Raw genomic sequence first — 55,279 nt, forward strand, 5'->3', positions numbered from 1 at the left:
ACGAGCAGCACGCACCGCTCGCGGGCGCAGTGGGCCAGCAGGCCGGGCAGGCACGAGCCGGCGGGCCAGGGCCGGGGTGCCGGCCCGCGGCGCGGTGCCCTGCCGCAGCCCGGCCAGGGCGGTGCGGTGGGTCGGCGGCAGGGCGGCCAGGGCGGCCGGCGGCAGCTGCGCCACCAGGTCGGCGATGCCCGCGTACGGCAGGCGGCGCTCGGCCGGGGCGGGCCGCAGCCGCACGACCAGCTCGCCCCGCCCGGCAGCAGTGGCCGCGACGGCGTCCAGCAGCGCGGTCTTGCCGATGCCCTCCGGGCCGTGCAGCGCCACCCCGCCGCCGGCGCCCAGCCGGGCCTCGACGGCAGCCAGCAGCGACGCCCGGCCGAACAGGGCGGGCGTGCCGGGCTGCACGCTGGTATCCAGGGCCGACTCCCCAGGTAGACCGGATCGAGCGCCCCCAGCCTAGGAACCCGGCCCGCAGGCATCAATAGTTGCGCATACGTCAGTTCTACCGGCCGGCACGGCCTGGGACCGGGTTCGCTCCTGAGTGGACCAGCCCCGCGCGCGATGGCACGGGAAGTCGGTGGCATTCATCGACGGTGACGACTACTCTCGGCCCTCGAAGTTCAGCGACAGGTAGTCAGTCACTCGACCCGCTGTCACGGGAGTGCTCATGACCAACCGGAAGCAATGGCGCAGCCGTGTCGCTCTGGCCACCGCCGTCACCCTGGCAACGACCGGGATTCTCGCCGGGTCTCCGGCCCGCGCCGCCGCCCCCTCCGCGGCCCCGCAGGTGGCGTGGTCGGCGTGCGAGGACGGCTTCGAGTGCGCCACCGTGCCGGCGCCCCTGGACTACGACCGGCCGCGCGGCGTCCAGATCGCCATCGCGCTCATCCGGCTGCCCGCCACCGATCCCGCGCGGCGCATCGGCTCGCTGCTGTTCAACCCGGGCGGGCCGGGCGGCTCCGGCGTCGAGTTCGCCCGCGCGGTCGCCCACGACCTGGCACCCGAGGTGCGGGCCCGCTTCGACATCGTCGGCTTCGACCCGCGCGGCATCAACCTCAGCACGCCGCTGCGCTGCTTCGACACCTTCGAGCAGGCGGTCGCGGTGCTGCCACCGTTCCCATACCCGGACAGCCCGGCCGAGGAACGGCAGCAGCGGGTCTCCGACGACGCGCTCGCCGCCGCGTGTGCCCGGCACGGCGGGGCCATCCGCGACCACATGTCCAGCGCCGACGCGGCCCGCGACATGGATCTGCTGCGCGACCGGCTCGGCGACGAGAAGCTGAGCTACGTCGGCTACTCCTACGGCTCCCTGCTCGGGCAGAACTACGCCAACCTGTTCCCGTCCCGGGTCCGGGCCCTGGTCATCGACGGTGTGGTCGACCCCGTCGCCTGGTCCACCGGGCACGGCCGCGACGCCCGCACCGTCCCGGTCGGCGGCCGGATCCGCAGCGCCGACGGCGCCCGCCGGACGCTGGGCGAGTTCTTCCGGTTGTGCGACGCGGCCGGCGCGGGCTGCGCCTTCTCCGGCGACGCGAGCCGGCGGTACGCGGCCCTGGCGAAGCGGCTGCGCGGGCACCCGGCCACCATCACCGACCCGTTCACCGGCGAGACCTCCACGTTCACCTACAACGACCTGATCGCCGTCACCCTGGGCGCCCTGTACGACGCGCACGTCTGGCCCGACCTGGCCTTCTTCCTCGACGACGTGCAGCGGCAGCTCTCGCCGGCCGTCCTCGGGCAGCGCCTGGCCACGATGCGCGCCAAGCTCGGCCTGGCGGCGCAGGAGGAATATCCGAACGCCGTGGAAGGCTCCCCCGGCGTCGCCTGCTCCGACACCGACAACCCGGGGTCCTTCGCGGCCTGGCAGCGGTCCGCGGACCGCGCCGAGCAGCGGTACGGCTACTTCGGCCGGATCTGGAACTGGGCCTGGAGCGTCTGCCGGTCGTGGCCGGCCAGTGCCGGGCAGGACCGGCACCTGGGCCCGTGGACGGCGCGCACCTCCGCGCCGGTGCTGGTCGTCGGCAACTACTTCGACCCGGCCACCGGCTATCACGGCGCCCAGGCGGCGGCCCGGCTGCTGCCGAGTTCCCGGCTGCTGACCTACGCGGGGTGGGGTCACGTCGCATACTTCATCGCCGGCAACGCCTGCGTGGACACCAACGTCAATCAGTACCTGCTGAACGGCCGGGTGCCGGCGGCGGGTACCGTGTGCCAGCCGCAGGGTTCACCGTTCGGGCCGGCGACGGCCGCGGCGCAGCGCACGACCGCGCTCAGCACCGTTGCCGTGCCGGCGGCCGTGCGCCGCTCCTTCGAACCGTGAGAACGACGAGACAGCCGGCGGTCAGGACGCCCGCTATCACCACACCCTCAGTGAAGCCACTGGTTGCCACCTACTGACGATCAACAGCGCTCAACCCAAGACATGAAGACTATTCGCGTTTTGCCGGGGTTTCTCCGCGACGGGCACCTGGCAGCACCTACCTGTTCGGCTGCGATGAGTTCGGCGCGGAGGCCATCGCGTCGCGCAGCCAGGCCGTGGCGGCCCGGCGCACCGTCGGGTCGAGGTCCTGGGTGGCCGAGCGCCCGGCGTCGAGGTGGGCCAGCGCCGGCCGGCCCCAGAACGAGAGTCCGACCACTGCCAGCCGCCGCACCAGCGCGTCCGGGTCGTCGACGGCGAGCCGGGCGAGTACGGGCAGCACTCGCCGGCCGACGGCGGTGCCGAGGCGCCGTTCTCCGAGGACGGTGACCGCGTGACGGCGTACGACCGGGTGCGGCGACTCGGTGCCGCGGACCGCTTCGTCGACCTCGCCGGCGTGGATCTCGCACATGCCGGCGCCGGGGGCCAGCTCTTCCTCCAGGCCCGCGGCGACGTCCGGGCGCTCCTCCAGGACCCGGACCAGCGGCGTGTAGTCCAACGGCGGTGGCGCCACCGTGTGGTCCCGGAAGCTGACGTACGGCGCGGCTGCCGCGGTCACGACGACATCGGTCGGCAGCGGGGCGGCGAGCACCACGTCGAGCCGGCCCAGCCGCGCCAGGGCCGCCGCCACCCACGACTGGTCCGAGCCGGCCGTGCGGCTCACCGCGGCGGTGAGTGCCGTGACCACGTCGCCGTCGGGGCGGCCGATGTCGGCGAGGATCTTCGCCGCCTGCCACGCCGCACCAGGCACGGCCAGCAGCGGTATGAGTGCCGGGATCGCCACCGGGCCGAGGTCGCGCAGCGCCCGCTCGGCCGGCTCGCGGGTGATCGGGCCGTCGCAGGTGTCCAGCAGCCCGACGAGGTGGGCGGCCTGCTCGGCTGGGGGGAGGGCGGCGAGCGCGGCCCAGGCCGCGGCCTGTTCGTCGAGCTCGGGGAAGTGACGGCGGACCTCCGCCGCGGGCAGGATGCGCGGGATCACCGTCTCGTGCAGTTCGTCGTCGATGACCACCACGACCAGGTCCCGGCGCAACTCGCGACGCGCCCGCCGGCACGCCGTCACCAACGCGGTGACAAAGCGCCGGAACGCCGCGTCCCACTGGGCCGGCGTGCCCCGGCAGGCATGGGCGGCGAGGTCGCGCTCCCACCGCCCACCGTCCTCGTCGGACAGCCAGTCGATGTCGCCGTGGTCCCAGTCGGCCGGACTCCACCGCAGGTCGTCGCGGTCCTCGGCCGGGGCGCGTTGAAGCGCCTCGACGGTGTTCGCTGCCAACAGCGGAAACCTGATCGGCCCGTCCGACTCCCGATACAGCAGCCACAGCGCGGCGGCGTAGCACCGCTCATCCGGATGCGCGGCGATCACCGACGAGACCGCCCGCACCAGCGCCGCGGTCAGGTCACGCTCCAGCCCCGCCCAGTCGAATCCCGCCACCGGACCACAGTAGCGACGCCGGCCCACACACCGACCGGTCGCCGGCGCGCTCCCCCGGCGGTGCGGAACCCTGCCCGGGCCCTCCGCCGCGGGTCTGCTCATGCCGCCACGACACCACGGTTCGCCGCCGGGGTCAGCCCTTGCTCTCGGTCACGGTCGTCGCGGTGACGGTGCCCTCGCTGTCCGCCGCGCCCTGGACGCTGACCGTGTCGCCGGCCTTCACGTCCTTGAGCTTGCCCTTGGTCGCGGACTGCACCGTCGTCTCGCCGCTGGTCCGCACAGTCACCACGGTGCCGTCCGAGGTCTCGACGTAGATGGTGGTGCCGTTGACCAGCTTCACCTTGCCGGTGGTCGGCCCGGCGGCGGCCGTCGCCGCCGCGCTCGGCGCGGCCCCGCCGCCGAACGCGCCACCGCCGGGAAAGCCGCCGGCCCGTGCGCCGGTCCCACCGGCGCCGCCGGTGCGGCCGGTCGCCGCGGTGGCGCTGGTGCCGTAGCTCTTCTGCACCTGCAGGCCGCCGAGGAAGCCGCCGAGCAGCAGCGCGGCCGCGGTCAGCACCAGCGTGCCGCGGTTCCACCAGCGGCGCGGGGCGGCCTTGGCCAGCTCGCTGGCCAGGCCGTCATCCCGGTCACCGGGAAGATCGCCGGGAGTGGCGCCGGCCGGGCCGCCGCGCGGGTCGCCGGGCAAGGCGGCCGGAACGGCGGGCAGGACGGCGGTGTCGTCGGAAGAAGGGGTCACAGCGGTCCTCACTCGTAGCGCAACGCGTCGATGGGGCGCAGCCGGGCGGCGCGGCTGGCGGGCAGGCCGCCGAAGAACAGCCCGATCGCGATGGACACGCCCAGGGCGAGCCCGACGGAACTGGGCACGATCACCGGTTTCACCCCGACGATCTCGAAGCTGCTGCCGATCAGCGCGGCGGCCACCCCGAGGGCGCCGCCCAGCACGCTCAACAGCGTGGCCTCGATCAGGAACTGGGTCAGGATCACCCGGCGGGGCGCGCCCAGGGCCTTGCGGATGCCGATCTCGCGGGTCCGCTCGGTGACGGTCACCAGCATGATGTTGGTGATGCCGATCCCGCCGACCAGCAGGCTGATCGCGGCGACCGCGCCGAGCAGGGTGGTGAACGTGTCGGCGGTCTCGGTCTGGGTGGCCAGCAGCTGCGAGGCGTTCTGGATCCGGTACGGCGCGGTGGCGCCGGCCGCCACCTCGAGGCGCTGGTTCAGGATCGTGGCCACCTGCGACTGCACCGCGTTCACCTGGCCGGGGCTCTTCGCCTCGACCAGGATCGAGTTGAGGGCGCCGTACCCGGTGAGCACCTGGCGCACCGCGGAGAGCGGGGCGATCGCGGTGTCGTTGCTGTCCTGGAAGCCCGTCGAGCTCTTCTGGGCCAGCACGCCGACCACCGTGAACAGCGCGCCGCCGACCGTCACCTGCTTGTCGATCGGGTCGGTGCCGGGGAACAGCTCGTCGACCACGGTCTGGCCCAGCACCACCACCCGGCGGCCCTGCGCCTCGTCGTCGGCGGTGAAGCCGGCCCCGGTGCCGACCGGGGTGTTGGACGAGGCGAACCAGCTCGGCGTGGTGCCGACGAACTGGTTGACGTCGTGGTCGGTGCCCTCGTAGGTGAGCGTGGCGGAGGCGCTGACCACCGGGGAGACCGAGGCGACGTCCGGCGCGAGCTGCGGGTCGACCAGCGCGTCGGAGATGGTCGTGGTCAGTGCCGTGCTGGTGGAGCCGCCCCGGCCGGTGCTCATCACGGTGATCGTGTTGGTGCCCAGCGCCTCGATCCGCTCGCTGATCGCCTGCGCCGAGCCGTTGCCGACCGCGACGAGCAGGATCACGGCGGCGACGCCGATCAGGATGCCGAGCATGGTCAGCGCCGAGCGCAGCTTGTTCGCCGACAACCCGCGCAGGGCGAAGCGGACGACCTCGTAGAAGCTCATGCCATCACCTCCGCTGGCGCTCCGGTGATGACATTCGTCGAGCGCGGAGTTGACGATTCGCTCGCAAGCTCGCTCATTGGCTGTGCCGTCCCTGCTGGGCGCCGACCGGGACCCGGTCCAGCGGCGACTGACGGACGTCGGTCACGATCCGGCCGTCCACGAGCCGGACCAGCCGCTTGGTGCGGTCGCCGACCTCGGGCTCGTGGGTGATCAGCACGATCGTCCGGCCGGCGGTGCTGAGCTGGTCGAAGACCTCCAGCACGTCGGCGGTGGAGCGGGTGTCCAGGTTGCCGGTGGGCTCGTCGGCCAGCAGCAGCGCCGGCTCGGTGACCAGCGCCCGGGCGACCGCGACGCGCTGTTGCTGGCCGCCGGAGAGCTGGTTGGGCTCGTGCCGGGCCCGGTCGGCGAGGCCGACGACGTCCAGCGCGGCCATCGCCCGTTCCCGCCGCTGCCGCGGCTTGACCCCGGCGTAGGCCAGCGGCAGCTCCACGTTGGCCACCGCCGAGGTGCGCGGGATCAGGTTGAACGCCTGGAAGATGAAGCCGATGAGCCGGTTGCGGGCCAGCGCCAGCTGCCGGTCGGCGAGCCGGCTCACGTCGACCCCGTCCAGGTGGTACGTCCCGGAGCTGGGCACGTCCAGCGCGCCCAGGATGTTCATCAGGGTGGACTTGCCGGAGCCGGACGAGCCCATGATGGCCACGTAGTCGCCGCGCTCGACGAGCATCGAGACGCCGCGCAGCGCGTGCACGGTGGCCTCACCCGTGCCGTAGACCTTGGTCAGCTCGCGGACCTCGAGCACCGGCCGGCTCACCGGGTGCCCCGGCCCGTACCGCCGCCGCCCTGGGGGCCGCCGCCCGGCGCCGCGCCGCCGCCGGTCAGACCGCCCTGCAGGCCGCCGCCGCCCGGGAAGCCGCCGGTGGTGCTGCCGGTGGTGGTGCTGGCCGTGGTGATCACGACCTGCTCCCCCGCGGTCAGCCCGGAGGTGATCTGGGTGGCCTGGTCGCCCTCGAGCCCGATCTCGACCGCGCGGACCTCCTGGACCCCGTTGGCCAGCACCGTCACGGTGTGCCGGTTGCCGACCGTGGTCAGCGCGGCCGCGTTGACGTAGATCGCGTCGGCGACCTCGCCGGTGACCACCGAGACCGACACGGTCTGCCCGGGCTTCGCGCCGGTCGGCACCTTGTCGAGGCTGAGCGTGACGCCGTAGGTGACCACGTTGTTGGCCGTGGTGGCCTGCGGGTCGACGGCGACCACCCGGGCGCTCTGCTCGGTGCCGCTGAGCGCGTTCCAGGTGACCGTGGCGGCCTGCTTCTCCTTGAGCTTGGTCGCGTCGGCCTCGGCGAACGCGGCGGTGACCTGGAGCTTGCCGAGGTCGGCGAGGTCGATGAAGCCGCTGCTGGACGAGCTGGAGGACGACGAGGAGCCGGTGGAGGACGACCCGCCGCCGCTGGCTGAGCCACCGCCGGACGACGAGGACGAGGAGGAGGAGGAACCGGACGACGAACTGCCGAGCGTGCCGTTGACCGCGACCACGGTGCCGGCCATCGGCGCCTTGAGCGTCGTCCCGGTCACCGCCGCCTCGGCCTCGGTCACGGCCAGCTCGGCCTGGGTGACCTCGTTCTCGGCCGACGACGTGTCGGAACCGGCGTCCTCGGCCCGGTCGACCGCGTCCTGCGCGGCGTCCAGGTCGGCCTCGGCGGCCGCGAGGGTCCGCTTGGCCTCGGCCGGATCGACCTTGGCGAGCACCTGGCCCTTGGCGACCTTGTCGCCGACCTTGACGGAGATGGAAGTGACGGTGCCACCGGTTTCGAAGCTGGCGCTGGCGGAGCTCGCGCTCTCCAGCGAGCCGTCGGCGGTGACAGAGGCGGTGACGGTGCCCTGCTGGACGCGTACAGACCGGACGGACGCGGTGGCCGCGTTTCCGGTGTCCGGACCGGACACAGTCTCGTAGGCCCAGAAGGCACCGGCGACGAGCGCCAGGACCAGGGCGGCGTTGACCGCCACCGAGGGACGGCGCAGGGAACCCAGACGGGGCGCAGGCATGACGGACACTGTGGCGACACCCGCTCGGAGGACCTTCGGGTTTAGCTGGGAGCCACCTCAGAACCTCAGGCGATGTCCCCGTCGGAACTGGGCAGCAGGACCCGGAAGGTGGCACCGCGCCCGCGCGGCGGGTCCAGCTCGACCCAGCCGCCGTGGCCGTGCACGATCGCCGCGACGATGGACAGGCCCAGGCCGGAGCCCCCGCCGCGACCCCGGCTGCGGCTGGAATCGGCCCGGTAGAGCCGTTCGAAGACCCGTGGGGCGTGCACGGCGGGCACGCCCGGGCCGTCGTCGCTGACCTCCAGAACCGCCAGCGGTACGCCGGTGACGACCGTCCCCGCGTGCACGGAGCCACGCGCCGGCCGGTGCCCCGAGACCCGGCCCACCCGGACGGTGACCTGGGCACCGACCGTGGTGTGCTGCAGCGCGTTGGCGACCAGGTTGGTGGCGACCTGGCGCAGCCCGTGCTCGTCGCCCAGCACGGTCGGCGGCACGAAGGTGTCCGAGTCGTCGTCGAGGGCGGCCAGGCGCACCGGGCGGTCCGGGACCCGGGCGTACGCGTCGCGGATGGTGTCGGCGGCGATCTCCAGCAGGTCCACCGGGCGGCGCACCGGCGCGCGCTGGAGGTCGAGCCGGGCCAGCATCAGCAGGTCCTCGACCAGCACGCCCATCCGGCCGGCCTCGCCCTCGATCCGGCTCATCGTCTCGTCCAGCTGCGGCCCGGGCGGGGCGCCGCCACGCCGGTAGAGCTCGGCGAAGCCCCGGATCGACGTCAGCGGCGTGCGCAGCTCGTGCGAGGCGTCCGCGACGAACTGCCGCAGCCGCTGCTCGGAGGCCGTACGGGCGGAGACCTCCGCCTCGATGCGGGACAGCATCAGGTTGAGCGCCCCGCCGAGCCGGCCCGGCTCGGTGTGCGGGTCGGTGTCGGCCACCCGGCCGGACAGGTTCCCGGCGGAGATGTCGGTGGCGAGGCGCTCCATCTCGGTCAGCGGCCGCAGCCCGAGCCGCACCACGAACGCCGCGCCGAAGCCGAGCAGCACCAGGATCAGCAGGGTGACCCCGGCGTCGATGAGCAGCAGCCGGTCGCCGGTCTCCTCGATCTCGACCAGCGACGAGCCGATCACCACCGCCCCGACGCCGTCGGGTGCCGCCACTGCGAGCAGCCGCCAGTCCGCGCTGCCGTCGGCGGCGGCCACGGTGTAGGGCCGCCCCGGGCCCGCGCGGGCCAGCACGTCGGCCAGCGGCGCCACGGCCGGCCGCTCCGCGTCGGCGGTCGAGCTGCGGCCCGGATCGAGCGTGCCGGCCGCGGTGTAGACGTAGACCACCTGGTCGGGGCCGATGCGCAACTGGCTCTTGCGCTGCGCTCCCGGCGGGGACATGGTCAGCCGCTGCCCGTTGGCGAACGGGCGGGACATGCCGGTGAGCTGCTCGTCGATCCGGTCCAGCAGGTAGCCGCGGATCAGCACCACCCCGGCGAGGTTCGCGACGATCAGCGCGATCGCGGCCAGCCCGCCGACGACCAGCACGAGCCGGGCCCGCAGCGTCCAGTGGCGCCACCGCCGCGGGCGCCAGCGGACCCGCACCCTCATGGCCTGGTCACTCCTCGCCGCCGCGGGGCAGGCGCAGCGCGTAGCCGACGCCGCGGACGGTGTGGATCAGCGGCGGGTCGGTCTTGTCGATCTTGCGGCGCAGGTAGTACACGTAGGACTCGACGATGCGCCCGTCGCCGCCGAAGTCGTACTTCCACACCCGGTCCAGGATCTGCGCCTTGCTGACCACCCGGCCCGCGTTGAGCAGCAGGTACTTCAGCAGGTTGAACTCGGTCGGCGACAGGTCGACGAGCCGGCCCGCCCGGCGCACCTCGTGCGCGCTCTCGTCGAGCTCCAGGTCGGCGTAGCGCAGCACCCCGGAGTCGCCGGGCGCCTCCAGCTCGGGCTGGCTGCGCCGCAGGATCGCCCGGATCCGCAGCACCACCTCTTCGAGACTGAACGGCTTGGTGACGTAGTCGTCGGCGCCGGCGGTGAGCCCGGCGACCCGGTCCTCGACCGCGTCCCGGGCGGTCAGGAACAGCACCGGCGTGGCCCGGCCGGAGGCGCGCAGCCGGCGGGCCACGTCGAAACCGTCCAGGTCCGGCAGCATCACGTCCAGCACCACCAGGTCCGGCTCGAAGTCCTCGATCGCGACCAGCGCGCCGTGCCCCGACTCGGCGACCCGGACGTCGAACGCGACCAGCCGCAGCGTGGCGGAGAGCAGCGCGGAGATGTTGGGCTCGTCGTCGACCACCAGGACCCGGGTTTGCCGGGCGGCCGGAGGGTCACTGAGGGCGACGGAACCGCGGTTATCAGGATGCACCGCAAAGAGATATCAGCGGTACCTTTGAATTCCGTATGAATCCGCTTTGAGCGACCTGGACGGCTCACCAGGACCGGACCACGGCGGCGCCCTCGACGAGCCCCGAGGTGATCTCCGTGTACTGGTCGCCGCGCAGCCCCACCCCGACCTTGAGCTGGGCGCCGGCGCGCAGCACCGTCCCGGTGTCGCCGGCGATGTCGTGCACCGCGGTGCTCGGCACCCGCAGCACGTCGGCGGCCGAGCCGGTGGTGACCCGCACGGCGGCGGTCTGCCCGACCAGCAGGTCCTCCGGCGCGTCGGTGAACGACAGCAACACACCGTAACGGACCATCGTGCCGTCGCTCGTGCCGACCGGGTCGACCTGCACGACGGTGGCGCCGAACTCCTTGCCCGCCCGGTCGGCCAGGGTCGCCTTGGCGGTCTGCTTGACGGCGAGCCGGTCCGCGTCCGCCTCGGGGAAGTTCGCGCTGATCTGCATGTCGTAGACGTCGGCCAGGGTGAGGAAGGCGGTGCCGCTGCTCACCTGGCTGCCGACCTTGCCGGCGACCGCGAGGATCCGCCCGGCGATCGGCGCGGTGATGGTGGTGCCCTCCAGCTGGTCCTCGGCGCTCTGCAGGGCCGCCTCGGCCTGGTTCACCCGCTGCTGGGCGCTGAGCACGGCGTCGCCCCCGCCGCCGGAGTTCTGGCCACCGCTGCCCTGGGCGCCGCTCTGGGCGCAGGTCGTCGCGGCGCCGCCACCCGTACGGGCCGGTGCGGTGGTCCGGGCGGGTGCGGTGGTCCGGGCCGGCGCGGTGGTGGGTGCCGTGGTCCGGGTCGGCGCGGTGGTCGCGGCCGGTGCCGACGTGGTCGTGGCGGTCGGCGTCGGCGTGCTCGTCGGCGTGGCCGACGGAACGGTGTAGCCGGCCGGCACCACCCCGCAGGAGGTCGAGGACGTGGAGTCCGCGGCGCTCTCCTTGGCGTCGGCCAGCGTGTCCTGCGCGTCGGCGAGCGTGTCCTGCGCGGAGTCGACGGCCTCGGCCGCGTCGGCGTCGTCGATCGACGCGAGCACCTGCCCCGCCGTCACCACCGTGCCCGCGCGGACCTTGACCTCGGTCACCGTGCCGCCGACGGCGAACGAGAGGCTGCGGGTCTGCGCCGGCTCCACCGTGCCGGTCGTCGCGACCTCGGTCGTTACCGCGCCGCGGTCCACCGTCACGGTGCTCGCGGCGGCGGGCTGTTCGTCAGCGCCGGCGGTCAGTGCGCGTGCCGCGCCCGCGGCGAGCAGCAGGATCACGACGATCCCGGCTGCCAGCCACACCCACCGCCGGTTCACTCCGCGCCAGGCGGTCAGGCCGTTACCCATGGTCGGGAAGTGTTGCCGAGCGTCCTCGCCGCCGGCTCGGTCCCACCTCGGAGTTGCCTCGGAGATACGCAGCGCTCTCATAGCTGATTCCGAGTTTTGTCGGAGGTTGTGGCTAGGTCAGCGGGCTTGTCTGGACCGTCGTGTCCACCTGATTGAGGAGCGAGACCGTGCCGCAGCTCAGAAACACCTCCCCCCGACGCATCGCCGGGCTGGTCGCCGCGTCCGCGGCGCTGCTGTTCTCCGTGGCCGCGTGCGGCGGAGAGTCCGAGACTCCGGCCACCGGAAGTGACAACCAGAACGGCGGCGGGGGGAACAACGCCTTCGCCGCGTACACCGAATGTCTGGCGAAGAACGGCGTCACGATCACGATGCCGTCCGGCGGGGCCCGGGTCCGGCCCTCGGGTGCACCGGGCGGCGGCCCGTCCGGCCAGCCGCGGCCCTCGGGCAGCGCCCGGCCCGGCGGCGGCATGCCCGGCGGCGGTGGCATGCCCGGCGGTGGCGGCTTCGGCAAGCCCGAGGGCGTGGACGACGCCACGTGGCAGAAGGCCCAGACGGCTTGCGCCTCGGTCATGCCGAGCGGGCGGCCGGGCGGCGGCCGGGGCAACGGCAACGGGATGAGCCCGGCCTACCGCAACTGCCTGCAGGACAACGGGGTCACCCTGGGCCAGGGCGCGCCGGCTTCCGACGACCCGGCGATGCAGAAGGCGGCCGAGGCCTGCAAGGCCCTGGCGCCGACCGCGAGCGCAGCCCCGGCCTCCTGATCGGCGGCCTCCCGATCGGCCGGATCGGCGTCGCCCGCGCCTCCCCGCGCGACGGCGCCGGTCTGGTTCCCGGCCCGGGATCAGGCACCTCAGAACGTCGGCAGTGGGTCCCGCAGGTTGTTCCACCGCTCGGCGAGCTGCCGGCGCCGGCAGGCGACCAGGTGACTGGCGAGGATCGCCGGCATCCCGCCGCGGACGCAGACGTCCGCGCCGGCGGTCAGCACGGCGGCGACCAACTCGGCCGGGGCGTCCTCGTCGAGCAGGGCGACAACCCGGGTACGGCGCGGCAGCAGCGCCCGCGCGCCCAGCACGTCGGCCTCGGTGGCCCCGCTGAACAGCACGATCTCGTCGGGGTGCACCCCCTCCAGGTCACCCGGGTAGCGCAGCTGCCACCCGGCCGGCAGGTGCGCGCCCAGCGCGGCGACCCGCCCGCGCTGGCCGAGCACGGCGACGACCGGGCTGCGCCGCTGCGAGTTGAGATCAGGCAGCGGAACCGCGGTGGAGTTGGGCGCGAAGGTACGGTTGGTCTCGTTCCGATTCAGCTGCACAAGCATCTCAGTGACCCCCAGGTCTCGCTCCTCGTGTGCTTGCCTCCCACCAAACGCCCCCAGCCTGGACTGGCCATGTGCCCCGGCTGTGGGTCTGGTGACAGTCGATAGGGTGGCGGCCGTGACGAGGGTCGTGGTGTGCGGGCTGGGCGGGACCATCGCGATGACGGCGGTGCCGGGCGGTGGGCTCGCCCCGGCCCTCACCGCCGGCGAGCTGGTCGCGGCGGTGCCGGGGCTGGCGGCGCTGAACCTCGAGCTGGACCTCGTGGACGTCGCCAACGAGCCCAGCGCCTCGCTGCGGACGGCGGAGATCGTCGCGCTGTCCCGGCGGATCGGCGCCCTGCTGGCCGCCGGCGCGGACGGGGTCGTGGTCACCCAGGGCACCGACACCCTGGAGGAGTGCGCCTACCTGCTCGACGTACTGCACGAGCGGCCCGAGCCGGTGGTGGTCACCGGCGCGATGCGCCACCCGCTGCTGGCCGGGGCGGACGGCCCGGCGAACGTGCTGGCCGCCCTGACCGTGGCCGCCGACCCGCGGGCGCGCGGGCGGGGCGTGCTGGTGACCTTCGCGGACGAGATCCATGCGGCCTCGCGGGTCCGCAAGCGGCACTCGACCAGCGTGGCGGCGTTCGGGTCCGCGCCGGGCGGGCCGGTGGGGCAGCTGGTCGAGGGCCGGGCGCGGTTCCTGGCCGGAGCCACGGACCGGGTCGTGCTGCCGCTGCCGGCGGCGGGCGCGCTCCCCCGCGTACCGCTGATCGTCGCGGCCCTGGGCGCCGACGAGCCGGACCGGAATCTCGCCGCGGACGGCCTGGTGGTCGCGGCCTTCGGGGCAGGCCACCTGCCGCAGTGGTGGGCGGAGCCGCTGGCGGAGTTGGCGGCCCGGATGCCGGTCGTGCTGGCGTCGCGCACCCTGGCCGGGCCGGTGCTCACCGACACGTACGGCTTTCCCGGCTCCGAGCGGGACCTGATCGAACGCGACCTGATCCCGGCCGGGTTCCTCGACCCCGCCAAGGCCCGCATCCTGCTGCTGGCCGTCCTCGCGGGCGGCGGCGACCGGCAACGGGTCAGGGACGCCTTCGCCGCCGCCGGCGGCCTCGGCGCCTGACCGGCCCCCCCTGCTGAACCTGCCTAGCCCTGGTTCAGGCCGTAGGCCGCCAGGGCCGTGTCGAGCATGCGGTCCTGCTGCTCCGCCGGGTAGCCGGCGGGATCCGCGGCGGCGAGGGCCGCGACACCCTCGGTCATCGCGATCAGTCCCAGGGCGATCGTGCCGATCCGGTCGGCCGGCCAGTCCGGGGCGGCCGCGGCGACCAGCCGCTCGACCCGCTCCCGCCAGGCCCGGTTGTTGCGCCGGTGCATGCCGATCAGCTCGGCGTCGGCCACCGCCGCGGCCAGGAAGCCCATCCAGACGATGCTCCCGTTGATCGTCTCGGGGTCGGTCGCCATGCCCTGGCGGAGGACCGCGTGCAGCGCCGCCCGCGGCGAGGCGGCCGCGGCCTCGAGCGCCTCGACCCGTCGCCGGGTCGTGTCGTGCAGCAGCTGCCGGGCGTGCAGCAGCAGCGCGCGGCGGTTGGGGAAGCGGTGCATGACCAGGCCCGTCGTGCAGCCGGCCGCCGCGGCGACCGCGCGCACCGTCAGCTTTTCCAGGCCCTGCCGGGCGAGCACGTCCCAGACCGCGCGCGACAACGCCTCGCCCTGGGCCGACCGGTCCGCCGTCCGTGACACGGCTCTCACCTCTCCCTCGTCGTAACGGATGTTACCGTAACGCTTGTTACCCGAGTGCGGGCGAGGAGCGGCATGACCTGGACCATCGAGCAGCGACCCTGGAGCGACCCGGCGGGCGAGGAGCTGCGCGTGGCGCAGCAAGCCGAGCTCGACCTCCGCTACGGCACCGACGACCACGAGCCCGGCCCGCCGCCGGCGGCCGACAACATCGACCTGTTCCTGGTCGCGGTGGACGACGCCACCGGCCGGCCGCTCGGCTGCGGCGCTCTGCGCCGCCTCGCCCCGGCCGCCGTCGAGGTGAAGCGGATGTACGTGGTGCCGGAGAGCCGCGGCTCCGGGGTGGCGGCCGGCCTGCTCCACGGGCTGGAGGAGGCGGCACGGCAGCGCGGCTGCGCGACCGTCCGGCTGGAGACCGGCCCGGCCCAGCCGGACGCGATGCGCTTCTACGAGCGCGAGGGCTACCGCCAGATCCCGCTGTTCGGCGCCTACGTCGGCTCCAGCAACTCGGTCTGCTACGAACGCGCCCTGACCTGACGCGCTGCCGTCAGGCCGATTCGCGGGGGACGACCTCGACGATCTCGGTCAGGTCGGCCGGGGCGACCGGGTGGCCGTGGATCGCCGCCAGCACCGTCGCCGCCAGGTGGGCGGCCAGCGCCGCCTGGTCGGTGGTCACCGTCGTGAGCGCCGGTACGGCCAGCCGCGCCGCCGGGATGTCGTCCACCCCGATCACCGCGAGGTCCGCCGGCGCCCGCAGCCCCAGCCGGCGCATCCCCGCGAGCACCGCCATCGCCACGTCGTCGTTGTAGGCGCACACGCCGGTCATGCCCTCGTCGCGCCACGCCCGCACGGCGACCGCCGCCGCGTCCGGGTCCAGCGGCACGATCCGCACCGACGGCTGCGCGAGGCCCCGGGCGGCGCAGGCGATCCTCGTCCCCGCCAGCCGCGGCTCGGCGAAGATCCGCACCCGGTCGTCGTCCGGATACGCGTACCCGATCGCGGTGCGGCCCGCCGCCGCGAGATGCTCCGCCTGCAGCCGGCCCACGTGCTGCTGCGGCACCTCCAGCTCCCGGCGCGGCGACGTGCTGCGGCCGAGCAGCCCCACGACCAGGGCGACCCCGGCCGCGCGCATCGCGCCGATCTCGGCGGCGGAGAAGTCGGTGAACGCCAGCACCGCGGCCGGGGTGATCGCCTTCCACAGCTCCGCGATCGGCCGGTCCGCCCGGTTGCCGGGGTGGGCGACGAACGTCAGGCCGCTGCGCGCGAGCTCGGTGGAGAGGCTGCCGAGCAGCGTGCCGACCTCCGGCCCGATCGGCCAGTCCGGCAGCAGGCACAACACCACATCGGAACGGCCGGTCCGCAGCGCACGGGCCGCCGCGGAGGGCGCGTAGCCGAGAGCGCCGGCCGCGTCGAGGACCCTGGTGCGGGTGGCCGCCGAGATGGTCTGGTCCGGGGTGTCGTTGAGCACGTAGCTCACGGTCGCCCGGGACACCCCGGCGACTCGCGCGACATCGGCGCTGGTCACCCGGCGTGGCGTGCTGTCCGTCATGGCTGGGCCCTCTTGATTCCGCGGTCCTGACACGAGCAAGTTACACGTGTCAGTGAAGCGGAATCAAAGTCCCCGGCGATCCTGCGTTTCCTTCCCGGGATCTCGGTATCCGATGGATCTCCCCGAGCCGTCCGCGATCGACCGGCCGTCCCTACCGGGACCTAGTTCAGCGCGGCTGCCGGAACGCGGCTGCGCCGTTCCGTCGCGAAGCTCAGGGCGGCCAGTCCCAGGCCCCCGACCGCCAGCGCCACCCCGACCCAGGTCGGCGCGAGATAGCCGTAACCGCGCGCGATCACCACGCCGCCGAGGGCCGCGCCGAGGCTGTTCGCGACGTTCATCGCCGACTGGTTGACCGCCGCGCCCATCAGCTGCGCGCCCGGCGCCACCGCGATCAGCCGGGCCTGCAGCGCCGGGCCCAGGAACAGGCTGGTCGCGCCGATCAGGAAGGCCCCGGCGAACAGGCCCACCGCGGTGTCCGCCGCGAGCCCGAAGAAGATCACCGCGGCGATCACCGAGCTGAAGCCGATCAGCAGGCTGCGCCGCAGGTCGCGGTCGGCGAACCAGCCGCCCAGCGCGTTGCCGACCGTCATGCCGAGCCCGACCGCGACCAGCACCCACGGCACGGTGGTCGCGGCGAGGCCGGTGACATCGGTCGTCACCGGCGCGATGTAGCTGTCCACGGCGAAGAACCCGGCGAAGCCGACGGCGGCGGTGGCCGCGACGAGCCAGACCTGCGGCTTGCGCAGCGACCGCAGCTCGGCCCGCGGCGAGCCGTCGGCCACCGCCGCCGCGGCGGGCACGATCGCCAGGACGGCGACCAGGGTCGCCCCGAACACCAGGGCGATGACCAGGTATGCGACCCGCCAACCGGCCGCCTGCCCGAGCCGGGTGACCAGCGGCACGCCGACCACGTTGGCCGCCGTCAGCCCGCTGAGCACGGCGGCATATCCGCGCGCGGCGTTGCCGGGGCCCATCAGGGTGGCCGCGAGCAGGCCGGCCGCGCCGAAGTAGGCCCCGTGCGGCAGCGCCGAGACGAACCGGGCGACGAGCACCAGCTCGAAGCTCGGGGCGAGCGCGGAGGCGACGGTGCCGGCCGCGAAGAGCACCAGCAGGCCGAGCACGAGCTTCTTGCGGGGCATGCGGGCGGTCAGCGCGGCGATCGTCGGCGCGCCGACGACCACCCCGAGCGCGTACGCGGTGATGGTCCAGCCGGCCTGGGCGACCGCGTCCGGCGCCGATCGGGCGTACGCCTCCGGCAGCAGGTCGCGGGCGACCTCGGGCAGCAGCCCCATCGCGGCGAACTCGGTCAGCCCGATCGCCACGCCGCCCAGGGCGAGGGCGAGCAGGGCTGCCCAGCGGTGCCTACGGCTCAGATCGTCCACGGTCGCCGACTTTAGCAACAGCGTTGCGTAATAGAGTGGCACGATGGCCGATCTCACGTTCCTGCGCGGCTACAACGAGGCCCTGGTGATGGCCGTGGCCCGGACCCTGCCGGCGTTCGAGCGCGCCACGATCGCCGACGCGACCGGGCTGACCCCGCAGGCGGTGTCGAAGGTGCTGGCCCGGCTGGTCGAGGACGGCCTGATCGCCCCCGCGGGCGTGCGCCGCCCGGCGATCGGCAAACCCGCGGGTGTGTACGAGCTGGTGCCACAGAGCCGGTATGCGATCGGTGCGCACGTGACCCGCCGTGGCCTGCGGCTGGTGCTGACCGACCTGGCCGGCACGGTCCGGCACTCGGCGGTGACTCCGCTGCCGGCCGACTTCACCCCGGGCGCGCTGCTGATCGAACTGGCGGCGGGCATCGACCGGATCACCGGCGCTCACGACGTCCGCGGCCGGCTGACCGGGCTGGGCATCGGGATGGTCGGGCCGCTGGACCACGCCCAGGGCACTGTCCGGGATGCCCACCGGCTGCGGCACTGGCATGACGTGCCGCTGCGGGCCCTGGCGGAGCAGGCCCTGGGCCTGCCCGTGCACCTGGACAAGGACGTCACGGCCGGCGTCACCGCGGAGGCCTGGCGGCACGGCCCGGCCTTCCGCGACGCCGCCCTGATCATGGTGGAGACCGGGGTGGGCGCGGGCCTGTGGCTCAACGGCGCGGCCCACCGCGGCGCCCACACGAACGCGGGCGAGTTCGGCCACGCGGTGGTCGACCTGTCCGGCCCGGAGTGCGTCTGCGGGCGCCGCGGCTGCCTGGAAGCGGTCCACGACCGGGCGGTGGAGTCCGGAGACCTGCGGGCGGCGGCCCGGGTCCTGGCCATCGGCGTCGTCAACCTGCTGCAGACCCTGGACGTGGCGCACGTGGTGTTGGCGGGGGCCGACCTGCTCGCGCACTCCGAGATCTACCGCGCCGAGGTCGAGCATGCGGTCCGCACCGACGTGCCCCGCGCCGACTGGCAGTCGGCGCGGGTCACGCTGTCGAGCCTGGGCGCGGACGTGATCGCGGCGGGAGCGGCGATGCAGATCCTCGAGTCCCGCTACGGCGTCCCCGACCTGGCGCCGCCCGGCTGAGACGACGCTGAGCTCCGCCGGGGCTGTCTCACTGTGCGGTAAGGGGCGCCCGCGACCCGGCCCCGAGCAGGTCCGCCACCTGCTGGATCCCGCCCCGGATCAGCGAGCCGTAGCCGTCGTCCGGCAGCCCGTCGGCGAGCTCCCCCGCGACGCCCAGATGGTGCCGGGCCCGATCGCCGTCGCCGACCCGCCGGTAGGCGTCGGCGAGGTTCAGATGCAGCGACGGCAGGAAGCCGCGCACCCGCAGATCCTCGTGGAAGCGCTGGGCACGCTCGTCGCTGAGATCGACGACCGCGGCCAGGGCCCGCTGATCCCACCGCAGCTCGTCCGCCACGGCATCCTGCAGATCGGCCAGGTAGTGCGCGATGCTGCACCGGTGCAGGGCGTCACCGCCGCTGCCGACCCGCTCCCACAGGCTCGTCAGGGCCTCGCGGGCCTGCGCCCGGTCACCCGCCCGGCCCCGCTCGACGGCGGCACCGATACCGGTCATGACCTCATCGACCTCGGCCGTTCCGGACTGAGTCATGGCACTCCCCACTGAAGTCTGTCGAGGGCCGGATCGCCCTCCGCGGAGCGATCCTGGGCCCTCGACCAGCTGGAGGGTCAAGCCGTCAGGAGGCGTTCCAGGTGTCGATGACCTGGTTGCCGTGCTCGAAACCCAGCGTCGACAGCGTCGCCGTGCCCAGGGTGAGCAGGCCGCCGCCGCTGGCCGGCAGGCCGATCCAGCGGGCGCCCGCCACCCGCAGCGAGTGACCGTGGGCGATCAGCGCCACGTCGCCGCCGTCCAGCAGGGTGCGGGCCCGGGCCAGCACCCGGTCCAGTCGCTCGGCCACCTCGGCCGGCGACTCGCCGCCGGGCGCGCCGTCGGTCCAGAGCGACCACTCCGGGCGGGTTTCGCGGATCGTGGCGCTGGTGACGCCCTCGTACTCCCCGTAGTTCCACTCCGCCAGGTCCTCGGTGGTCTCGGTGACCGCCAGGCCCGCCAGCTCGGCGGTGCGCAGGGCCCGCTTGCGCGGGCTGGAGATCACTGCGGCAAAGGTACGGCCGGCCAGACGTTCGCCGGCCAGCCGGGCCTGCCGCACCCCCGCCTCGGTCAGGTCCAGGTCCGTGTACGAGGTGTGCCTGCCGTTCGCACTCCACTCGGTCTGCCCGTGCCGGATGAGCACGATCTCCGCCATGACGCCCCCTGTTCGGTCTCAGTAGTTCTACCCCGCGGGTGACCACGCACGGACCTGGCAATCGGCGGGAGCGACGGTCCGCACCACGCACGGACCTACGACATCCGGCTCTTGATCTTGCCCTGGACCGTCAGCCGCCGGCGAGCAGGTCCTCGAACGAGGTCGTCAGGGCGAACGGGTCCTGAACCGTGGCCGGCTCGCGGCGCTCGATCTCGCGGGCGAGTTCGCCCGCCGCGCGGTTGATCCGGCCGCGCAGCTGCCCCTGGCTCTCGTCGCCGCCCCAGTCCTCCGACGCCGCGAAGACCGAGGTCGGGACGGTGACCGCGCGCAGGTAGGCGAACATCGGCCGGAGCGCGTGGTCGAGGGCCAGCGAATGCCGGGCGGTGCCGCCGGTCGCCGCGATCAGCACCGGTTTGTCGGCCAGGGTGTCCTTGCCCAGCACGTCGAAGAACGACTTGAACAGGCCGCTGTACGACGCGTTGAAGACCGGGGTGACCGCGATCACCGCGTCGGCCGCCTCGATCGCGTCGATCGCCTGCTTCAGCGGCGCCGGCGGGAAGCCGGTCAGCAGGTGGTTCATCAGGTCGTGGGCCAGGTCGCGCAGCTCGACCACCTGGACCGTGAGCTGGACGCCGAGGCCGGCGGCGGCGCCCACCGCCGCCGCGGACAGCCGGTCCGCGAGCAGCCGGGTGGACGACGGCTGGCTCAGCCCCGCCGAGACGACCGCGAGGGTGCGCTGCTTCATGCCTGGACCTTCTCCTTCTGCGCCGCCGCCTCGACCAGGGACGCGTGGGTCGGCGCGTCGGGAACGTGGGCCGGCTTGAGCGCCGCGAACTCCTTGCGCAGCACCGGGACGACCTCCTCGCCGAGCAGGTCGAGCTGCTCCAGCACGGTCTTCAGCGGCAGGCCGGCGTGGTCCAGCAGGAACAGCTGGCGCTGGTAGTCGCCGACGTAGTCGCGGAAGCCGAGGGTGCGGTCGATGACCTGCTGCGGGCTGCCGACGGTCAGCGGCGTCTCGCGGGTGAAGTCCTCCATGCTCGGGCCGTGGCCGTAGACGGGCGCGTTGTCGAAGTACGGCCGGAACTCACTCACCGCGTCCTGGCTGTTCTTGCGCATGAACACCTGGCCGCCGAGGCCGACGATGGCCTGGTCCGGGTCGCCGTGGCCGTAGTGGGCGAAACGCTCGCGATAGAGCGCGACCATCCGCTGGGTGTGCGAGGCCGGCCAGAAGATGTGGTTGGCGAAGTAGCCGTCGCCGTAGAACGCGGCCTGCTCGGCGATCTCGGGGCTGCGGATCGAGCCGTGCCAGACGAACGGCGGCACGCCGTCGAGCGGGCGCGGGGTCGAGGTGAACGACTGCAGGGGCGTGCGGTATTTGCCCTTCCAGTCGACCGTGTGCTCGCGCCACAGCCGGTGCAGCAGGGCGTAGTTCTCGATCGCCAGCGGGATCCCGGCGCGGATGTCCTTGCCGAACCACGGGTAGACCGGGCCGGTGTTGCCGCGGCCCATCATCAGGTCGACCCGGCCGTCGGCCAGGTGCTGCAGCATCGCGTAGTCCTCGGCGATCTTGACCGGGTCGTTGGTCGTGATCAGCGTCGTGGACGTGGAGAGCAGCAGCCGCTCGGTCCGCGCGGCGACATAGCCGAGCATCGTGGTGGGTGACGAGGGCACGAACGGCTCATTGTGGTGCTCACCCATCGCGAAGACGTCGAGCCCGACCTCCTCGGCCTTCACGGCGATGGCGACCATCGCCTTGATCCGCTCGTGCTCGGTCGGCTCCCGCCCGGTCGTGGGGTCGGGCGTGACGTCGCCGACGGTGAAGATCCCGAACTGCATGACCGCTCCTGAGCCTCGGCCGGGACCTTGTCGTCCCGGACTGATCCGCACAACGCCTTTGACTCGTCAACTATTTCAGATTCAAAGAACTTATGGGAAGTGCGCTCCCGGTCACACCCGGACGGAACCGCTCCGGCCCCGCCCGCGTCGGTGTCGGTATGAAGCTGCGTGTCTCGAGTCTGTTCGCCCTGATCCTGCTGAGCCTCGGCCTGGTCGTGCTCGTGTCCCCCGCGCCGCCGGCCTGGGCCTGTTCCTGCGCCTACTCCGGCAAGGAGCAGGACGCCCGGGCCGACCTCATCGTCACAGGCACGGTCACCGAGGTCTCGCGCAGCGCGATCCAGCTGGCGGTCGAGTCCGTCGAGAAGGGCACCGGGGCGGCGGGCACCCTGCGGCTGAAGGCATACCCCGGCGAGGCCAGCTGCGGCTACGACTTCCGCGCCGGCCAGCGGTACCGGGTGAACTCCGTCGACGGCGGCACCGGATTGTGCGTCGGAGTGCAGCCGTTGCCGGCCGCCGCCTCCGCGACGCCGGCGCTCGCCGCACCCGGCAGGCCCGCGCCCGGCGGCCCCGCGCCCGACGGGAACACGGGCGGGTGGTGGCTCGCGGCCGGGATCACCGTGGTCGCCCTGGCCGCCGGGGCAGGGATCGCGGCCCGGCGGCGGGCCGGCTAGCCGTCAGCGGCCCTGCAGTCGCTGCACGTTGTCGCCGAAGGTCCAGCCCTTCGAGCCGTCCCAGTTGGCCGACCACGTCATCAAGCCCTTGAGCCCGCCGTTGAAGCTGTTCCAGGACTGCGTCACCAGGGCCGGCGTCATATACCCGCCGCCCGCGCCGACCTGCGCCGGCAGGCCCGGGACCTGCTTGTCGTACGGGACCCGGATCGTCGTGCCCTGGATGACCAGCCCGTTGTTGAGGCAGGTCGTCTGGGCGACGAAGCCCTGCACCGTGCCCGCCCCGTACGAGTCGCCGGCGCAGCCGTACATCGAGCCGTTGTAGTACTGCATGTTCAGCCACCACAGCCGGCCGTTGTCGGCGTACTTCTTGATGATCGGCAGGTACGAGCCCCAGATCGAGCCGTAGGTGACGCTGCCGCCGGTGACGTACGCGGTCTCCGGCGCCATCGTCAGCCCGAAGTTCGACGGCATCCGCGCCAGTACCCCGTCGATGATGCGGATCAGGTTCGCCTGCGAGGCCGACAGCGTGGTGATGCTGCCGCTGCCGGTCAGTCCGGTCTCGATGTCGATGTCGATACCGTCGAAGTTGTACTGCCTGAGGATCGGCACGACGGTGGCCACGAAGCGGTCGGCGACCGTGCTGGAGCTCAGGTCGATGCCGGCCGCCGCGCCGCCGATCGACATCAGCAGGGTCGCGCCGCCCGCCTTGGCCGCGCACATCTGCTCGGGAGTGGAGACCTGCACGCCCGCGTCCATGCCGTTCTCCCACAGCACCGTGCCGTCGGAGCGGATCACCGGGAACGCCGCGTTGATGACGTTGTAGCCGTGCTGGGCGAGCCGGCCGTCGTTGATCGGGATCCAGCCGAGGCCGGGGTGCACGCCGTTGCTCGCGCCGTCCCAGTTCTCCCAGTAGCCGACGAGCACCTTGCCCGCGGGCCGCGACTTGACGGCGCAGGTGCCGCCGGGCGGCGGAGTCGTCGGGGGCGGGGTGGACGGCGGCGGGGTCGTGGGGCCGCCCGTGCAGGCGCCGAGGTCGCGCCAGAGGGACGGCGTGGCGGCGGGGTTCCAGCCGGCGCCGACGTACGCGGTGTGCGTCACCAGGGCCGAGTAGAGCTTCCCGCCGTAGGTGACCTGCGCGCCGACGGCGTAGGTGTTGCCCTCCGCCCAGGCCGGCGCCGAACAGACCACCGCGGCCGCCCGCACCGGGGCACCGGCGACCGCCACCGTCCCGCCGGCAGCCGAGGCCACCGCCGCCAGGGCCATGGCAGCACTTGCCACCAGCGCGAATACGGTACGACGTCCGCCCATGACCGCTCCTGACGCATCGATGACCTACCCCGGTCCCACCTCCATCCTCACGGCCGCGAACCCAAATATCAAGGATTGTTTACAGATAGTGTCGCCGCTGATCGATTGACGGCGTCGGCCTGATCTGGTTCGCTGGCCAGCCTTCGGGTAGCAAGTTCGCCCAAGCGGGCGACACCTGTTGGCATGGTGCGACAGAATGCAGGAGACTGCCCTGCGCGCCGAGTGCCTGCCCGACACACAGATGTCGTAAGTTGCACCGCAGAAACATGGGCCCCAGCAAGGCCTAAACTGGAAGAAGTCGCCGATTCGGGCAGCTTCCCCACGACAGCGACAGCTCACCATCGCCCGGAGGAAGTTTCGTGACCGACCTGGACCCGCGCTTCGACTCCGCGATCGACATCGCGGTGCCGTCGTTGGTCAAAATAGACTCGTTGGACAACGAAAACTTCCCGTGGGACTCGTTCGACTCCGACGCCTACTTCGAACACAACTACAGCAAGCTGCGCGGCGACGACGAGCAGATCATCGACATCGTCGCCACCTTCTTCCAGCGGAACGAGGCCCCGCGCAAGCTGCGGCCCCGGGCCATCGACGTCGGCGCCGGCGCCAACCTCTACCCGGCCCTGACCATGCTGCCCTTCGCCGCGGAGCTCCATCTGGTGGAGCGGGCCTTCACCAACCGCGAGTGGCTCGCGACCGAGATCCTCAGCCCGCATCCCTCATGGTGGCAGTTCTGGGACCGCATGAAGGACGGCCGGCGATCCTACGAGTCCATCAGAAATCCCTTCGATCTGCTCAGCCGCCGCAACAACGTGGTCAAGGGCAACATCTTCAGCCTGCCCGCGGCCACCTACGACATGGGCACGATGTTCTTCGTCGCTGAGTCGATCACCACCCGCGACAGCGAGTTCGTCCGGGCCACCCGGTCCTTCGTCAACTCCCTGGTGCCGCGCGCCCCCTTCGCCGCCGCATTCATGCGTGACTCGTCCGGCTACCGTGTGGGAGCGCGCGACTTCCCGGCGTGCTCGGTCGACGAACGCGACGTGCGCCTGGCGCTGCACGCGGTCGCCACCGATGTCCGGATCCAGACAGTGGACAGTTGGGACCTGCGCGACGGTTACCACGGGATGATTGTGGCGACCGGACGGAAGAAACCGGCGTAACTCACCCACGGACGGGTAGGTGACGGCACACCGATGCAGATCCAGCCACGTCAACAACTCCTCGATGTCTGGCGCGCGACCGCCCGGCTGTCCTATCCCGACAGCGCGTGGCGCTTCGGGGGCCGCGAGGGTGCCAATTCGATCAGCGACGCCGAGCAGTTGCTGTGCCTGATGGCACCGGCGACCGAGGTGCCGATCTTCCGACTGGACAAACCCGACGCCGCCGCGAGCGACGTGATCGCCGCGCTGGGCGTGCTGGGCGACGACATCCAGGTCCCGCAGCGGCTGATCACGGCCCTGACCGACTACCTGGAGCGCTACACCGCCCCGGACGGCACACCGATCTTCTCCGGCGACACCTATTTCCAGCCCGACACCGAGGGCGACGAGATCAAGACCCAGCAGCGCGGGCTCGACGTGGTCGACTCGTTCTCCATCTCGGTCACGCTGATGCTCGCCGTCATCGGTTTCACCAAGGTGTTCCGGACCGTGGTCACCCGGCCCAGCCTGCTCGATGACGTGGACCGGCTGGAGCGGATGGCGAGCACCCGGCTGACCGCCGCGATGGTGGGACTGCTGCGCAGCTTCGCGGTCAACGTCTTCTCCGCCGACGGGAGTCTCGGCCGCGAGCTGATCCGCACGGTGAACCAGGAACGCCGGCCGACCCGGCAGGTGGTCGAGGAGCTGCGCGAGGCGTTGCGGGAGATCAACGCCCGGCTGCGCGACGATGTCACCATCGGTTCCGGTGCGGCCGAGAGCAGCGAGCTCGACATTCCCAACCGGCTGTTCGAGTGCGGCTGGTCGTGGGGACTGGTCAAGGAAGCGCCGCTGATCGAGACCACTGTGGACGTCGGCGTGCAGCGCGACGGGGTGGCCGAGAGCGCGCCCTATCTCTACTTCACGACCGTCGCGCTGGACGCGATCCAGACGCTGTTCGCCGAGCGGACCCGGCTGCTGGGCCTGCTCGACGAGGCCCAGTCCAAGCTGGCGCAGGCGCTGCAGCTGCGCTGGGAGCTCGCGCGGTCCTACTGGGCCACGATCGCCACCTTCGGCTCCGGCCGCTGGCCGCTGGAAGACCTGCCCTGGCGCACCACCGACGGCATCGAGTTCGACTACCTGAGCCTGCTGGTCAGCGGCATGGTGGTGCAGAACATGGTGGCCATGCGCGCCTCGAACGCGGAGCTGACCCGGGTGGCCGCCGTCCTCGACGAGCTCGCCAACCGCAGCCGGATCACCCGCCGGTCCTCGGAACGCGAGGCGGCGCTGAACGTGCACCACCCCGGCCTGCACTTCCCGCTGGTCGGCAGCGAGGATCTGGGCGGCCCCCGGCTCGCCTGGACGGTCGCGGACATCTCGCCGCTGCTGCTCAAGCGCACGCTCAACCTGGCCAGCCTGCTGTCGGAGGGCACCTCGCGCAGCCGGCTGCTGGACCTGTCCGACGAGCTCTGGGACCACCTGCAAAAGCGGGTCATCCGGCAGGGCCCGGCCCGGGGCCTGTGGGACCAGCCGGCCGGGGCCTTCCCCCAGCTGCGGGTCGAGCTCACCGAGGTCTCCTGGTATTACACGAAGCGCGTGGTGGACTGCCTGGTCACCGCCGCCCGGGTGATCCAGGAGCCGCCGCTGCGCAGCGCCCTGCTCGCGCAGATCGCCGCCGAGCTGCTCAACGAGGCCGACCACCTCTACGACCGGGAGCTGCTCAACGGCTCCACGGACAGCGGCGAGCAGTTGCGCGTCGAGCTCGACCGGATCGGCGTCGAGCTGCGCCGTGCCCGGGCGGTGCGCGGCGAACGCCCGGGCGTCGCGGTGGCCGTGACCGAGGAGGTGCTGCGCAAGCTCGACCGGCTCTCGGCGGCCCGCCGGGCCAACATCGGGACGAGCTGACCGTGCTGATCTTCGCGACCTCCGACAAGGGTGGCACCGGACGCTCGGTCACCAGCAGCAACGTGGCCTACCGGCATGCCTTGCAGGGCGGCGACTGCTGCTATCTCGACTTCGACTTCGGCTCGCCGACCGCCGGCGCCATCTTCGATCTGCCGGACGCCCTCGCCGGTGTGCCGGCCGGCGGCCTGCACAGCTACCTGGTGGACGGGGTGGCGGCGCCGCGCAGGATCGACATCTGGACGGAGTCGGAACGCGACGTGCTGCGCGGGCGGCCCGCCGGTGCCGGGCGGCTGACCCTGTTCCCGGGCGACAGCGGCCGGGGCGAGTTCCACGCGCAGCCGGGTGTCGTGGACCGCTGCATCGATCTGCTGGTGCAGGCGGACACCGAGTTCGACCTGGTCATCGTGGATCTGAGCGCCGGCCGCTCGTACGCCACCGAGATCGTCCTGGCGGCGACCGCCGCCGCGGCCCTGCGCGGCGTCGAGGCGCGCTGGCTGGTCTTCCACCGGTGGACGCGGCAGCACATCATCGCGGCGGCCAGCCTGGTGCACGGCCCGCAGGGCATCCTGCAGACCGGCACCCAGCTCGGGCACGAGCTCGCGGCGCTCAAGGCCACCATCCGGTTCGTCCGCACGGCGGTGCTCGATCCGGCCTCGCCCGACCAGGCCGGCCTGCGCCCGGAGCAGCTCGCCTGGCTGGACGTCTGCAACCGGCGGCTGCAGGATCTGGCCAGCCGCGAGCTGGTCGGCCGGAGCACCGTCCTGGGTCAGGTCCCCCTCGACCCGGTGTTGCAGTGGCAGGAGCAGCTGCTGTCCAACGACGACGTGTGGCTGCACCGCACCGCCAACCAGCGCACCGTCAACGCCTTCGACGACCTGGCCAAGAAGATCGTGGACGACGACGCCTGGATCGGGCTGTGACCGCCTACGACGGCGTCTTCGTGGAGCAGAGCGCCACGCCGGTGGTGCGCAAGGTCGCCCTGGCGCACCTGTCCGTCGAGCTGGGCCACCTCTACATGGAGGACTTCGCGGCCGGCCAGCAGCGGTTGCGGGCCCAGTTCGAGGCCGTCCGGCCGTGGGTCGCCGCCGCCCGGCGGGCCTGCGCCGACGAGCTGGGGCAGCGCCCGCCCCGGGTGAGCACGTGTTTCCTGATCGACGACTACTTCACCCGGTTCAGCACGCCGCGGGCGGTGATCGCCGACCTGGTCGCGGCGGCGGACGAGGCCGGGCTCGAGATCGACTATGTGGCCCGGGAGTCCGGCTGTGCGGTCGCCGACGGCATCGACGTGGCGACCCTCGTACGCCAGCATCTGGTGGCCGAGCCGCCCGAGGGTGCCAACGGCAGCCGCCCGCCGACGGCCGTGAGCGGTTGGCTCAGCAACGGGGAACGCGGCGGGGAGGGTCCCGCGTCCGCGATGGCGGCGCCTCGGGCGTGGCGGCCACCGCGGCAGAGCGCCGTGCAGAACCACTCGATCTTTGTGGACATCGAGTTGTGGAACGGGCCGGCGGACAACCCGCATTGGTCATGCCCGTTCCTCGCGGCCGTCTGGCAGCTGCAGCGGCTGGGACTGATCCGGCACCTGGGCGAGCCGGTGGGCGAGCCGCAGCGGATGGACCCGGCCGACGCGCCGGAGGAGTGGGAGCGGATGCCGGCCATCGTCCAGCTCAATCCGCACGCGGCAGCCTTCCGGGCATACCGGACGTTCTCCGCGCTCGGGGCCCGCTACCTGCCGATCGAGCTGGCCGTGCGCACGATTCTGGGCCAGATCGCCGTGGACGCGACCGTCGCGGAGCAGGTCGTGGAGCGGGCCGGCGCCGAGGGGATCACCCTGCCCGGCGAGCTGGTCGACCGGATCCGCTACGCGTTCCTGTGAGCGGCGTCCGGATCGCGGGAGACGTCCCACAGCTCGCGGAAGAGCTGCGCGCACTCCTTGACCCGGGAATCGGTGAGAACCAGGCGGGTCTCGGCGATCTGGGCGTGCTTCGGGTCGGCGGTCGTGGTGGGGTTGGTCTCGTACGCCAGGGTGTCGTCGAAGACGATCAGGTCGCGAACCTGGACCCGCAGCGGCGGCGGCACCGCCGCCCGGTCGAGCAGCCGCACGTCGATCCGCATGTCGCGCTGTTCCTCGCAGGCGCGCCGGATCGCCGGGTCGTCGGCCATCCCGGGCGAGTCGAGCACGAAGATGCGCCGGACCCGCTTGCCGCTGCCGGCGGCGCGGCGCTGGGCGTCGAGGTAGCGCTGGCCGATCTCGCTCTGCCAGAGGTCGTGGTCGACGGCCGTCATGCTGATCGCGTCGATGCTGACGGTGGCGTTGCGGGTCAGGCCCAGCAGCCAGTCGCGGTCCTCGCCGTAGTAGGTGACCGTGCCGCCCTCGGCGAGCTGCTTGAGGAAGTCCGAGGTCTCCTTGATCTTGGCCTGGACGAAGTGGTAGACGATCGGCGGCGAGGTGGGTGAGATCTGCGTCGAGTTGCGCACCAGCTGGGTGACCAGGTCGGTCTGCAACGCGGACGCCTCGATCAGCCCGAACAGCTCGGTGGCCTCGCTGATCTGCGAATAGGCGTCGCCGACCAGGTGCTTCATCTCGGTCATGCCGTCCTTCTCCAGCTTCTCCACGGCCGCGAGCCGGTTTTCGAAGTCCACCAGGAACCGGATGATCAGCGCGATGCCGCCGATCAGGATGGAGAGCGTGATCTGGACGTGCTGGGGCTGGTTGAGCGCGTTGGTGATCAGGAAGGTGGCCCCGCCGAGACCGACGGTGAGCAGCGCCTTGCGGGTGACACTGGAGTGTTCGGACGACTGCCCGCCCAGGGACATCACCGCGGGGCCGCCGCTGCCAGCGCCGCCACCGCACCGACCGACAGCTGATCGCGGATCCGGTGCACGAGGGTGGTCCACTGCCGGCTGAAGCCGGGCCGCCGGTCCAGGGCGGCCCAGACCTCGGTGGCGACCTCGTCGCCGCGGGCGCCGGGCATCCACAGGTGCAGCAGGTAGTCGATGGCCGGCAGCAGCCGCTCCAGCGCGGCGCGGCGCTCGATGACGCCGATGGCGCTCTTGCCGACGATCTCCAGCAGCGTGCTCAGCAGCCAGTCGTGCAGGGCCACGTCCTCGGCGAGCGCCGTCAGCTCACCGGCCCGCTCCGGCTCGCCGCCGGGCACCCACAGCTCCAGCAGCCGCAGGTCATCCGACCGGACCGAGTACCGGATCCGAGGTGCGTCCGAGCCGATGCGCGCCGTCCACCGCAGCCGGGTGCGCGGCGCCCGCAGCCGGACGGGCCCGCCGCCCGCGTGGGAACGCTGGACCCGGTCGGCCGCCCGGCCCGCCATGGCCCCCAGGTCGAGGGCGTCACCGGGCCGGTCCGGTCCGGCGAGGGCGGCGGCCACCTCGTCCCACCGGGTGCGGCTCAGCGTCTCGATGACGCCCGGCCGGGTCAGGTAGTGCGACCACGGCTGCCGGGCGCCGCCCTCGGCGCGGACCAGGGTGGTGGCGGCGGAGCCCTGCACCACGTGACCGCCGGTGATCGCGGCGCGCTGCAGCGCGGTGCCGACCCCCCGCACCCGGCGGGTGGCGCCGGCCGAGCCGAGTCCACAGTCGACACCGACGGGTATCTCCGGGGAGCGCACGTACGCGATCGGCCGGTGCGACACCAGCACCGGCTCACCGATCACGAGGTCCACCAGGCCGCGGGCCTGCTCGGCGGTCACCGGTTCGGGCCCGCGGAGCAGGCCGGTGTGCACCTCGCCAGCGATCAGCATCGGCTCCCCCATGCACGGCGGTTCCGGAACACCGGGGAGACGCCGGACGGCGCGCAAGGGTCAGCGGTGACCGATGACTCCCCAGCGGCGTGGCCCCGTGCCACGCGTGTCGCCAGCCTGTCGATTGCACCGCATTCGATCGCGGAACGCAACACGCTCAGTATCCATAGTCAAACACTGTGTGGATTTCGCTAGCACCTTCCGGGCCGACCGGACAACCTTCCCGCGCCATTGTCCGCATCCGCCGTACATTTACGTCCCTCTACGTGAGAACGGTCGGCGCCCGGATAGCGTCGGACGATGACCCGTGCCCGACCCGATGTCCTGACAATCGGCGCCGGCGTATCAGGCCTGACCACGGCCGTCCGGCTCGCCGAGGCGGGGATGCGCGTCCGGGTCCGCGCGCGGCAGAGACCCGAGCGGAGCACGTCGGCGGCCGCGGGCGCCATCTGGGATCCCATCTACGCCAACCATCCGCTGGTGCTGCGCTGGAGCACCCGCAGCTACCACGTCTTCTGCGACATGGTCGCCGCGGGCCGGCCGGAGGTGCGGCTCGTGCCCGGCGTCGAGGCCTCCCGCAGGTCGATCCCGTCGCCGGGCTGGGCCCACGACCTGCCGGGCTTCCGCGAGTGTGCCGCCGCCGAGCTGCCGGGCGGCTTCGCCAGCGGGTGGCGCTACACCGCGCCGATCATCGACATGCCGCCCTACCTGGCCTATCTGGAGCGGCGGCTGGTCGCGGCCGGCGGCGCGCTGGAGATCGGGCACGTGCGCTCGCTCGGCGAGGAGCTGGCGCCCGTCGTCGTCAACTGCACCGGGATCGGCGCGCGTGAGCTCGTGCCAGATCCCGAGGTGGAGCCGATCCGCGGCCAGCTCGTCGCGGTTCGCAACCCCGGGGTGACGGAGTTCTTCGCGGAGCACACCGAGGAGCTGGAGGAGATGACCTACCTGCTCCCCCAGGGTGACGTGCTGCTGCTGGGCGGCAGCGCCGACAAGGGGCAATGGGACCCCGAGCCGGACCGGGACGTCGCCGCCGGGATCGTGGCCCGGTGCGCCGGGATCGTGCCCGCCATCGCGACCGCGCGGGTGCTCGGGCACCGCACCGGCATCCGGCCGCAGCGCCCGGAGATCCGGCTGGAGCACGAGGAGGTCGGCGGGCAGCACGTGGTGCACAACTACGGGCACAGCGGCGCCGGGGTCAGCCTGTCGTGGGGCTGCGCGGACAGTGTGCTGGAGATCGTCCGGGCGCTCGGCTAGCCCAGCTCGACGATGGTGTCGCCGGACTCCAGGAGCTGCGCACCATCGCCGGCCGGCACCATCGCGTCCGCCTCCGCGAGCCTGCTCAGCCGGCGGGGCGGGCCTCGGCGGAGGCCGCTCCGCGCAACAGGCGATGGTCGGAGAGCCCCGGCTCGACCGCGTCCCCGCGCACCGTGTGGAAGTCGGCCGAGGTGACGAAGATGTCGTCGAACTTCCGCCCGCCCGCGATGGTGCCCTCGCCCGTGTCGCACTCGCGGGCCCCCGCCGCCAGGCACTCCGCCGAGAAGTGGTCCCGATCGTTCTCGTCCACCTCGGCGAACCTGCCCGTGCCGGCCGCCCCGGCGCGGATGGGCCCGACGACGGAGGAGGTGAACGAGTCGGCGTTGACGTCCGCGCCGATCAGCACCGGGGATGTTCCGGCCCACTGCCCCACGTACGCCATCAGCTGGCTCGTCCCGTTGTCGGGCTTGATGTACTGGGCGAGGTGCGTGCTGCAGGCCAGCGTCGTCCGCCCGTCGACGGCGCCACGTGCGCACAGGACCGAGCGGTTCTCCTCGCCGGACGGCACCGACAGGTTGCCGACCAGCCGGTCAACCGGACTGCTCGTCTTGACGAGCACGCCGAGACCGAACCTGGCATCGGCGTTCCACTTCCGGCAGCCGTCCGCCTCCAGGACCGTGGAGGTCCACACCGCACGGTATCCCGGCAGGTTGTCCCGCAGCGCGACCCACTGGCCGATGCAGAGCTCCTGCAGCATGACGGCGTCCGCGTCCCAGGCGGTGATCTCCCGCTTGATCGCCGTGGTCCAGGCCGACAGCCCCAGGGTGCTCTGGCAGGCACTCGCGCCGCAGACGTTGTATGAGATCGTGCGGATCGGCCCGGCCGTCGCCGGCGTGACGACGTCCGCCCGCCCGGCCGTCGCCGGCGCCAGCACGACCATCGCCGCGGTCGCCGCGGCCGCGGCCAGACATCGTTTCCAGAAGCCCATGTTCGTCCCCGTTCGGTGTGCGGGCGGGAAGTGTATCGACGGGGACGATCATCACCTCCGGCTGGTGCCGATCAACCTGACAAAGCGCTACGAGGCCCAGCTGATCCGCGCGGGCAGGCCGACGAAGGCCGCGTACGGCTGGAGGGCCTCCTCCGCCCGCGCCCGCTCGGCCGGGCCGAGCTCCACCAGCGGCTGGATGTCGATGGTCACCGCCTTCTTGCCGAGCGTGCGGGTCCAGGTGCCGACCACCCGGCCGCCGCGGACCAGGGTGGAGCGGAAGACGCCGTTGCCGCCCGGCACGACCGCGGCCAGGTGCCCGTCGTCCAGCATCAGCGTGCGGTCCCGGTAGCCCAGCATGTATTCGTCGAAGCCGGGCAGGGCCACCCAGTCGTCGGCCACCTCGCTCAGGTCGCCCGCGAGCAGTGCCGGGTCGACCAGCATCTCCGTGCCACCGACCCGCACGGTGGTCAGCGCCGCGCCGGCCGCCGCCACCCCCGCCTTCACGTCCGTCATGGTCAGCCCGGTCCAGCGGACGAGGTCGGCCCGGGTCGCCGGGCCGTGACTGCGGAAGAAGCGGGTCGCGATGATGCCCAGGGCCTCGGCGCGCGACGGCCTGTTGGGCTGCGGCGCCCACTCGTCGAGCAGCACGAACGTCTGCTCCTTGCCGATGTGCGGGGCGATGCAGGTGACGCCCCGCTGGCTCGCATACCAGAGCAGGTGGTAGCCCATCTGCGGGCCCAGCTCGACGCCCGCCTCGGCGAGGGCCGCCAGGCACTCGGCGCGGGTCAGCCGGTCGCCCTTGAGGATCGTGGCCAGGATCTCGACGCCGCGGTCGGCCGCCGCCTCGGACAGGCCGATGGTCTCGCGGCGTTTCGCCGCCCCGGCCAGCACGCGCGTGCCCATCAGCTCCAGCATCCAGCGCGCGTCGGCGGGCGGGACCAGGTGGACGGTGCCGCGCATCGGCCAGGTGCGGATCGCCTCGCGGCGCTCCAGGGCCGCGCGGACGTCCTCCTCCGTGCGGCCGGGCAGGCGCCCGCCCAGCGACCACAGGCCGCTGGCCATGTCCTGCGCCTGCATCGCGCCGAACCACTCGACGATGCCGGCGACGTCGTCCCGGCCGGACGGCGGGGTGAGCAGGAGGCTGCGCATGCGCAGGGCCAGTGCCTGCGCCGTCGTCAATTCCACAGACGCAGCTTAGGGCGCCCCTCTGACAGAAAAGGGGCGCCCGGAAAACGATCAGCGGCCGCGCTGGGTGCGGTACCGCGCGATCAGCGCATCGGTCGACGAGTCGTTGCCGCCGGCCGCGGCGGCCTGCGGCGCGGTCAGCTGCGGCGCGAGCTGGTTGGCCAGGACCTTGCCGAGCTCCACGCCCCACTGGTCGAACGAGTTGATCTCCCAGATCGTGCCCTGGGTGAACGTGGCGTGCTCGTAGAGCGCGATGAGCTGGCCCAGGACGCCCGGGGTGAGCTTCTCGGCCAGGATGGTGGTGGTCGGGTGGTTGCCCGGCATCACCTTGTGCGGCACGATCTCCGCCGGCACGCCCTCGGCCTCGATCTGCTCGGCCGTGCGGCCGAACGCGAGCGCGCTGGTCTGGGCGAAGAAGTTCGACATGAACAGGTCGTGCATCTCGCCGGTGTCGTGGTTGGGCACGCTGAAGCCGATGAAGTCGGCCGGGATCAGCTTGGTGCCCTGGTGGATGAGCTGGTAGAAGGCGTGCTGGCCGTTGGTGCCGGGCTCGCCCCAGAAGACCTCGCCGGTCTGGTAGTCCACCCCGGAACCGTCCAGGCGCACGTGCTTGCCGTTGCTCTCCATGGTCAGCTGCTGCAGGTACGCGGCGAAGCGGTGCAGATACTGCGAGTACGGCAGCACCGCGTGCGACTGCGCGCCGAGGAACGTGTCGTACCAGACGTTCAGCAGCCCGAGCAGGGCCGGCACGTTGCGCTCCAGCGGCGCGGTGCGGAAGTGCTCGTCCACGGCGTGGTAGCCGGCGAGCAACTCGGCGAAGCGCTCCTTGCCGATCGCCAGCATCACCGACAGGCCGACCGCCGAGGGCAGCGAGTAGCGCCCGCCGACCCAGTCCCAGAAGCCGAACATGTTCGCGGTGTCGATGCCGAAGTCGGCGACCCGCTGGGCGTTGGTGCTGACCGCGACGAAGTGCCTGGCCACCGCGGTGGAGTCGCCGCCGAGGCCGGCCAGCAGCCAGTTGCGGGCCTCGGTGGCGTTGGTCAGCGTCTCCTGGGTGCCGAAGGTCTTCGACACGATCACGAACAGGGTGGACGCCGGGTCCAGGTCGTGGGTCTTCGCGTACAGGTCGGTGGGATCGATGTTGGAGATGAAGCGGCACTCCAGGCCCGCGTCCGCGTACGCCTTCAGCGCCTCGTACGCCATCACCGGCCCGAGGTCCGACCCGCCGATGCCGATGTTGACGATCGTCCTGATCCGCTGCCCGGTGGCGCCGGTCCACTCGCCGGAGCGCACCCGGTCGGTGAACGCGCCCATCCGGTCGAGGACCTCGTGCACGTCGCGGACGACGTCCTGGCCGTCGACGACCAGCGTGGCGTCGCGCGGCAGCCGCAACGCGGTGTGCAGCACGGCACGGTCCTCGGTGACGTTGATGTGGTCCCCGGCGAACATGGCCGCGGTGCGCTCGCGCAGCCCGGCGCGGTCGGCCAGCGCGATCAGCGCGGTGAGGACCTCGTCGGTGACCAGGTTCTTGCTGTAGTCCACGTAGAGGTCCGCCACCTGGGCGGTGAGCCGTTCACCGCGCCGGGGGTCGCTGTCGAACAGCTCGCGCAGGTGCACGCTCGAGAACTTCTCGGCGTGCCCCTGCACAGCCTGCCATTCGGCGCTGTCGGAAACGTGTTCGCTCATTGCCTTGACTCCCGCCTGGACCTGAATTCTCGCGTTCATCGTGGCACGGATCGAAGCGGACCGCCGCGAACCAGGGCCGGTCAGAACGAGTACGGTCCGAACCTGCCCCAGGCCACGAAGGCGGAGAGCAGCAGCAGGATGGCGCTCGGCGCGACGGCCTGGTACTCGTTGCGGCGTACGTGCACGATGACCGCCCCGATCATCATCAGCACCAGGCCGAGCGCGGCCAGCGGCACGAAGACCGGCGCGATGTCGAGCGCGGCGGGCAGGATCAGGCCGATCGCGGCGAGGACCTCCAGGACCCCGATGGCCTTGACCATGCCGGGCGAGAAGTCCTCGACCCAGGCCAGGCCGGATGTGACGAGCGCCTCCTTGGGACGCAGCGCCTTCATGAGGCCGGCCGCGAGGAAGGCGAGGGCCAGCAGTCCGGCCACGATCCACAGGACGATGTTCATCGGTTGCCCTTCGAAGAGTTGAACGTTCTAGTGAAAGGTATGCGGTTTGAGTTGAACGGTCAACCGGTAAGATCGACAGGTGGACGATGAGGTGAACTGGCTCGACGAGCAGCAACTACGGTCCTGGATGCGCTTCGCCGCCCTGCTCGTGGTCCTGCCCGGCGAGCTGGACGGCGAGATGCAGCGCACCGCCGGCATCACCCAGTTCGAATACACGGTGCTGGCCGGCCTCTCCGAGGCACCGGGCCGCACCCTGCGGATCAGCAGCCTGGCCCGGTTCAGCCAGGGCTCGCTCTCCCGGATGTCCCACCTGATCAAGCGCCTCGAGAAGCGCGGCTGGATCCGCCGCGAGCTGGACCCGGCCGACGGCCGCTACACCAACGCGATCCTCACCGACGAGGGCTGGGCCAAGGTCGTGGCGACCGCGCCGGGCCACGTCGAGACCGTCCGGCGCCTGGTCGTCGACGCGCTCACCCCGGCCCAGCTCCGCCACCTCGGCGACATCAGCAACCGGATCGTGCAGGGCATCGACCCCGGCGACTGCCCCCAGCAGTGATCCACCTCTCACAGCTGCCCCACAGAACGGTCACAGAGCCCCCGTAGCCGCGGTGCCGAGGGTGAGGGCCATGACGACGTTGATGGACCGGCCGGCCCCGGCCGCAGACCTCCCACCGGCCACCCGGCACGCCCGCCGGACCGGCTGGGAGAAGCCCGCCCTGATCGCGCTGCTGGGCGCGACGGCGCTGCTCTACCTGTGGAACCTGTCGGCGTCCGGCTGGGGCAACAGCTTCTACGCCGCCGCGGCCCAGGCCGGGGCGCAGAGCTGGAAGGCGTTGCTGTTCGGCGCGCTGGACGCGGGCAACGCGATCACCGTCGACAAGCCGCCCGCGGCGATGTGGGTGATGGGCCTGTCCGCCCGGATCTTCGGCGTCAACAGCTGGTCGATCCTGGCGCCCCAGGCCCTGATGGGCGTGGCCGCCGTGGCCCTGCTGCACGCGAGCGTGAAACGCTGGTTCGGCCCGGCGGCGGGGCTGCTCGCCGGGGCGGCGCTGGCGCTGACCCCGGTGGCGGTGCTGATGTTCCGGTTCGACAACCCGGACGCGCTGCTGGTGCTGCTGATGACCGCGGGTGCGTACACGACGGTCCGGGCCGTCGAGACGGCCTCCGGGAAGTGGCTGGCCCTCACCGGCGTGCTGCTCGGCTTCGGCTTCCTCACCAAGATGATGCAGGCGTTCCTGGTGCTGCCGGCGTTCGCCCTGGTCTACCTGCTGGCCGCGCCGACCGGCCTGGGCCGGCGGATCCGCGACCTGCTGGTCGCCGGCCTCGCCCTGGTCGCCTCGGCCGGCTGGTACGTCGCCCTGGTGTCGCTGTGGCCGGCGTCGTCGCGGCCGTACATCGCCGGATCCACGAACAACACCCTGTGGGAGCTCGCGCTCGGCTACAACGGCCTGGGCCGCATCCTCGGCGGCGCGGGCAACGGCGGAGGGGGCGGCGCGGGCGGTCAGAACGTCGGCTTCGGCGGGGCCACCGGCATCGGCCGGCTGTTCGGCACGGCGATGGGCACCGAGATCTCCTGGCTGCTACCGGCCGCGCTGATCGCACTGGTGGCGGTGCTGGCGGCGACCTGGCGGGCGCCGCGCACCGACCGGGCCCGCGCGGCCGCGGTGCTGTGGGGCGGCTGGCTGCTGGTCACCGGGGCGACCTTCTCGTACATGAGCGGCACGATCCACCCGTACTACACGGTGGCCCTGGCCCCGGCGATCGCCGCACTGACCGGCATCGGCGCCCGGGTGCTGTGGCTCTACCGCGGCGCCCTGCCGGCCCGGGCCGCCCTGGCCGCGATGGTGCTCGCCACCGCGACCTGGGGCTTCGTGCTGCTGGGCCGCACGGACTGGCTGCCGGCGCTGCGCTGGGCGTCGCTCGCGGTCGGGGCGCTCGCGGCGCTCGCGTTGCTCGCTCCGGCGCTGCGGCTGCGCAGGCTGGCGGTGGCCGCGGTGCTGACGGCGATGCTGTCGGCGGGTGCGGGCAGCGCGGCCTGGGCGAACGCGACGGCCGCGAACGCGCACACCGGCAGCATCCCGAGCTCCGGCCCGGCGGCGGCCTCGTCGTCCGGCGGCGGCCGAGGATTTGGCAACCCCAACGGTACGGCGAACGAGGCCCGCAACCGCAACACCGGCACCACCGGTCCGACGGCTCCCGGCGACCCGGCCGCGGAATCACCGCCGACGACCGGCAACACGGCCGCGGAATCACCGCCGGCGACCGGCAACACGGCCGCGGAATCACCGCCGACGACCGGCAACACGGCCGCAGGACAAGCACCGACGACCGGCGACGCACCGGCGGCGGCCGGCGGGCCGGGCGGGACCGGCGCACCGGGCGACACCGGCGGGCCGGGCGGCACCGGCGGGCCGGGCGGCGGCATGGGCGGTGAGGGCAGCACGAACAGCGAGCTGAGCGCGCTGCTCAAGGCGAGCACGGCAAAGTGGTCGGCGGCGGTCAGCGGCGCGACCTCGGCGGCCGGCCTGGAGCTGGCCAGCGGCACCGCGGTGATCGCCCTGGGCGGCTGGAACGGCAGCGACCCCTCCCCCACGCTGGCCCAGTTCCAGGCCTACGTGGCGGCGGGCCAGATCAGCTACTACATCGCGGGCGGCGGCATGGGCGGCGGCGGCCGTGGCGGCCAGGACGGCACGAGCACAGCGGCGTCGCAGATCGCGACCTGGGTGGCGGCGACGTACCCGGCCACCACCGTCGGCGGCAGCACGGTCTACAACCTCACGACCGCGAGCTGACTCCACCGCGGATCCCCGCGCTCACTCCGGGCGCGGGGATCCGCATGCTCGCAACGACGCCCCGAAGCGAAACGCACGAAACGGGCCGTCCACGGACCAGCGCGACCCGAGGCGGCATGCGGGCGATGCGCGAACGCTCGACCCCAGTTCCACGCGACCGGCACACCTTCATGGTCATCCGGACGGCGGCCACGCGCCTTCCTCGATACGCGCCTCCGACCGGCTGTCTGCCGGCCAGGGCGGCATCGTCGCCGCCACGACCTGGAGCGGCTGGGCACCCGGATCGGCCCGGAACTGGAAGATCGTGCCCAGCGGTATGGTGAGGCAGACGCCGGGATGCAGGCGCGCTGTCCACGAGCGGTCGCCGTGACGGCGCCACATCTCCCCGCTCCCGGCGATGACATACCAGATTTCTTGCACGGTGGCGTGCGACACCGCCTTCGAGACCTGGCCTGGCTCCAACTGGAAGTGGGCGAAGCTGCCGACGCCCGCGATCGCGCCCAGCGGCCGGACCGTCGAGCCGTCCGGGGCCGGCACCCGGGGAGCCTCCGCCAAGGACCGGGTGTCATCCGTGTCGCTCATGGAACGTATCTTGGTCGATCCCCGCCATGCTTGGGAACCGGGCTACCTGGATCACCACCAGGCCCGGCCGGTCGTGGGCTACGCAGGCTGGCGAGGCGTGTAGGCCACCCGGAAGAAGCCACGGATCGGGCGCTGCCCGAGGCCGAGGTTGTGGTCGAACGTGACCGGCCTGGCCGGCGCGCTGGTGTCCATCCGAATGGTGATGTCGTCGCGGCGACCACGATTGGGGTCGTACACCCGCAGGGTCACCCGGCTGCCGTCCGCCCCGCTGCCATAGGCCAGCACCTGATGGTTGAGCCCCAGATCCTTCGGATTCCTCGAGGCCGTGGTCACCACACCGATCGGCACCGGCAAGCCCCGATCCAGGTCCTTCTTGATCTGCGGCCACTGGACCCGAACCGTACGCCAGCCGAGTCCGCGTTCGGTGACGACCCGGCGCCCGAACAACTTGATCACGTTGTCCCCGTCGGGAAGGCTCATCCACTGGTAGAACTGGGCTACGCCCGCCGGCGCGTGCCATGAGTCAATCAGCCGATCGACGATGTAGCGATAGAGCGGATCGCCGGCCGCCGGCCGGTCAAGCCCCGGTGCCCGCCCGGCCAGCCAGTAGTCCAGAGCGGCGAACGCCATGCCGCCGCACAGCCCACCACCGGCGTTGCCGATCCCGATGTCGCCGAAGGGCGTCGGCAGAGTGACCGCCGGCTGATCCGGCCACGCGTTGGTGAACGCGAAGCCGTGCCGCGAGGGCAGAAAGTCATCCACCGCCATGCCGCCAGGCTAGGTCCGACGCTCCGGGCAACGCGGTGACGCGTCAGCATTCCGACCGCACGAACGGGTGAGGAGTCGGCGTTCGGACAAATGCCTGGAGGACCGCCGCGAACTGCGGGACAAAACTGCGGTGACCATCGACACGCGGGAGGAGCTCATCGACGCACTCGTCGAGGCGTCGGAGGTCGAACACGGCGTTCTCCTGCAATACCTGTTCGCCGCGTACTCGTTGAAGAAGCGCGCTGACGAAGGCCTGAGCCCGGCCCAGCAGGAGCGGGTGCGCCGGTGGGCCGGCGCCCTGCTCGCCGTCGCCCGGCAGGAGATGGCGCACCTGGGCTGCGTCTGCAACCTGATGTCCGCCATCGGCGGGGCCCCGCGGCTGGGCCGGCCGAACTTCCCGCAGCCCGCCCACCGCTACTACCCGTTCGACTTCCGGCTGCGGCCCTACGGCGACGAGGCGCTGTACCAGTTCGTCTGCTTCGAGCTGCCGGAGGGCGAGCCGCCGCCGGCGCCGCCCGGCCTGTCGTCGGCCGCCGCGGCCGGCGTCGTGCCCGACCCGCTCACCTACCTGTTCCTCGGCGAGCTGTACGCGAAGATCCGGCACGGGTTCGAGGTCATCCCCGAGCGGCAGCTGTTCATCGGGCCCCGGTTCGCGCAGGACACCGACGACTGGTCGAACCGGCTCTCGCTGCGGCTGGTCACCGACCGCCGCACCGCCCTCGCCGCGATCGACGCCATCGTGCTGGAGGGCGAGGGCTCGCCGGGAAGCCGTACGCCGTCGCACTACGCGACGTTCCTCGCGTTGCGCAGCGCGCTCACCGCGGAGCCGGAGGGCTTCGCGCCGGCCCGCCCGGTCGGCTGGGATCCGCGGACCCGCAGCCATCCCGACGCACCCGACGCCGGCACCCTGATCGTCCATCCACGCACCGTGCGGGTAGCCGAGCTGGCCAACTCGGTCTACGTGTCGGTGCTGATGATGCTGCTGCAGTACTACTCGTTCGGCGGCGAGATCCCGGCCCAGCGGGACGCCCTGCGGATGGCTCTGCGCAACCTGATGAGCGGGGTCTTCCGTCCGCTGGCCGAGATGCTGACCGAGCTGCCGGTGGCGCGGGACGGCTCCGGCGGAACGGCGGGCGCCCCGTTCGAGATCTACACCGAGGTCCAGATCGCCACGCAGCCCGCCAACCGGTGGCCCATCCTGCTGGAGCGCCTGGACGCCGCGGCAGCCGCCTCGTCGGAGCTCGGGGCGGAGCTGCCCCGGCTGGCGTTCCTCGGGCAGAACTTGCGCTGGCTCGGCCGCAACCTGCGGGGCGTCGCGGGAGGCACGGCATGACCGTCTCGCTCGGCTTCGCCGGCTGGTTCCAATGCCGGCTCGCCACCGATCCCGACCCCGCCGACGAGCCCCGCGGCGTCAGCGGCTACGTCCACGCCCTGGCCGGCGAGCCCGACCTCGACCGGGTCCTCCGCCTGCATCCGGCCGGGACGGTCCCGCGCCCGTTCTGCCCGCCGATCGGCGTCACCGTCCGCACCGTCCGCGTCGACGGCCGCATCGAAGCCGGCCATCCGCTGCTCGGCGCGGCCGTCGACCTGCTCGACACGCCGGTCTTCGAGGGACGCAACGGCATCGTGGCCGACGACGGATTCGAGCCGATCGTGCCGTTCCACCCGCAGATCTCCGCCGGCCGGTTCCGGCTGCGCCGCAGGCACCGCGACCGCGAGGAGTTCCCGTTCGACGATCTGCAGCCCACCGGCGTGCAGCCCGGCCTGACCGACATCGCCGACGCCACCGGCATCACGGATCTCGCCGACGTCTGGCGCGCCCGCAAGGATCAGGTGGACGAAGCGCTGGGGACCGCCCCTGACGAGACGAGCCGCACCGCGCTCGCGGCGCGCAGCGCCCTGCTCGGCAATGCGCGGCTGGCCGCCTTCTTCCCGGTGCGGATGCTGTATTCGGTCGCGCTGGCCGGCAGCGGCGAATGCCACGACCCGGACGGCGTGCTGCCCCGGCCGGCCGACTTCGACGCGCCGTGGACGGCCGACTTCTGGCTCGGTGGCTGGGACGCCGACGCCCTGAGCGGCTTCGTCAAGGGCATGCTCCAGTTCGGCCTGGCCGGCGGCGCCCGGTCGCGCGCCGACGCGGAGCCGGATCCGTTCGCGCCCCCGCCGGCTCCGCCGCGGTCGCCCAGACGGCCCTGAACGATCCCCCGGATCGCGCCCACGAGCGGGTCACGCCGCGATGTGCGCCGCCACCGCCTCCAGAACGGGGCCGAGATCGGCGGCGTCGATCACCGCGCCGGGCCGGAACGGAAGCCGCGCGAGCCGTTCGACGCCGCTGGCCCAAATGGTGCGCTCGCCGGGCGCCGGCGCATACAGCTCAGTCTTCTCGCCGCAGCAGGGGCACTCGAAGTACGCCATGTTCTCCACCCCGCCCAGCACCGGCGTCCGCACCTCGCGGAGCGCGCTGAGGGTCCGGCCGGTGTCCAGATGGGCGACCTCGGCCGGTGTCACCACCAGGATCGTCGCGACCCGTCCGGCACCGGAGAGCACGCCCTGCTGCGTGAAGCTGATGCCGGGCGGCAGATCCACGACGAGGGCCTCGATGTCGCCCCAGTTCGTTTCCCTGATCAGCCGGCCGAGCATGAGATCGCCCAGGTCCGACCCGAGCGCGAAGCCCTGGCTGCCGGCCATGAGGAAGCCCGCCGACGCGACCTTGAGGCCGCCCACGTCCATTGCCTCCAGCCGGGAGCCGCCCCACCCCGCGAGGGTGACCGACGTGGCCCGCACGTCGCGGCGCAGACCGAGCATGCGGGGCACGTCGGGGCCGGCCAGGTCGGCGTCGACCAGCCCGGCCCGGCGGCCGGTCCGGGCCAGCTCGCGGCCGATCGCGACCGCGACGCTCGACTTGCCCACGCCGCCTTTGCCGCTGGCCACGGCGATGATCGGCAGTTGCGCCGGCGATCGCCGGGAAAGACCGGGTACGTCCATACGGCAACCGTACTGAAGCGCGCCACCGTAGGGCCGGCATCTGCCACGTGCCTGGGAGATTGCTCCATTCGCCGGGGAGGGTCGGCGGGCCGTTTCCGGATGTCCCAACCGCCTACGATCAACACCGGGCCCCGAAGCGCCCGACGTGAGCGGTGGGGCCGGGGCATCGCGACGCGGGCGCTCGCCCGGTTCGTGACCGAGGACGAGCCGACCCGGCCGGTGTACGCCCACGTCGCCGTCCACCACGCCGGCTCGATCCGGGTCTTGGAGAAGGCGGGCTTTCGGCGAGACGTCGAGGGGGAAGCTCAAGCACCGCCACCGGACGACGGCGTCGCCGAGCTCGTCTTCGTGCTTGACGCGTAACTCGCACAGCTGCCGTGGTGCGAGTTACGCCTACTGCGGCAGATATGCGGTCAGCCGGTCGGCGAGCTGCTTCGGGTGGCTGAGCGCCACCGAGTGGCAACCGTCGACCTCATCCGGGGTGACGCCGAGCCGGTCGGCGGCCACCCGGCGCTGGAAGTCCGCCGGGAAGAACCGGTCCTCGCGGGCGATGAGCACCTTCGTCGGCACCTCCGGCCAGGCCTCCAGCGGCCAGGGCTGGCCCCACTCCGCGCTGGCCTGCTCCCGGCCGTGCGCCGCGGCCTCCGCGACGATCTCGGCCGGCACACCGTTGTAGAACTGCTGCTCCTCGCTGAGCCCTTCCGCGCCGCGATAGCCGGTGTTGGCCCACCAGTCCCCGGGCCGCTCACCGGGCCGCGGGATCATGGGAGTGAGCAGGACGATCATCCGCACCGGCAGCTCGCCGGCGATCAGCGGCGCGGTGAACGCACCGTACGAGTGGCCGACGACCACCAGGTCTCGCCGGTCGCCGATCGCGGTGACGACCGCCTCGCGGAACTCGGCGAACCCCGCCGAGCTGTCCTCGATCGGCAGCTCCGGCACCACCACATCATGGCCGCGGCCGGCCAGCTCGGGCCCCAGCAGATGCCAGTCCCAGGCACTGCCCCCGCCGCCGTGAATCAGAACGAAAGTCGCCATGCCCCGAAGCATCACACATGGGTACGACAGCCCGAGGGGAACGCACGCCGGAGAGAGGTGGGAGCAGTCCCGCGAGACCACGCCCACCTCCGGCCGTCAGCCGCCGAGTCATTCCACAGTGGTCAACTGGCCGTCCTTCTGCCGCACCGTTCAGCGGGTCGGCGGCTTGCCGTCCGCGGACGCCCAGATCACCACGACGTCGCCGGCGAGCGGTGCCACGTCGTACACGATCCACGTGCCCGGCACCTGGGAAGCGGGAACGTCCAGCGACGTCTTCTGCCGGCGATCCTCCCCTATGGACTCTGACACGATGATCCGGTAGCTGGCGGTCTGGCCGTTCTCGGCCAGCTGCCGCCGCGCGTCGGAGACGTTCTTGCCGACCAGGGCGCGCAGTTGCGCCTGCTGACCGCTGGACAGGACCGGCGCGTCGCCCTCGACGGACTCGCCGGGCCGCGGCGTACGGCCGAAGACGATGCGGGCGTGCCCGTGGTAGGCGAGCGGGACCCTGACGCCGACCCCGCAGTTGCCGTTCGCGGTGCAGTTGCCGGGCGCCTCCACCGGCTCGATCCCGGGCGAGGACTCCTCCTCGAAGATCACCCGGCCGACCTCGTCGGACGCGGCCGGGGCCAGCGCGAGGTCGATATCGAGCCCGCGCGCCGCCAGCTCCTCGCGGTAGCGCCGCGGGTCGGCGGCCGGGTCCAGGATGCGGATCTCCAGGTACGTGCCGCCGGTGGTGATCCGGAGCGCGGCGGCCCGCGCCGGCGTGGGACCGCCCGGGCTCGACTCGGGCAGCCAGACGCTCGCGGCCACGACGGCGGCGGCCAGGCCGGCCGCCAGGGAACCGCCGACGGCCAGGCGCGGGCCCCACTTGCGGCGCGGGGTCGGCGACGGCGCCGACATGACCCGGCGTAGCAGGTCGTCGGCGGCCGGGCCGGTCGGGTCGGCCGCGGCGTGCGGGATGTCCAGCTCGGGTGCCAGGAGCTGGATCATGCGGTCGGGCTCGGTCATGGGTATCCCCTCTATTTCGTGAAAGACGGTGCGCGCAGCGCCGCGGCGAAGCGGGCCCGGGCGCGGTGCAGGCGGATGCGGGCGGCGTTGGCCGAGCAGCCGAGCGCCACGGCCAGTTCCTCGGTGGACAGCCCCTCCCAGGCGACCAGGCGCAGCAACTCCTGGTCGGTGGCGCTGAGGGTGGCGAAGGCGGCCGGTACCTCGGCGGGCACCTCGGGCGCGGTGACGATGGCACCGCTCAGCTCGTGGCGCAGCCGGGCGGCGAGGTCGGTGTCGCGGCGCTCCGCGCGGTACTGGTTGGCGAGGACGTTGCGGGCCACCCCGAACAGCCAGGGGCGGCTCTTGCCGGCCGGGATGTCACCGAACCGCCGCCACGCGACCAGAAACGTGTCCGCCACCACGTCGGCGGCCGTCTCCGGCCGGCCGGTGCGGCGCAGGGCGTACCGGAGCAGGTCGTCGTAGCAGGACCGGTAGAGGCGTTCGAAGAGGGCGGCGTCGGGTGCGCGTGCCAAGGTTGCTCCCTCGGTAGGTGATGTCGGGCGCTCCCGCCCGACATCACCTACATGTCTGTCGCCCCGGGGCCATTTCCTCGAAAGGAGTCGAATTAATCGATCCTTCCCCACCAGGTGCCCCGGCTGGTGTACCTGGTGGTCGCCGGGCTGGTGACGGCGGAGTCGGCGGTCGTCGCCGGGCTCGTGCTGCCGTGGCCGGCGCCTCCTACGATCTGGTCGCCGCCCGCGCCGGGCACGCCAGCGGCGCGCTCGCGGTTCTCGTCGTCCTGATCGCCGTGCTGGTCCCGGTCGGCCGGTGGCTCGGCCGCCATCCGGGCCCGCTCGGCATGCTCGGCGTCCAGCTGGGGCGGCTCCGGGAGCTGGGACCGGTGCGGCTGCTCGGCGAGCTCAGTGGACGCTCCCGGACGACGGTCGACGTGGCGCTGAGCTTCGCCGGCCTGCTGGCGCTGGCCGGCCTGTTGCTGGTGGTGATCCCGCCCGTGGTGCGGTTCAGCGGTCTCAGCACCACCGACGCGGCCATCAATCTGGTCGGAGCGCCGCAAACCGCCCCAGCCGAGTCCGGCTGCCTAGCGAGGGACGTCAGGCACTCCCCGCGTCGCGGGCCAGCAGAGCCGCCTGGACGCGGTTGGTGACCTCCAGCGCGGCCAGGATGCGGCTGACGTGGGCCTTGACGGTGCTCTCCCGCATGGTCAGGCGGGTGGCGATGTCGGCGTTGGTCTCGCCCTGGGCGAGCAGGGCGAGCACGTCCCGTTCCCGGGGCGTGAGCCGGTCGAGCCGGGCCCGAGCCGCCGCGGAGGTGGGCTGGGTGGTGGCGTGGTATCGGTCGATGAGGCGGCGGGCCGCGGCGGGGTGGAGCATGGCCGAGCCGGCGGCGACCAGGTGGACGGCGCGCAGGATCTCGGCCGGGTCGGTGTCTTTGAGCAGGAACCCGTCGGCGCCGGCGGTGAGGGCGTTGTAGACGTGGTCGTCGAGGTCGAAGGTGGTCAGCGTGATCACCCTCGGGGGGTTGGGCAGGGCCCGCAGCCGCGCGGTGGCGGTGATGCCGTCCATGCGGGGCATCCGGATGTCGACGAGGGCCACGTCGATCCGGTGGGCGATGGCTCGTTCGACGGCCTGGAGGCCGTCGGCGGCCTGGGCGACGACCTCGATGCCCGGGTCGCCATCGAGGAGGTCGGCCAGCCCGAGGCGGACCAGGGCGTCGTCGTCGACGATCAGGACGCGGATCACGCGCTGTCCCGGTCGCGTCCGGCCGCGTCCCGGCCGATGGCGGCGGGGTGCGGGAGGTGGGCGGTCAGCCGCCAGGCTCCCGCGCCGGACGGGCCGGCGCGGAGCTGACCGCTGAGGGCGGTGACCCGTTCGCGCAGGCCGACGAGGCCGTACCCGGAGGCGACGCTGTCGGTGACCGGCGTGCCGGCGGTGTTGGTGACCTCGATGACGGTGCGGGGTGGCCGGTAGTCGACGCGGACGGTCACGTCGGCGCCGGCAGCGTGCTTGCGGGCATTGGTCAGTGCCTCCTGAACGATGCGGTAGGCGGCCAGGCGGTGCGTCGTGGGCGCCTGGTCCGGGCGGCCGTCGGTGGTCGCCTCGACGTGCTGGCCGGCGGCGCGGGCCTGCTCGACAAGGTCGTGGACCTCGGCGATGACGGGAGTGAGCCGGTCACCGGCGCCGGGGCCACGCAGCGCGCCGAGCACGTCGCGCAGGTCGGCCAGGGCCTCGGTGGAGGTGGTACGCAGCAAGCCGAGGCGTTCGACGACCGGCGCGGGCAGCGTGTCGGCCCTGGTGGACAGGACACCGGAATGCAGGGCGAGCAGGCTCAACCGGTGGGCGAGCACGTCATGCATCTCCATGGCGATCCGGGACCGCTCGGCGGCCCGGGCGGCGTCCTCGCGAAGCTGCCCCTCGATCCGTAGGTGCTCGATGTCCGCGGCCAGCGCCTGGAGCAGCCGCCGCCGGTTGCCCAGCCACAGACCACCGACCACGGCCAGCAGGGGCAGGAACACGGCGGCCGCGTACCGGTCCGGGGTCCACAGCGAGGTCACCGGCGGACCGAGCAGGTTGCCGCCCAGGGCGACGGCAGCGCATCCCACGGCCATCCGGGCGCGGCGATGCGCGGCCAGATCGAACAGGGCGACCAGCAGCAGCGTCACCATGGGCCACCCCCACCCCAGCGCCACGGCGGTGGCCGCGAGCTGAGCGGCCGGCTGCCACGGGCGTACGAGCAGGGCCGCCCCGGCCAGCACGGCCACGGCGACGGCCGCGACCAGGGTGCGACCGTCGAGGATCATCGCGCAGTTCAGTGCGGCGACCACGGTCAGCAGCGCCACCAGCACCACGCGTCCGTACGTCGTCCATCTCGCGCCTTCGCTCCGGGCCACTCTGGCCACCCTAAGCCGCCGGCAGTGCTCGCAGGACCGACGATCCGCCACGCGGACCCCCGACTTTCGTAGGGAGAGACCGTCACACAACGACAGATTAAACGGACTGCGGGGACTCCTAGCGTCGAATGCCATGAGCAACTGGACCGTCTCTCCCGATCGTGTGCCGGCTCGGCCGAAGGCCGACAGCTGGATGTTTCTCCGCGAGGCCGCTCGCGACATGCGCACCACCGGCGCGATCGCCCCGAGCGGCAAGGCCCTGGCCCGCGCGCTGACCGAGCCCGTGCGGGCACGGACACCGCGCCCGCTGACCATCCTGGAAGTCGGCGCCGGCACGGGTGCGGTCACCCGTGCCCTCATCCCTCAGCTGTCCGGCGGTAGCCGTCTCGACATCGTGGAGGCCAACCCGCGCTTCGCCGCACGGCTGCGCCACCTCGTCGCCGACCATCCCCACCTGGCCGGCCGGCCCGGCCAGGTCGACGTGCACCAGACGTACGTCGAGAACCTCGACACCGAGCAGCGCTACGACGTCATCGTCTCCGGCCTGCCACTGACCAACTTCACTCCCCGGCAGGTCGAGACGATCATGGGCGGGTATCTGAACCTGCTTCACCCCGGCGGCACCCTGACCTACTTCGGCTACCTCGGCACGCGCGCCGCCCGGGCCCTGTTCGCCTCCCGGGACGAAGGCCGCCGGCACGCCGGTGTGAACGCCGTCATGGCCGCCTACCAGTCCACCTATGCGGCCGGCCGCCGGACGGTGTGGGCGAACCTCCCCCCGGCCGGCGTCTGGCGCCTCGACCGCCCCCTGGCCAAGCCGTGACAGTCGGTGCCTTCCCGTCCTCCTCATGACCACGAAACCACGGGGGTCAGCCACCCGGGCGATCGCGGGGTCTCCCAGCAGCTGGGTGGTCGGTGGCGCCGCAACGTCGTCCTCAGCATCGTCGCCGGCACTGCCGCCTGCCTGATCATGACGAACGTGGTCCGGCCGGGCTAGATCCGCCCGCCGTCCGGGGACGACGGGCGGACGATCGAGGGCTCCTCAGACCGCCGCGGGCTCGGCGATCGCCGTGGTTGGTTCGGCGGGCACGTCGTCGAGCCGGCGGCGCAGCTTCTCGCCTTCGACGTCGACGTCGGGTAGCAGCCGGTCGAGCCATCGTGGCAGCCACCAGGCGGTGTCGCCGAGGAGTGTCAGCACCGCGGGGACGATGATCATTCGGACGATGACGGCGTCGAAGAGCACGGCGACGCCGAGGGCGAAGCCGACCGATTTGATGATGGCGTCGGGGGCGAGGATGAAGCCGGAGAAGACGCTGATCATGATGATCGCGGCGGCGGTGACGACCCGGGCGCCGTGGCCGAAGCCGGTGATCACCGCCTCGCGGGCCGGGGTGCCGTGGACGTAGTCCTCGCGCATCCGGGTGACCAGGAAGACCTGGTAGTCCATGGCCAGGCCGAAGACGATGCCGATCAGGATCACCGGTAGGAAGCTGATGATCGGGCCGGTCTGCTGGACGCCGAGCAGTTCGGCGGCCCAGCCCCATTGGAAGACCGCGACCACGGCGCCGAAGGTCGCGGCGACGCTGAGCAGGAACCCGAGCGTGGCTTTGATCGGTACGAGCAGGGACCGGAAGACCAGCATCAGCAGGAGGAACGCCAGACCGACGACCAGGCACAGGTACGGGGCCAGCGCGGCACCGAGCTTCGCGGCGATGTCGATGTTGACGGCGGTCAGGCCGGTGACGGCGATAGCGGCGCCGGGCACGTCGCCGTCGGTGTCGCGGATGGCGCGTACCAGGTCCTTGGTGGCGGTGTCGCTGGGTCCGCTGGCCGGGATGACGCTCAGGATCGCGGTGTCGCCGGCCTGATTGATCGTCGGGTCGCTCACCGAGGCGACGTCACCGAGGTCGCGCAGCTGTCGGGCGACCTGGCCGGCGGTTTGGGCGGCGGTGCCGGTGCTCACGTCGACCACGACGACGAGTGGGCCGTTGAATCCGGGGCCGAAGCCGGTGGACAGCAGGTCGTAGGCCTTGCGCTGGGTGGTGTCCGGTGCGGCGGTGCTGTCGTCGGACATCCCGAGGCGTAGTCGCGTCGCGGGTAGGGCGATCACCCCGAGCGCGACGACCGCGATCAGCAGGGCTGCCACCGGCCGGCGGGCGATGGCGCGGACCCAGCGCAGTCCCATCGTGTCGCCGGTGCGGGTGTGTTCCGGGCGCAGCCCGCGGATCCGGCCGGCGGTGATCCGGTGGCCGGTGAAGCCGAGCAGGGCCGGCAGCAGGGTCAGGGCGATCAGGACGGCGACCGCTACGGTGAATGCCGCGGCCAGGCCCATCTGGGCGAGGAAGGGCACACCGACGACGGTCAGCCCGGCCAGGGCGATGATGACGGTGAGGCCGGCGAAGACGACCGCTGAGCCGGCGGTGCCGACCGCCCGGCCGGCCGCGTCCGCGGGGGAATGGCCGGCGGCGAGTTCGGCGCGGTAGCGGGAGACGATGAACAACGCGTAGTCGATCGCGACTGCCAGCCCGAGCATCAGGGCCAGGACCGGGGTCTGCGCTGACAGGTCGACGAACCCGGAGAGGGTGGTGATGGCCCCGATGCCGATGCCGATGCCCAGCAGCGCGGTCAGCAGGGGCAGCCCGGCGGCGATCATCGACCCGAACGTGATGACCAGGACCACCGCGGCGACGCCGACCCCGATGATCTCACCGAAGCCTTGTTCGGTGGGTGTGTCGATGGCGTCGCCGCCGACCTCGACGTTCAGCCCGGCGGCACGTGCCTGCTCGACGACCGTCGTCAGGCCGGTGCGGGCGGTGTCGGTGAGGCTGTCCGCGGCGACGGTGAAGTTCGCCTGGGCGAAGCCGATCGTGCCGGCCTGGCTGATCGTGCCGGCGGTGAACGGGTCCCGGACCGAGGCGACCTGGGGTGTCTTCTTCAGGCCGGCGACCGCGGCGGTGATCGCTTGTTTGTTGGCCGGGTCGCTGAGTTTCTGACCGGTCGGTGCGGCGAATACCACGCGTGCGGTGGCCCCGTCGGCCGATGCCTGGGGGAACCGGTCGGCGAGCAGGTCGATGGCCTTCTGCGCCGGGGTGCCGGGAATGCTGAACGAGTCCTGGGTGGGACCGGACAGGGTGAAGGCACCGATCAGCGCGGCCGCCAGGATCGACAGCCATGCCACAAGCACCGCCCATCGGCGGCGGAAGGCGAACATGCCCAGCCGATACAGAAACGACGCCATGCTGGTTCTCCATTCAAGGGTCTTCGGGACGCCTCAATCCTTCGTAGCCGGGCACCTTTCGTCTTCGGCCTGCCGCCGCGACCTGACCCGCTGTGATCGTGGTAGCGCCGGCCGTTTCCTACCGCGTTCGCAGGTGCCGGCATGACCTGCGCGGATCGGGCTACTGCGCCGGCAGTAGTTTGTTTGCGGGGGTGCGGCGGGTTGCTTACTGTCACCCTGTGGAAGCCGAAGACCTGCCTAGGAGCATCAAGCGGGCGTACGGGGGAATCCAGCGGGCTTCCGCCGCTCGCCCCGACGCCATGCGGGTCGCCGCGGCGGTGGTCCTGTTCGTGGGCGCCTCGGTCTTCGCCCACATCCGGACGGGTTCCACGTCGCTGCTGACGTTGGTCACGGCCGTGGTGGTCTCCGCCGCCTTCGCTGTGGTCCCCGCGCTGCGCTGGCAGCCCTGGCTCGTGCCCGCCACAGCCGCCGCGGGTGTGATCGTCCTGATGCCGGGGGGAGCGCAGGAATCCCCGGCCCGACCCGCACTCGTCCTGGCGATGCTGGTGTACTCCCTGCGCAGTGAGCTGGCCGCGGCCGTCATCGCGGCCGCCGCGGTCAGCGGTGCCGTGGGACTGGTCGGCAGCGTGCTCTCCGCGATGCAGGAACGGATTCAGCTGGAGAGCCTCGCGGTGGTGCCGTACGTGCTGGCGGCGGCGGCCACCGGCCAGGCGGTACGGGCCAACCGCGCGCAACGAGCCATGCTCGAGGAACGGGCCGTGCGCGCCGAGCAGGGACGCGAGGACGAAGCACGCCGGCGGCTCCAGGCCGAGCGCATCCGCATCGCGCGGGACCTGCATGACGCGGTCGGCCACCACGTCGCCCTGATCAGCGTGCAGGCGGGCGCCCTGACCTACCTGCTGGACCGGGATCCGGCCAGGGCGCGCGAGTCCGTGGAGCACATCCAGAACGCCAGCGGGGCGGCCCTGGAGGAGCTCCGGCTGACCGTCGGCCTGTTGCGCGAGCCCGGCGAGGAGCACGAGCCGGTCGAACCGGCCGGTCGGCTCGGCCGGCTGGACGAGCTGATCGCCTCCTTCACGGCCGCCGGGCTGCGGGTGACCTGCGAGGTCAGCGGCCCGGCCCGGCCGCTGCCCGAGGCGGTCGACCTCACCGCCTTCCGGCTGATCCAGGAGTCGCTGACCAACACGGCCAAACACGCGGCGGCGACCTCGGCGGCGATCCGGCTCACCTTCCGCCCCGGCACGCTGGCCCTGGCGGTGGACGACGACGGTCCACCACCCTCCGACGGCGAGGCGACACCAACGGGGCACGGCACCATCGGCACGCGCGAGCAGACCACCACGCTCAGCAGCCAGGGAAAGACGGCGGGGCACGGCACCATCGGCACGCACGAGCAGACCACCACGCACAGCAGCCAGGAGAAGGCGGCGAGACACGGCACCATCGGCACGCGCAAGCAGACCACCACGCACAGCAGCCAGGGAAAGGCGGCGGGGCACGGCATCATCGGCATGCGCGAGCGGGCCGTCGCGCTCGGCGGTCAGCTGACCGCCGGCCCGCGCCCGGAGGGTGGTTTCCGGGTCAGCGCGGAGCTGCCGGCCCCGGCCGGCGCGCCGTGACCCCGGTACGCGTGCTGCTCGCCGACGACCAGGACATCGTCCGCGCCGGGCTGCGCCTGATGGTCGACAGCGCCACCGACCTGACCGTGGTCGGCGAGGCGGCGACGGGTGGCCAAGCCGTCCGGATGGCCCGCCAGCAACGGGCCGACGTCGTCCTGATGGACATCCGGATGCCCGAGCTCGACGGCCTCGCGGCCACCCGCCGGATCACCGCCGACGAGAATCTGGCCGGGGTGAGGGTGCTGATCCTGACCACGTTCGAGGTCGACGAGTACGTCTTCGAGGCGCTGCGGGCCGGGGCGAGCGGCTTTCTCGGCAAGAGCGCCCGGCCGGAGGCGCTGATCGACGCGATCCGCACGGTGGCCCGGGGCGACTCCCTGCTCTCCCCCGTCGCGACCCGGGGGTTGATCGCCCGCTACCTGGCGCTGGCCGACCAGGGCCGGGTGGCAGACGCCGGCCTGCTCGACGGGCTGACCGACCGGGAACGCGAGATGGTGGCGCTGGTGGCCACCGGGAGGTCCAACACCGAGATCGCCGAGCACCTCACGCTCAGCCCGCTCACCGTCAAGACCCACATCAACCACGCCATGACGAAGCTGGGCGCGCGCGACCGCGCCCAGCTCGTGGTCATCGCCTACCAGGCCGGCTTGCGGCCCTGATCCGGCACCGCCCGCGCAGGAACTGTCCAAGGTGCACGGTCCAGGGCTCAGGCCCGGCCGGCCGTCAACTGGTCGCCGAGGTCGGAACGGCGGTAGAGCACCGAGCGGCCGTGCCGGGCGCTGACCAGCAGACCGCCCGTGTGCAGTGCCCGCAGGTGCTGGTTGACGGCGGTGGTGGTGACCCCGAGCCGGACGGCCAGCTCGGTCGAGGAGGCCGGCGTGGCGAGCTGGATCAGCAGGCCCGCCCGGGTGGCGCCGAGCAGGCCGGCCAGGGCGTCGGGGGCGGGCAGGGCCTGCGGCTCCCACAGGGTCGCGACGCCGCGGGCCGGATAGAGGATCAGCGGCGGCTCGTCGGGCGAGATCGGGGTGGACGCGTTGATGGTCCACAGGCTCGGCACCAGGGTCAGGTCGCCGTCGGTCGCGCGACGATAGTCCAGTTTGGAGCGGAGCTGAACGTCGACGACGTTGTCGACGAGCCGGACCGTGGGCGACAGCCCGGCGAACATCGCGGCGAGCCCGCGCCGCGCGATCTGCCGCCCACGATAGGTGAGGTCGCCCTCCAGCAGCGCCCGCATCCGCGGCCAGTGCGGCTCGAAGCAGAGCCGCCAGTAGTCGGTCAGTGCGGTGACGATGCGGGCCAGCACCCGGGCGGCCGGGCCGCGCAGCGGGCCCGGGAGCTCGCCCGTGGTGTGCACGTCCCGCAGACCGCGCCGGACGACGCCCGGGTCGGTGCCGGCCAGCTGCGCCAGCTCGTCGTCGATCCGGGTCAGCGGCGAGTACGGGCGCGGGTTGAGGAAGTCCGGCGTCCACAGCCTGGTGTTGGTCAGCGCGAGCAGCATCTCCTCGTCGAGGCTGCCGCGCACCTCCTCCAGCTGGTGCAGCCAGCGCAGGTTGAGCGGGTAGCGGCCCGGGTCGCGCCAGGCGCGCAGGGACAGCACCATCTCGTTGAGCGGGGACACCGCGAACCGCACACCGGCGAGGTCCATGCCGACCAGCTGATACCGCACCATGAAGCATAACGCTACATCGTTGGTGCGCCCGGCCGGGCACCTGCGACAACTGTGGTCATGAGTGATGTCCTGACCCCGGCCCGGCCGTCCGTGTCCGGCTGGATCCGGCGCGGCCTGCGCCCGGACGATCCCACCCTGCGGGCGCTGACCTGGGCGACCATGGCCGGCGCGCTGTCCAAGGGCGTCTTCTTCAGCGTCAGCGTGCTGTTCTTCACCCGCGTCGCCGGCCTGTCCCCCGCCACCATCGGCCTCGGGCTCACCATCGCCGGCGCGGTCGCCGTCGGCGCGTCGCTGGGATCGGGCTACCTGGCCGGCGCGGTCGGCGCGCGGCGGGTGCTGGTCGCCGCCACCGCCGGCCAGGGACTGGCCCTACTCGCGTACGTGGTGGTGCGCACACCGGTGGCGTTCGTCGCCGTCGCGTGCGCCGCGGTGGGCCTGCAGGCCGTGCAGCGCACGGCGCTGAGCACGATGATCGCGCAGAGCTTCGTCGGCCCGGAGCGGGTCGAGGTGCGCGCCCGGCTGCGCGTGGTCACCAACACCTTCATCGGGGTGGGCGCGGGGCTCGCAGCCGTCGCGCTCGCGATCGACACCGATCCGGCCTACCTGGTGGCGATGGTGTGGACCGCCGCGATGCTGTTCGTCTCCGCGGTGCCGGTGCGGCGGCTCCCGGTGGGCGGGACGGCCGGCGGGCCACGCGTACGCGGCCCGCACCGTTCCCCGCTGCGCGA

At 72.8% G+C, this 55,279-nt stretch carries 55 protein-coding genes (1 of these 55 cut by a window edge); 21 read left to right on the plus strand and 34 right to left on the minus strand.

The window, feature by feature from the left end; genetic code table 11:
• Positions 1-402 (minus strand): AAA family ATPase (locus DMB66_RS03115; RefSeq protein ID WP_233624263.1); only part of this gene is annotated, 402 nt, incomplete at its 3' end.
• Between the two features lie 262 nt (positions 403-664).
• Between DMB66_RS03115 and DMB66_RS03120 the strand changes: the two genes are divergently transcribed.
• Positions 665-2,317 (plus strand): alpha/beta hydrolase, encoded by a 1,653-nt coding sequence (locus DMB66_RS03120; RefSeq protein WP_125802463.1) that lies wholly within the window; start codon positions 665-667, stop codon positions 2,315-2,317.
• A gap of 157 nt (positions 2,318-2,474) precedes the next feature.
• On the opposite strand, the gene DMB66_RS03125 is transcribed toward DMB66_RS03120, so the two are convergent.
• From DMB66_RS03125 to DMB66_RS03160, 8 genes are all read right to left on the minus strand, one after another.
• Complete coding sequence (locus DMB66_RS03125) at positions 2,475-3,842, minus strand: DUF4303 domain-containing protein (protein ID WP_158647130.1); 1,368 nt, start codon at positions 3,840-3,842, stop codon at positions 2,475-2,477.
• Positions 3,843-3,975: 133 nt separating this feature from the next.
• Entirely contained in the window at positions 3,976-4,578 is a 603-nt protein-coding gene (locus DMB66_RS03130) for a hypothetical protein (protein WP_125802465.1), read from the minus strand.
• 8 nt (positions 4,579-4,586) lie between these two features.
• Positions 4,587-5,783 carry an ABC transporter permease gene (locus DMB66_RS03135; protein WP_125802466.1) on the minus strand — a complete coding sequence of 399 codons (1,197 nt, stop codon included), beginning with the start codon at positions 5,781-5,783 and terminating at the stop codon, positions 4,587-4,589.
• Between the two features lie 73 nt (positions 5,784-5,856).
• Positions 5,857-6,594 carry an ABC transporter ATP-binding protein gene (locus DMB66_RS03140; protein WP_125802467.1) on the minus strand — a complete coding sequence of 246 codons (738 nt, stop codon included), beginning with the start codon at positions 6,592-6,594 and terminating at the stop codon, positions 5,857-5,859.
• Entirely contained in the window at positions 6,591-7,826 is a 1,236-nt protein-coding gene (locus DMB66_RS03145; RefSeq protein ID WP_125802468.1) for an efflux RND transporter periplasmic adaptor subunit, read from the minus strand. The genes DMB66_RS03140 and DMB66_RS03145 overlap by 4 nt, the downstream gene beginning before the upstream one ends.
• 65 nt (positions 7,827-7,891) lie before the next feature.
• Positions 7,892-9,415: a HAMP domain-containing sensor histidine kinase gene (locus tag DMB66_RS03150; RefSeq protein ID WP_125802469.1), complete on the minus strand. Its 1,524-nt coding sequence runs from the start codon at positions 9,413-9,415 to the stop codon at positions 7,892-7,894.
• A gap of 7 nt (positions 9,416-9,422) precedes the next feature.
• Positions 9,423-10,178, minus strand: coding sequence for a response regulator transcription factor (locus tag DMB66_RS03155; RefSeq protein WP_125802470.1), 756 nt, complete (start codon positions 10,176-10,178; stop codon positions 9,423-9,425).
• Between the two features lie 64 nt (positions 10,179-10,242).
• A complete protein-coding gene (locus tag DMB66_RS03160) occupies positions 10,243-11,520 on the minus strand; it encodes an efflux RND transporter periplasmic adaptor subunit (protein WP_125802471.1) in 1,278 nt (425 codons plus the stop codon).
• 167 nt (positions 11,521-11,687) lie between these two features.
• Here DMB66_RS03160 and DMB66_RS03165 point away from each other — a divergent pair, with 167 nt between their 5' ends.
• Positions 11,688-12,281, plus strand: a complete 594-nt coding sequence (locus DMB66_RS03165) for a hypothetical protein (protein WP_125802472.1) — start codon at positions 11,688-11,690, stop codon at positions 12,279-12,281.
• Between the two features lie 89 nt (positions 12,282-12,370).
• Here the strand turns inward: DMB66_RS03165 and DMB66_RS03170 are convergent, their stop codons facing one another.
• Entirely contained in the window at positions 12,371-12,835 is a 465-nt protein-coding gene (locus DMB66_RS03170; RefSeq protein ID WP_125802473.1) for a hypothetical protein, read from the minus strand.
• A 157-nt stretch (positions 12,836-12,992) separates the two neighbouring features.
• On the opposite strand from DMB66_RS03170, the gene DMB66_RS03175 reads away from it, so the two are divergent.
• Entirely contained in the window at positions 12,993-13,934 is a 942-nt protein-coding gene (locus DMB66_RS03175) for an asparaginase (protein WP_233624289.1), read from the plus strand.
• Between the two features lie 23 nt (positions 13,935-13,957).
• Here DMB66_RS03175 and DMB66_RS03180 read toward each other — a convergent pair whose 3' ends face one another.
• A complete protein-coding gene (locus DMB66_RS03180) occupies positions 13,958-14,551 on the minus strand; it encodes a TetR/AcrR family transcriptional regulator (protein ID WP_125802474.1) in 594 nt (197 codons plus the stop codon).
• 72 nt (positions 14,552-14,623) lie between these two features.
• Here DMB66_RS03180 and DMB66_RS03185 point away from each other — a divergent pair, with 72 nt between their 5' ends.
• Positions 14,624-15,085, plus strand: coding sequence for a GNAT family N-acetyltransferase (locus DMB66_RS03185; protein WP_125802475.1), 462 nt, complete (start codon positions 14,624-14,626; stop codon positions 15,083-15,085).
• Between the two features lie 10 nt (positions 15,086-15,095).
• On the opposite strand, the gene DMB66_RS03190 is transcribed toward DMB66_RS03185, so the two are convergent.
• Both DMB66_RS03190 and DMB66_RS03195 read right to left on the minus strand, forming a co-directional pair.
• Positions 15,096-16,097 carry a LacI family DNA-binding transcriptional regulator gene (locus tag DMB66_RS03190; protein ID WP_125802476.1) on the minus strand — a complete coding sequence of 334 codons (1,002 nt, stop codon included), beginning with the start codon at positions 16,095-16,097 and terminating at the stop codon, positions 15,096-15,098.
• 161 nt (positions 16,098-16,258) lie between these two features.
• On the minus strand, positions 16,259-17,479 hold the full coding sequence (locus DMB66_RS03195; protein ID WP_125802477.1) for an MFS transporter: 1,221 nt from the start codon (positions 17,477-17,479) through the stop codon (positions 16,259-16,261).
• Positions 17,480-17,522: 43 nt separating this feature from the next.
• Between DMB66_RS03195 and DMB66_RS03200 the strand changes: the two genes are divergently transcribed.
• A complete protein-coding gene (locus tag DMB66_RS03200) occupies positions 17,523-18,608 on the plus strand; it encodes an ROK family transcriptional regulator (protein WP_125802478.1) in 1,086 nt (361 codons plus the stop codon).
• A gap of 28 nt (positions 18,609-18,636) precedes the next feature.
• On the opposite strand, the gene DMB66_RS03205 is transcribed toward DMB66_RS03200, so the two are convergent.
• The 4 genes from DMB66_RS03205 to DMB66_RS03220 all read right to left on the minus strand — a co-directional run bounded on the left by DMB66_RS03205 (position 18,637) and on the right by DMB66_RS03220 (position 21,622).
• Complete coding sequence (locus DMB66_RS03205; RefSeq protein ID WP_125802479.1) at positions 18,637-19,134, minus strand: hypothetical protein; 498 nt, start codon at positions 19,132-19,134, stop codon at positions 18,637-18,639.
• A gap of 85 nt (positions 19,135-19,219) precedes the next feature.
• Positions 19,220-19,786: a histidine phosphatase family protein gene (locus DMB66_RS03210; RefSeq protein ID WP_125802480.1), complete on the minus strand. Its 567-nt coding sequence runs from the start codon at positions 19,784-19,786 to the stop codon at positions 19,220-19,222.
• 130 nt (positions 19,787-19,916) lie between these two features.
• Complete coding sequence (locus DMB66_RS03215; protein ID WP_125802481.1) at positions 19,917-20,531, minus strand: FMN reductase; 615 nt, start codon at positions 20,529-20,531, stop codon at positions 19,917-19,919.
• A complete protein-coding gene (locus tag DMB66_RS03220; protein WP_125802482.1) occupies positions 20,528-21,622 on the minus strand; it encodes an LLM class flavin-dependent oxidoreductase in 1,095 nt (364 codons plus the stop codon). Before DMB66_RS03220 ends, DMB66_RS03215 begins: the two co-directional genes overlap by 4 nt.
• 158 nt (positions 21,623-21,780) lie before the next feature.
• Here DMB66_RS03220 and DMB66_RS03225 point away from each other — a divergent pair, with 158 nt between their 5' ends.
• Positions 21,781-22,293, plus strand: a complete 513-nt coding sequence (locus DMB66_RS03225; protein ID WP_125802483.1) for a hypothetical protein — start codon at positions 21,781-21,783, stop codon at positions 22,291-22,293.
• Between the two features lie 3 nt (positions 22,294-22,296).
• Here DMB66_RS03225 and DMB66_RS03230 read toward each other — a convergent pair whose 3' ends face one another.
• Positions 22,297-23,601 carry a glycosyl hydrolase family 18 protein gene (locus tag DMB66_RS03230; protein WP_125802484.1) on the minus strand — a complete coding sequence of 435 codons (1,305 nt, stop codon included), beginning with the start codon at positions 23,599-23,601 and terminating at the stop codon, positions 22,297-22,299.
• A 359-nt stretch (positions 23,602-23,960) separates the two neighbouring features.
• Here DMB66_RS03230 and DMB66_RS03235 point away from each other — a divergent pair, with 359 nt between their 5' ends.
• Genes DMB66_RS03235 through DMB66_RS03250 form a run of 4 tightly spaced genes read left to right on the plus strand, consistent with a single transcriptional unit; the run spans position 23,961 to position 28,518 of the window.
• Positions 23,961-24,764 (plus strand): SCO2525 family SAM-dependent methyltransferase, encoded by an 804-nt coding sequence (locus DMB66_RS03235; protein WP_125802485.1) that lies wholly within the window; start codon positions 23,961-23,963, stop codon positions 24,762-24,764.
• Positions 24,765-24,797: 33 nt separating this feature from the next.
• Positions 24,798-26,645, plus strand: a complete 1,848-nt coding sequence (locus DMB66_RS03240) for an SCO2524 family protein (protein WP_125802486.1) — start codon at positions 24,798-24,800, stop codon at positions 26,643-26,645.
• Between the two features lie 2 nt (positions 26,646-26,647).
• Positions 26,648-27,565 (plus strand): SCO2523 family variant P-loop protein, encoded by a 918-nt coding sequence (locus tag DMB66_RS03245; protein ID WP_125802487.1) that lies wholly within the window; start codon positions 26,648-26,650, stop codon positions 27,563-27,565.
• Entirely contained in the window at positions 27,562-28,518 is a 957-nt protein-coding gene (locus DMB66_RS03250; protein ID WP_125802488.1) for an SCO2522 family protein, read from the plus strand. The genes DMB66_RS03245 and DMB66_RS03250 overlap by 4 nt, the downstream gene beginning before the upstream one ends.
• Here DMB66_RS03250 and DMB66_RS03255 read toward each other — a convergent pair.
• Complete coding sequence (locus tag DMB66_RS03255) at positions 28,503-29,459, minus strand: DUF6879 family protein (RefSeq protein ID WP_125802679.1); 957 nt, start codon at positions 29,457-29,459, stop codon at positions 28,503-28,505. The two genes, DMB66_RS03250 and DMB66_RS03255, sit on opposite strands and share 16 nt — an antisense overlap.
• Positions 29,459-30,397 carry an SCO2521 family protein gene (locus DMB66_RS03260; protein ID WP_125802489.1) on the minus strand — a complete coding sequence of 313 codons (939 nt, stop codon included), beginning with the start codon at positions 30,395-30,397 and terminating at the stop codon, positions 29,459-29,461. Before DMB66_RS03260 ends, DMB66_RS03255 begins: the two co-directional genes overlap by 1 nt.
• A 300-nt stretch (positions 30,398-30,697) precedes the next feature.
• Here DMB66_RS03260 and DMB66_RS03265 point away from each other — a divergent pair, with 300 nt between their 5' ends.
• Positions 30,698-31,651, plus strand: coding sequence for an FAD-dependent oxidoreductase (locus DMB66_RS03265; protein WP_125802490.1), 954 nt, complete (start codon positions 30,698-30,700; stop codon positions 31,649-31,651).
• Between the two features lie 85 nt (positions 31,652-31,736).
• Here DMB66_RS03265 and DMB66_RS03270 read toward each other — a convergent pair whose 3' ends face one another.
• The 4 genes from DMB66_RS03270 to DMB66_RS03285 all read right to left on the minus strand — a co-directional run bounded on the left by DMB66_RS03270 (position 31,737) and on the right by DMB66_RS03285 (position 35,965).
• Positions 31,737-32,639: an endonuclease/exonuclease/phosphatase family protein gene (locus tag DMB66_RS03270; protein ID WP_125802491.1), complete on the minus strand. Its 903-nt coding sequence runs from the start codon at positions 32,637-32,639 to the stop codon at positions 31,737-31,739.
• A gap of 87 nt (positions 32,640-32,726) precedes the next feature.
• On the minus strand, positions 32,727-33,824 hold the full coding sequence (locus DMB66_RS03275; protein ID WP_370318328.1) for a winged helix DNA-binding domain-containing protein: 1,098 nt from the start codon (positions 33,822-33,824) through the stop codon (positions 32,727-32,729).
• A 51-nt stretch (positions 33,825-33,875) separates the two neighbouring features.
• Positions 33,876-35,510, minus strand: coding sequence for a glucose-6-phosphate isomerase (gene pgi, locus DMB66_RS03280; protein ID WP_125802492.1), 1,635 nt, complete (start codon positions 35,508-35,510; stop codon positions 33,876-33,878).
• A gap of 80 nt (positions 35,511-35,590) precedes the next feature.
• Positions 35,591-35,965: a DoxX family protein gene (locus DMB66_RS03285; protein WP_125802493.1), complete on the minus strand. Its 375-nt coding sequence runs from the start codon at positions 35,963-35,965 to the stop codon at positions 35,591-35,593.
• Positions 35,966-36,044: 79 nt separating this feature from the next.
• Between DMB66_RS03285 and DMB66_RS03290 the strand changes: the two genes are divergently transcribed.
• Both DMB66_RS03290 and DMB66_RS03295 read left to right on the plus strand, forming a co-directional pair.
• Complete coding sequence (locus tag DMB66_RS03290; RefSeq protein WP_233624264.1) at positions 36,045-36,521, plus strand: MarR family winged helix-turn-helix transcriptional regulator; 477 nt, start codon at positions 36,045-36,047, stop codon at positions 36,519-36,521.
• Between the two features lie 70 nt (positions 36,522-36,591).
• On the plus strand, positions 36,592-38,757 hold the full coding sequence (locus tag DMB66_RS03295) for a glycosyltransferase family 39 protein (protein WP_125802494.1): 2,166 nt from the start codon (positions 36,592-36,594) through the stop codon (positions 38,755-38,757).
• A gap of 174 nt (positions 38,758-38,931) precedes the next feature.
• Here the strand turns inward: DMB66_RS03295 and DMB66_RS03300 are convergent, their stop codons facing one another.
• Entirely contained in the window at positions 38,932-39,339 is a 408-nt protein-coding gene (locus DMB66_RS03300) for a cupin domain-containing protein (RefSeq protein WP_125802495.1), read from the minus strand.
• Positions 39,340-39,417: 78 nt separating this feature from the next.
• Positions 39,418-40,107 (minus strand): hypothetical protein, encoded by a 690-nt coding sequence (locus DMB66_RS03305; RefSeq protein WP_125802496.1) that lies wholly within the window; start codon positions 40,105-40,107, stop codon positions 39,418-39,420.
• A 130-nt stretch (positions 40,108-40,237) separates the two neighbouring features.
• On the opposite strand from DMB66_RS03305, the gene DMB66_RS03310 reads away from it, so the two are divergent.
• Both DMB66_RS03310 and DMB66_RS03315 read left to right on the plus strand, forming a co-directional pair.
• Positions 40,238-41,440, plus strand: coding sequence for a ferritin-like domain-containing protein (locus DMB66_RS03310; RefSeq protein WP_158647131.1), 1,203 nt, complete (start codon positions 40,238-40,240; stop codon positions 41,438-41,440).
• Positions 41,437-42,303, plus strand: a complete 867-nt coding sequence (locus DMB66_RS03315) for a hypothetical protein (RefSeq protein ID WP_125802498.1) — start codon at positions 41,437-41,439, stop codon at positions 42,301-42,303. Before DMB66_RS03310 ends, DMB66_RS03315 begins: the two co-directional genes overlap by 4 nt.
• A 30-nt stretch (positions 42,304-42,333) precedes the next feature.
• On the opposite strand, the gene DMB66_RS03320 is transcribed toward DMB66_RS03315, so the two are convergent.
• Positions 42,334-43,092, minus strand: coding sequence for a P-loop NTPase (locus tag DMB66_RS03320; protein ID WP_125802499.1), 759 nt, complete (start codon positions 43,090-43,092; stop codon positions 42,334-42,336).
• Between DMB66_RS03320 and DMB66_RS03325 the strand changes: the two genes are divergently transcribed.
• Complete coding sequence (locus tag DMB66_RS03325; RefSeq protein WP_255440324.1) at positions 43,054-43,455, plus strand: GNAT family N-acetyltransferase; 402 nt, start codon at positions 43,054-43,056, stop codon at positions 43,453-43,455. The genes DMB66_RS03320 and DMB66_RS03325 overlap by 39 nt on opposite strands.
• Before the next feature lie 30 nt (positions 43,456-43,485).
• On the opposite strand, the gene DMB66_RS03330 is transcribed toward DMB66_RS03325, so the two are convergent.
• From DMB66_RS03330 to DMB66_RS03340, 3 genes are all read right to left on the minus strand, one after another.
• On the minus strand, positions 43,486-44,130 hold the full coding sequence (locus DMB66_RS03330) for an alpha/beta fold hydrolase (RefSeq protein ID WP_125802501.1): 645 nt from the start codon (positions 44,128-44,130) through the stop codon (positions 43,486-43,488).
• 150 nt (positions 44,131-44,280) lie between these two features.
• Positions 44,281-45,138, minus strand: coding sequence for a hypothetical protein (locus DMB66_RS03335; protein WP_125802502.1), 858 nt, complete (start codon positions 45,136-45,138; stop codon positions 44,281-44,283).
• Positions 45,139-45,149: 11 nt separating this feature from the next.
• Complete coding sequence (locus DMB66_RS03340) at positions 45,150-45,650, minus strand: RNA polymerase sigma factor (protein WP_125802503.1); 501 nt, start codon at positions 45,648-45,650, stop codon at positions 45,150-45,152.
• Positions 45,651-45,841: 191 nt separating this feature from the next.
• Here DMB66_RS03340 and DMB66_RS03345 point away from each other — a divergent pair, with 191 nt between their 5' ends.
• Positions 45,842-46,282: a hypothetical protein gene (locus DMB66_RS03345; protein WP_125802504.1), complete on the plus strand. Its 441-nt coding sequence runs from the start codon at positions 45,842-45,844 to the stop codon at positions 46,280-46,282.
• Here the strand turns inward: DMB66_RS03345 and DMB66_RS03350 are convergent.
• A complete protein-coding gene (locus DMB66_RS03350; RefSeq protein WP_125802505.1) occupies positions 46,230-46,877 on the minus strand; it encodes a response regulator transcription factor in 648 nt (215 codons plus the stop codon). The two genes, DMB66_RS03345 and DMB66_RS03350, sit on opposite strands and share 53 nt — an antisense overlap.
• On the minus strand, positions 46,874-48,025 hold the full coding sequence (locus DMB66_RS03355) for a sensor histidine kinase (RefSeq protein WP_199751855.1): 1,152 nt from the start codon (positions 48,023-48,025) through the stop codon (positions 46,874-46,876). The genes DMB66_RS03350 and DMB66_RS03355 overlap by 4 nt, the downstream gene beginning before the upstream one ends.
• A gap of 133 nt (positions 48,026-48,158) precedes the next feature.
• On the opposite strand from DMB66_RS03355, the gene DMB66_RS03360 reads away from it, so the two are divergent.
• Positions 48,159-48,848, plus strand: a complete 690-nt coding sequence (locus DMB66_RS03360; RefSeq protein WP_125802506.1) for a class I SAM-dependent methyltransferase — start codon at positions 48,159-48,161, stop codon at positions 48,846-48,848.
• Positions 48,849-49,067: 219 nt separating this feature from the next.
• Here the strand turns inward: DMB66_RS03360 and DMB66_RS03365 are convergent, their stop codons facing one another.
• A complete protein-coding gene (locus DMB66_RS03365; protein WP_125802507.1) occupies positions 49,068-51,263 on the minus strand; it encodes an MMPL family transporter in 2,196 nt (731 codons plus the stop codon).
• Between the two features lie 218 nt (positions 51,264-51,481).
• On the opposite strand from DMB66_RS03365, the gene DMB66_RS03370 reads away from it, so the two are divergent.
• Both DMB66_RS03370 and DMB66_RS03375 read left to right on the plus strand, forming a co-directional pair.
• Positions 51,482-52,882 carry a sensor histidine kinase gene (locus DMB66_RS03370; RefSeq protein WP_125802508.1) on the plus strand — a complete coding sequence of 467 codons (1,401 nt, stop codon included), beginning with the start codon at positions 51,482-51,484 and terminating at the stop codon, positions 52,880-52,882.
• Positions 52,879-53,541, plus strand: coding sequence for a response regulator transcription factor (locus tag DMB66_RS03375; RefSeq protein WP_125802509.1), 663 nt, complete (start codon positions 52,879-52,881; stop codon positions 53,539-53,541). The genes DMB66_RS03370 and DMB66_RS03375 overlap by 4 nt, the downstream gene beginning before the upstream one ends.
• 47 nt (positions 53,542-53,588) lie before the next feature.
• On the opposite strand, the gene DMB66_RS03380 is transcribed toward DMB66_RS03375, so the two are convergent.
• Positions 53,589-54,551, minus strand: a complete 963-nt coding sequence (locus DMB66_RS03380; protein ID WP_125802510.1) for an HTH domain-containing protein — start codon at positions 54,549-54,551, stop codon at positions 53,589-53,591.
• 57 nt (positions 54,552-54,608) lie between these two features.
• On the opposite strand from DMB66_RS03380, the gene DMB66_RS03385 reads away from it, so the two are divergent.
• Positions 54,609-55,279: the 5' portion of an MFS transporter gene (locus DMB66_RS03385; protein WP_125802511.1), read on the plus strand. The gene runs 565 nt beyond the window's last position; only the first 671 of its 1,236 coding nucleotides appear in the window; the start codon lies at positions 54,609-54,611; the stop codon falls past the right edge of the window.

Source organism: Actinoplanes sp. ATCC 53533 (assembly GCF_003947245.1).

Bases quoted from the DNA above. Each gene is read 5' to 3' on its own strand.
- DMB66_RS03120 (WP_125802463.1), top strand. From the start codon at position 665: ATGACCAACCGGAAGCAATGGCGCAGCCGTGTCGCTCTGGCCACCGCC.
- DMB66_RS03135 (WP_125802466.1), bottom strand. From the start codon at position 5,783: ATGAGCTTCTACGAGGTCGTCCGCTTCGCCCTGCGCGGGTTGTCGGCG.
- DMB66_RS03145 (WP_125802468.1), bottom strand. From the start codon at position 7,826: ATGCCTGCGCCCCGTCTGGGTTCCCTGCGCCGTCCCTCGGTGGCGGTC.
- DMB66_RS03150 (WP_125802469.1), bottom strand. From the start codon at position 9,415: ATGAGGGTGCGGGTCCGCTGGCGCCCGCGGCGGTGGCGCCACTGGACG.
- DMB66_RS03160 (WP_125802471.1), bottom strand. From the start codon at position 11,520: ATGGGTAACGGCCTGACCGCCTGGCGCGGAGTGAACCGGCGGTGGGTG.
- DMB66_RS03170 (WP_125802473.1), bottom strand. From the start codon at position 12,835: ATGCTTGTGCAGCTGAATCGGAACGAGACCAACCGTACCTTCGCGCCC.
- DMB66_RS03175 (WP_233624289.1), top strand. From the start codon at position 12,993: ATGACGGCGGTGCCGGGCGGTGGGCTCGCCCCGGCCCTCACCGCCGGC.
- DMB66_RS03185 (WP_125802475.1), top strand. From the start codon at position 14,624: ATGACCTGGACCATCGAGCAGCGACCCTGGAGCGACCCGGCGGGCGAG.
- DMB66_RS03190 (WP_125802476.1), bottom strand. From the start codon at position 16,097: ATGACGGACAGCACGCCACGCCGGGTGACCAGCGCCGATGTCGCGCGA.
- DMB66_RS03200 (WP_125802478.1), top strand. From the start codon at position 17,523: ATGGCCGATCTCACGTTCCTGCGCGGCTACAACGAGGCCCTGGTGATG.
- DMB66_RS03205 (WP_125802479.1), bottom strand. From the start codon at position 19,134: ATGACTCAGTCCGGAACGGCCGAGGTCGATGAGGTCATGACCGGTATC.
- DMB66_RS03210 (WP_125802480.1), bottom strand. From the start codon at position 19,786: ATGGCGGAGATCGTGCTCATCCGGCACGGGCAGACCGAGTGGAGTGCG.
- DMB66_RS03215 (WP_125802481.1), bottom strand. From the start codon at position 20,531: ATGAAGCAGCGCACCCTCGCGGTCGTCTCGGCGGGGCTGAGCCAGCCG.
- DMB66_RS03220 (WP_125802482.1), bottom strand. From the start codon at position 21,622: ATGCAGTTCGGGATCTTCACCGTCGGCGACGTCACGCCCGACCCCACG.
- DMB66_RS03225 (WP_125802483.1), top strand. From the start codon at position 21,781: ATGAAGCTGCGTGTCTCGAGTCTGTTCGCCCTGATCCTGCTGAGCCTC.
- DMB66_RS03230 (WP_125802484.1), bottom strand. From the start codon at position 23,601: ATGGGCGGACGTCGTACCGTATTCGCGCTGGTGGCAAGTGCTGCCATG.
- DMB66_RS03240 (WP_125802486.1), top strand. From the start codon at position 24,798: ATGCAGATCCAGCCACGTCAACAACTCCTCGATGTCTGGCGCGCGACC.
- DMB66_RS03255 (WP_125802679.1), bottom strand. From the start codon at position 29,459: ATGTCCCTGGGCGGGCAGTCGTCCGAACACTCCAGTGTCACCCGCAAG.
- DMB66_RS03260 (WP_125802489.1), bottom strand. From the start codon at position 30,397: ATGCTGATCGCTGGCGAGGTGCACACCGGCCTGCTCCGCGGGCCCGAA.
- DMB66_RS03265 (WP_125802490.1), top strand. From the start codon at position 30,698: ATGACCCGTGCCCGACCCGATGTCCTGACAATCGGCGCCGGCGTATCA.
- DMB66_RS03270 (WP_125802491.1), bottom strand. From the start codon at position 32,639: ATGGGCTTCTGGAAACGATGTCTGGCCGCGGCCGCGGCGACCGCGGCG.
- pgi (WP_125802492.1), bottom strand. From the start codon at position 35,510: ATGAGCGAACACGTTTCCGACAGCGCCGAATGGCAGGCTGTGCAGGGG.
- DMB66_RS03285 (WP_125802493.1), bottom strand. From the start codon at position 35,965: ATGAACATCGTCCTGTGGATCGTGGCCGGACTGCTGGCCCTCGCCTTC.
- DMB66_RS03295 (WP_125802494.1), top strand. From the start codon at position 36,592: ATGACGACGTTGATGGACCGGCCGGCCCCGGCCGCAGACCTCCCACCG.
- DMB66_RS03300 (WP_125802495.1), bottom strand. From the start codon at position 39,339: ATGAGCGACACGGATGACACCCGGTCCTTGGCGGAGGCTCCCCGGGTG.
- DMB66_RS03305 (WP_125802496.1), bottom strand. From the start codon at position 40,107: ATGGCGGTGGATGACTTTCTGCCCTCGCGGCACGGCTTCGCGTTCACC.
- DMB66_RS03315 (WP_125802498.1), top strand. From the start codon at position 41,437: ATGACCGTCTCGCTCGGCTTCGCCGGCTGGTTCCAATGCCGGCTCGCC.
- DMB66_RS03320 (WP_125802499.1), bottom strand. From the start codon at position 43,092: ATGGACGTACCCGGTCTTTCCCGGCGATCGCCGGCGCAACTGCCGATC.
- DMB66_RS03330 (WP_125802501.1), bottom strand. From the start codon at position 44,130: ATGGCGACTTTCGTTCTGATTCACGGCGGCGGGGGCAGTGCCTGGGAC.
- DMB66_RS03335 (WP_125802502.1), bottom strand. From the start codon at position 45,138: ATGACCGAGCCCGACCGCATGATCCAGCTCCTGGCACCCGAGCTGGAC.
- DMB66_RS03360 (WP_125802506.1), top strand. From the start codon at position 48,159: ATGAGCAACTGGACCGTCTCTCCCGATCGTGTGCCGGCTCGGCCGAAG.
- DMB66_RS03365 (WP_125802507.1), bottom strand. From the start codon at position 51,263: ATGGCGTCGTTTCTGTATCGGCTGGGCATGTTCGCCTTCCGCCGCCGA.
- DMB66_RS03380 (WP_125802510.1), bottom strand. From the start codon at position 54,551: ATGGTGCGGTATCAGCTGGTCGGCATGGACCTCGCCGGTGTGCGGTTC.